The 57,671-nt window shown below is 42.7% G+C and carries 51 protein-coding genes, 1 tRNA gene and 1 pseudogene (1 of these 53 running past the window's edge); 38 read left to right on the top strand and 15 right to left on the bottom strand.

Translation table 11 applies throughout. The features are described from left to right. From R3D00_11970 to R3D00_11935, 8 genes are all read left to right on the top strand, one after another. On the top strand, positions 1 to 499 hold the 3' portion of the coding sequence (locus R3D00_11970; GenBank protein MEZ4773891.1) for a Uma2 family endonuclease. 119 nt of this gene lie to the left of the window's left edge; the window shows 499 of its 618 coding nt (coding positions 120-618); its start codon lies beyond the left edge, outside the window; it ends in the stop codon at positions 497 to 499. A gap of 15 nt (positions 500 to 514) precedes the next feature. Next, positions 515 to 2,653 carry an adenylate/guanylate cyclase domain-containing protein gene (locus tag R3D00_11965; GenBank protein ID MEZ4773890.1) on the top strand — a complete coding sequence of 713 codons (2,139 nt, stop codon included), beginning with the start codon at positions 515 to 517 and terminating at the stop codon, positions 2,651 to 2,653. A 21-nt stretch (positions 2,654 to 2,674) separates the two neighbouring features. Further along, a complete protein-coding gene (locus R3D00_11960; protein MEZ4773889.1) occupies positions 2,675 to 4,834 on the top strand; it encodes a metallophosphoesterase in 2,160 nt (719 codons plus the stop codon). A gap of 51 nt (positions 4,835 to 4,885) precedes the next feature. Further along, a complete protein-coding gene (locus R3D00_11955; GenBank protein MEZ4773888.1) occupies positions 4,886 to 7,174 on the top strand; it encodes a cytochrome C in 2,289 nt (762 codons plus the stop codon). A 17-nt stretch (positions 7,175 to 7,191) separates the two neighbouring features. Beyond that, positions 7,192 to 8,586: an enolase C-terminal domain-like protein gene (locus tag R3D00_11950; protein ID MEZ4773887.1), complete on the top strand. Its 1,395-nt coding sequence runs from the start codon at positions 7,192 to 7,194 to the stop codon at positions 8,584 to 8,586. 25 nt (positions 8,587 to 8,611) lie between these two features. Further along, on the top strand, positions 8,612 to 9,400 hold the full coding sequence (locus tag R3D00_11945; protein ID MEZ4773886.1) for a hypothetical protein: 789 nt from the start codon (positions 8,612 to 8,614) through the stop codon (positions 9,398 to 9,400). A 69-nt stretch (positions 9,401 to 9,469) separates the two neighbouring features. After that, positions 9,470 to 10,450, top strand: a complete 981-nt coding sequence (locus tag R3D00_11940; protein MEZ4773885.1) for a hypothetical protein — start codon at positions 9,470 to 9,472, stop codon at positions 10,448 to 10,450. A 3-nt stretch (positions 10,451 to 10,453) separates the two neighbouring features. Then, complete coding sequence (locus R3D00_11935; protein MEZ4773884.1) at positions 10,454 to 10,888, top strand: hypothetical protein; 435 nt, start codon at positions 10,454 to 10,456, stop codon at positions 10,886 to 10,888. A gap of 48 nt (positions 10,889 to 10,936) precedes the next feature. On the opposite strand, the gene R3D00_11930 is transcribed toward R3D00_11935, so the two are convergent. From R3D00_11930 to R3D00_11920, 3 genes are all read right to left on the bottom strand, one after another. Further along, the gene (locus R3D00_11930; GenBank protein ID MEZ4773883.1) at positions 10,937 to 11,893 is read right to left on the bottom strand and encodes a cytochrome c; all 957 of its coding nucleotides are present in this window, start codon (positions 11,891 to 11,893) and stop codon (positions 10,937 to 10,939) included. Between the two features lie 121 nt (positions 11,894 to 12,014). Beyond that, the gene (locus R3D00_11925; protein ID MEZ4773882.1) at positions 12,015 to 12,575 is read right to left on the bottom strand and encodes an NUDIX hydrolase; all 561 of its coding nucleotides are present in this window, start codon (positions 12,573 to 12,575) and stop codon (positions 12,015 to 12,017) included. A 5-nt stretch (positions 12,576 to 12,580) separates the two neighbouring features. Continuing rightward, positions 12,581 to 13,696: an AI-2E family transporter gene (locus R3D00_11920; GenBank protein MEZ4773881.1), complete on the bottom strand. Its 1,116-nt coding sequence runs from the start codon at positions 13,694 to 13,696 to the stop codon at positions 12,581 to 12,583. 66 nt (positions 13,697 to 13,762) lie between these two features. On the opposite strand from R3D00_11920, the gene R3D00_11915 reads away from it, so the two are divergent. The 8 genes from R3D00_11915 to R3D00_11880 all read left to right on the top strand — a co-directional run bounded on the left by R3D00_11915 (position 13,763) and on the right by R3D00_11880 (position 23,336). Beyond that, positions 13,763 to 14,383, top strand: coding sequence for a YigZ family protein (locus R3D00_11915; GenBank protein ID MEZ4773880.1), 621 nt, complete (start codon positions 13,763 to 13,765; stop codon positions 14,381 to 14,383). 51 nt (positions 14,384 to 14,434) lie between these two features. Next, positions 14,435 to 16,243: a T9SS type A sorting domain-containing protein gene (locus R3D00_11910; protein ID MEZ4773879.1), complete on the top strand. Its 1,809-nt coding sequence runs from the start codon at positions 14,435 to 14,437 to the stop codon at positions 16,241 to 16,243. 282 nt (positions 16,244 to 16,525) lie between these two features. Then, positions 16,526 to 16,960: an NUDIX domain-containing protein gene (locus tag R3D00_11905; GenBank protein ID MEZ4773878.1), complete on the top strand. Its 435-nt coding sequence runs from the start codon at positions 16,526 to 16,528 to the stop codon at positions 16,958 to 16,960. Positions 16,961 to 17,124: 164 nt separating this feature from the next. Beyond that, entirely contained in the window at positions 17,125 to 17,412 is a 288-nt protein-coding gene (locus R3D00_11900; GenBank protein ID MEZ4773877.1) for an RNA-binding protein, read from the top strand. A 141-nt stretch (positions 17,413 to 17,553) separates the two neighbouring features. Beyond that, positions 17,554 to 17,919 (top strand): hypothetical protein, encoded by a 366-nt coding sequence (locus R3D00_11895; protein ID MEZ4773876.1) that lies wholly within the window; start codon positions 17,554 to 17,556, stop codon positions 17,917 to 17,919. Between the two features lie 40 nt (positions 17,920 to 17,959). Then, complete coding sequence (locus tag R3D00_11890; protein MEZ4773875.1) at positions 17,960 to 18,631, top strand: CHAT domain-containing protein; 672 nt, start codon at positions 17,960 to 17,962, stop codon at positions 18,629 to 18,631. Between the two features lie 389 nt (positions 18,632 to 19,020). Further along, a complete protein-coding gene (locus tag R3D00_11885; protein MEZ4773874.1) occupies positions 19,021 to 20,961 on the top strand; it encodes a T9SS type A sorting domain-containing protein in 1,941 nt (646 codons plus the stop codon). Positions 20,962 to 21,050: 89 nt separating this feature from the next. Next, the gene (locus tag R3D00_11880) at positions 21,051 to 23,336 is read left to right on the top strand and encodes a T9SS type A sorting domain-containing protein (protein MEZ4773873.1); all 2,286 of its coding nucleotides are present in this window, start codon (positions 21,051 to 21,053) and stop codon (positions 23,334 to 23,336) included. Positions 23,337 to 23,417: 81 nt separating this feature from the next. Here the strand turns inward: R3D00_11880 and R3D00_11875 are convergent, their stop codons facing one another. From R3D00_11875 to R3D00_11865, 3 genes are all read right to left on the bottom strand, one after another. Continuing rightward, positions 23,418 to 24,044: a hypothetical protein gene (locus tag R3D00_11875; protein ID MEZ4773872.1), complete on the bottom strand. Its 627-nt coding sequence runs from the start codon at positions 24,042 to 24,044 to the stop codon at positions 23,418 to 23,420. A gap of 84 nt (positions 24,045 to 24,128) precedes the next feature. Then, positions 24,129 to 26,033 (bottom strand): hypothetical protein, encoded by a 1,905-nt coding sequence (locus tag R3D00_11870; GenBank protein ID MEZ4773871.1) that lies wholly within the window; start codon positions 26,031 to 26,033, stop codon positions 24,129 to 24,131. Positions 26,034 to 26,164: 131 nt separating this feature from the next. Beyond that, positions 26,165 to 26,674, bottom strand: a complete 510-nt coding sequence (locus R3D00_11865; protein ID MEZ4773870.1) for a T9SS type A sorting domain-containing protein — start codon at positions 26,672 to 26,674, stop codon at positions 26,165 to 26,167. Between the two features lie 209 nt (positions 26,675 to 26,883). Between R3D00_11865 and R3D00_11860 the strand changes: the two genes are divergently transcribed. Genes R3D00_11860 through R3D00_11850 form a run of 3 tightly spaced genes read left to right on the top strand, consistent with a single transcriptional unit; the run spans position 26,884 to position 29,993 of the window. After that, complete coding sequence (locus tag R3D00_11860) at positions 26,884 to 28,881, top strand: serine hydrolase domain-containing protein (protein MEZ4773869.1); 1,998 nt, start codon at positions 26,884 to 26,886, stop codon at positions 28,879 to 28,881. A 34-nt stretch (positions 28,882 to 28,915) separates the two neighbouring features. Beyond that, positions 28,916 to 29,515 (top strand): hypothetical protein, encoded by a 600-nt coding sequence (locus R3D00_11855; protein MEZ4773868.1) that lies wholly within the window; start codon positions 28,916 to 28,918, stop codon positions 29,513 to 29,515. A 34-nt stretch (positions 29,516 to 29,549) separates the two neighbouring features. After that, entirely contained in the window at positions 29,550 to 29,993 is a 444-nt protein-coding gene (locus R3D00_11850; protein MEZ4773867.1) for a dihydrofolate reductase, read from the top strand. A 2-nt stretch (positions 29,994 to 29,995) separates the two neighbouring features. Here the strand turns inward: R3D00_11850 and R3D00_11845 are convergent, their stop codons facing one another. After that, complete coding sequence (locus R3D00_11845; protein MEZ4773866.1) at positions 29,996 to 30,343, bottom strand: T9SS type A sorting domain-containing protein; 348 nt, start codon at positions 30,341 to 30,343, stop codon at positions 29,996 to 29,998. Positions 30,344 to 30,517: 174 nt separating this feature from the next. Here R3D00_11845 and R3D00_11840 point away from each other — a divergent pair, with 174 nt between their 5' ends. After that, complete coding sequence (locus tag R3D00_11840) at positions 30,518 to 31,192, top strand: NAD(P)H-binding protein (GenBank protein ID MEZ4773865.1); 675 nt, start codon at positions 30,518 to 30,520, stop codon at positions 31,190 to 31,192. Here R3D00_11840 and R3D00_11835 read toward each other — a convergent pair. After that, on the bottom strand, positions 31,177 to 33,768 hold the full coding sequence (locus R3D00_11835) for an alkaline phosphatase D family protein (GenBank protein MEZ4773864.1): 2,592 nt from the start codon (positions 33,766 to 33,768) through the stop codon (positions 31,177 to 31,179). The two genes, R3D00_11840 and R3D00_11835, sit on opposite strands and share 16 nt — an antisense overlap. Before the next feature lie 29 nt (positions 33,769 to 33,797). Here R3D00_11835 and R3D00_11830 point away from each other — a divergent pair, with 29 nt between their 5' ends. After that, entirely contained in the window at positions 33,798 to 33,971 is a 174-nt protein-coding gene (locus tag R3D00_11830) for a hypothetical protein (protein MEZ4773863.1), read from the top strand. Beyond that, positions 33,962 to 34,035: transfer RNA gene (locus tag R3D00_11825), tRNA-Arg, on the top strand. The genes R3D00_11830 and R3D00_11825 overlap by 10 nt, the downstream gene beginning before the upstream one ends. 733 nt (positions 34,036 to 34,768) lie before the next feature. Here R3D00_11825 and R3D00_11820 read toward each other — a convergent pair. From R3D00_11820 to R3D00_11805, 4 genes and pseudogenes are all read right to left on the bottom strand, one after another. Then, a pseudogene (locus R3D00_11820) lies at positions 34,769 to 35,605 on the bottom strand (recombinase family protein). After that, complete coding sequence (locus R3D00_11815) at positions 35,592 to 35,798, bottom strand: hypothetical protein (GenBank protein MEZ4773862.1); 207 nt, start codon at positions 35,796 to 35,798, stop codon at positions 35,592 to 35,594. Before R3D00_11815 ends, R3D00_11820 begins: the two are co-directional and overlap by 14 nt. A 79-nt stretch (positions 35,799 to 35,877) precedes the next feature. Next, positions 35,878 to 36,540, bottom strand: a complete 663-nt coding sequence (locus tag R3D00_11810) for a hypothetical protein (protein ID MEZ4773861.1) — start codon at positions 36,538 to 36,540, stop codon at positions 35,878 to 35,880. A gap of 4 nt (positions 36,541 to 36,544) precedes the next feature. Then, complete coding sequence (locus R3D00_11805; GenBank protein MEZ4773860.1) at positions 36,545 to 37,150, bottom strand: hypothetical protein; 606 nt, start codon at positions 37,148 to 37,150, stop codon at positions 36,545 to 36,547. Between the two features lie 115 nt (positions 37,151 to 37,265). On the opposite strand from R3D00_11805, the gene R3D00_11800 reads away from it, so the two are divergent. The 6 genes from R3D00_11800 (at position 37,266) to R3D00_11775 (ending at position 41,127) form a co-directional block, all read left to right on the top strand. Then, positions 37,266 to 37,508, top strand: coding sequence for a hypothetical protein (locus R3D00_11800; protein MEZ4773859.1), 243 nt, complete (start codon positions 37,266 to 37,268; stop codon positions 37,506 to 37,508). 95 nt (positions 37,509 to 37,603) lie between these two features. Next, positions 37,604 to 37,933 (top strand): hypothetical protein, encoded by a 330-nt coding sequence (locus tag R3D00_11795; protein MEZ4773858.1) that lies wholly within the window; start codon positions 37,604 to 37,606, stop codon positions 37,931 to 37,933. Between the two features lie 11 nt (positions 37,934 to 37,944). Then, a complete protein-coding gene (locus R3D00_11790) occupies positions 37,945 to 39,213 on the top strand; it encodes an Lrp/AsnC family transcriptional regulator (protein ID MEZ4773857.1) in 1,269 nt (422 codons plus the stop codon). A 2-nt stretch (positions 39,214 to 39,215) separates the two neighbouring features. Next, on the top strand, positions 39,216 to 39,695 hold the full coding sequence (locus tag R3D00_11785; GenBank protein ID MEZ4773856.1) for a hypothetical protein: 480 nt from the start codon (positions 39,216 to 39,218) through the stop codon (positions 39,693 to 39,695). After that, positions 39,692 to 39,970, top strand: coding sequence for a hypothetical protein (locus R3D00_11780; protein MEZ4773855.1), 279 nt, complete (start codon positions 39,692 to 39,694; stop codon positions 39,968 to 39,970). Before R3D00_11785 ends, R3D00_11780 begins: the two co-directional genes overlap by 4 nt. Then, positions 39,967 to 41,127 (top strand): glycosyltransferase, encoded by a 1,161-nt coding sequence (locus R3D00_11775; GenBank protein MEZ4773854.1) that lies wholly within the window; start codon positions 39,967 to 39,969, stop codon positions 41,125 to 41,127. Before R3D00_11780 ends, R3D00_11775 begins: the two co-directional genes overlap by 4 nt. Before the next feature lie 80 nt (positions 41,128 to 41,207). On the opposite strand, the gene R3D00_11770 is transcribed toward R3D00_11775, so the two are convergent. From R3D00_11770 to R3D00_11760, 3 genes are all read right to left on the bottom strand, one after another. After that, entirely contained in the window at positions 41,208 to 41,501 is a 294-nt protein-coding gene (locus tag R3D00_11770) for a hypothetical protein (protein ID MEZ4773853.1), read from the bottom strand. A 4-nt stretch (positions 41,502 to 41,505) separates the two neighbouring features. Beyond that, positions 41,506 to 41,850: a DUF5655 domain-containing protein gene (locus R3D00_11765; GenBank protein ID MEZ4773852.1), complete on the bottom strand. Its 345-nt coding sequence runs from the start codon at positions 41,848 to 41,850 to the stop codon at positions 41,506 to 41,508. Positions 41,851 to 41,913: 63 nt separating this feature from the next. Beyond that, entirely contained in the window at positions 41,914 to 43,281 is a 1,368-nt protein-coding gene (locus tag R3D00_11760; protein ID MEZ4773851.1) for a S41 family peptidase, read from the bottom strand. Positions 43,282 to 43,405: 124 nt separating this feature from the next. Here R3D00_11760 and R3D00_11755 point away from each other — a divergent pair, with 124 nt between their 5' ends. From R3D00_11755 to rmuC, 10 genes are all read left to right on the top strand, one after another. Then, on the top strand, positions 43,406 to 44,230 hold the full coding sequence (locus tag R3D00_11755; protein ID MEZ4773850.1) for a tyrosine-type recombinase/integrase: 825 nt from the start codon (positions 43,406 to 43,408) through the stop codon (positions 44,228 to 44,230). 302 nt (positions 44,231 to 44,532) lie between these two features. Beyond that, on the top strand, positions 44,533 to 48,636 hold the full coding sequence (locus tag R3D00_11750) for an N-6 DNA methylase (GenBank protein MEZ4773849.1): 4,104 nt from the start codon (positions 44,533 to 44,535) through the stop codon (positions 48,634 to 48,636). A gap of 4 nt (positions 48,637 to 48,640) precedes the next feature. Continuing rightward, positions 48,641 to 48,862 (top strand): hypothetical protein, encoded by a 222-nt coding sequence (locus R3D00_11745; GenBank protein ID MEZ4773848.1) that lies wholly within the window; start codon positions 48,641 to 48,643, stop codon positions 48,860 to 48,862. A gap of 3 nt (positions 48,863 to 48,865) precedes the next feature. Then, on the top strand, positions 48,866 to 53,131 hold the full coding sequence (locus R3D00_11740) for an SNF2-related protein (protein ID MEZ4773847.1): 4,266 nt from the start codon (positions 48,866 to 48,868) through the stop codon (positions 53,129 to 53,131). A gap of 26 nt (positions 53,132 to 53,157) precedes the next feature. Further along, the gene (locus R3D00_11735) at positions 53,158 to 53,769 is read left to right on the top strand and encodes a hypothetical protein (GenBank protein ID MEZ4773846.1); all 612 of its coding nucleotides are present in this window, start codon (positions 53,158 to 53,160) and stop codon (positions 53,767 to 53,769) included. Positions 53,770 to 53,780: 11 nt separating this feature from the next. Beyond that, complete coding sequence (locus R3D00_11730; GenBank protein MEZ4773845.1) at positions 53,781 to 54,407, top strand: hypothetical protein; 627 nt, start codon at positions 53,781 to 53,783, stop codon at positions 54,405 to 54,407. Between the two features lie 3 nt (positions 54,408 to 54,410). Beyond that, on the top strand, positions 54,411 to 54,881 hold the full coding sequence (locus R3D00_11725; protein MEZ4773844.1) for a hypothetical protein: 471 nt from the start codon (positions 54,411 to 54,413) through the stop codon (positions 54,879 to 54,881). 6 nt (positions 54,882 to 54,887) lie between these two features. After that, positions 54,888 to 55,724, top strand: a complete 837-nt coding sequence (locus R3D00_11720; GenBank protein ID MEZ4773843.1) for a hypothetical protein — start codon at positions 54,888 to 54,890, stop codon at positions 55,722 to 55,724. Next, positions 55,705 to 56,670, top strand: coding sequence for a zonular occludens toxin domain-containing protein (locus R3D00_11715; protein ID MEZ4773842.1), 966 nt, complete (start codon positions 55,705 to 55,707; stop codon positions 56,668 to 56,670). The genes R3D00_11720 and R3D00_11715 overlap by 20 nt, the downstream gene beginning before the upstream one ends. 134 nt (positions 56,671 to 56,804) lie before the next feature. Continuing rightward, on the top strand, positions 56,805 to 57,671 hold an 867-nt coding region (gene rmuC / locus R3D00_11710; GenBank protein ID MEZ4773841.1), incomplete at its 3' end, for a DNA recombination protein RmuC.

Genomic DNA, 57,671 nt, shown 5'->3' with positions numbered 1-57,671 from the left:
TATCGATGGATATATTTATGCCATGGCCGGAGGGACAATTAATCATGGAAAGATTATCAGTAATATTACCTTCAGGATTCAGGAAAAAACCCGCTCCGGAAATTTGGGATGTACGACTTTTGGCAGTGATGTAAAAATATCGATTGAAAGCAGAAATATTTTTCTTTACCCCGATGCATTTGTGGTTTGCGGAGAAATAAAGGAAGATAATCAATACAGTGGGGCCGTTACCAATCCACATCTGATTATCGAAGTCTTATCAAAGTCAACCCAAAACTACGATAAAACCAGAAAGTTCAGGCTGTACCGGATGATTCCTTCGCTAAAGGAATATATATTAATTGATCAGTACCAAATGGTAGTGGAAAGTTTTTTCAGGAAACCGGGCGGAGACTGGCAAATCCGGACTTACCTTCATGAAGACGATTGGGTGCAAATTCATTCACTTGATATTGCGATTCCGGTTTCCCACATTTACGAACGGGTGTCCCTATCCTGATTCCATTCCTATCCCATGCAGTACAGACTGATTTTGTCCCTGATCGTTGTGATCTTCTGTGCCGGAAACAGTATTTCGGGCCAGACAATGCAGCCTTCCGATTCCTTGCTGTTTGTCATCGACAGTATGGAATTTGGCAAAAATCTGAAGACCCACCTTCTGGTTCTGGAAGATACAACCGCAAACCTCACCATTGATCAGATCAGCAGCGGGAGGTATGTCAATCAGTTTTTGCCCTGGGAAAAAAAGCACGAAGCCACCAGTTATAAAAATATTCTCTGGTCAAAAGTTACCATTGAAAATAAGCTGAACCGCCCTGTCAGTGGCGTATTCATGGACCAGAGCCGAAGTGCAGAAATTATCGTCTATTTTCCCGACACTGCCGGAACCTGGGCAGAAAAACGTTCAGGCGTCAATGTAGCAGGCAAGGACCGCGATCTGGTCAAATACGGACTTATTGCCATAGGGTACACTTTCCCGGCCCGTTCATCCACCACGGTTTATTTCAGGCAAAAAGAAATCAACCATTCCCTGGCAAAAGTAAACCTCTACTTTCTGGACAAAAATGCATTTGAAAAAATCAACCTCGAACAGGGGAATGTCTTGATCAGCGGATTTATCAGCATTCTGGCGATTATGTTTCTGTATAGTCTGATGGTATTTTTCACCTCCAGAGAAGAGACCTATCTGTATTATTCGCTGTATGTTTTCTGCCTGGCCGGATTTATCATGTTTGCCGACGGGCCGCATGAGATCATATCCATTCCCAAAATCAAAGACTATCTGACTTTTTCCTTTCTGAGTGGGATCAGCATATTTTATTTTTTGTTTGGAAGAAGATTTGTCAATACCCCCGATATTGTGCCGGTCTGGGATAAATGGCTCAAAAGGTATATCGGAGTGAAAGCCCTGCTTTTTCTGACACAGATTTCCATCATATTTTTCTGGCACAATATTCTTCTGGTTATTCAGGTAGAGGTTGGGTTTTTCTTTGTGGATGCATTGATTGCCATGGGGTTATGCGTCAGGTTAATCCAAACCCGCAAACCGCTGGTTTGGTTTTTCACCATAGGTTCTGCTGCAGTTTTTCTTTTTGGTTTTGTCTATTTTTCGGTGAATCTGTTACTGGAGAATCAGATAAATATTTTCATGTTTTTTATGGCGTTTATTGTTGAGATTCTCATCTTCTCTCTGGGGCTGGGCTATAAAATGCGCCTTTCCGAACGCGAAAAACTCGCCGCTCAGGCCGAAAGGCTGGCCGCACAGGAAGCGCTCAACAGTGAACTTTCCAAAATCAATACTGCCTTCGGCAGATTTGTCCCGCACGAATTTCTTCGTTCACTGGGACACAACAGCGTCCTGGATATCAAACTCGGTGACTGTGTGGAAAAAGAAGTTACGGTCTTGTTTTCCGATATCCGCTCCTACACGACTCTTTCTGAACAAATGACTCCGAGAGAAAATTTCCACTTCCTCAACGCTTACCTCGGAAGAGTCGGCCCTATCATCAAAAACAACGGCGGCTTTGTCAATCAGTATTTTGGCGATGGGATCATGGCACTGTTTCTCGACGATCCTTCTGATGCATTAAATGCTGCGATAGCCATACAGCAGGAACTGATCAACTACAACCAGTCCAGAATACAAAAGGGAAGGCAACCCATTCGCACAGGTATCGGCCTCCACACCGGTTCGCTGATGATGGGCGTAATTGGAGACACGCTCCGCATGGATGCCGGCGTCGTATCAGACACTGTCAACACCGCTTCGCGGATGGAAGGGCTGACCAAATATTTTGATGTTTCGGTTATTCTCAGTGAGACGACCTGTCGCCATACTGAAGACGCTGCGCTTCGCTACCTCGGTAAAGTTCAGGTAAAAGGCAGAGTGGCGCCCCTCGGCGTTTATGAATCGTTTGAAGGGGAGTCTCCAAACGTAAGAAAACTCCGCCAACAAACGCTTTCAGACTTTACAGACGGATTACAAGCCTATTTCGACCGGAATTTTGCTGCGGCTGCCTCCGCTTTCGATCGTGTACTCGCTGTGGATCCGGAAGATACCGCCGCACAAAAATATCTCCACAACAGCCAGATGAACCTGATTGAAGGCGTAGCCGAGGACTGGAATGGCGTGGAGTTGATGATTGAGAAATAATTACTTTCCTAAAAAACCCTCATGCGAAAAACTTCCCGTCGCAATTTTCTCAAATCAGCAGGAATGAGTTTGCCTGCTTTTGCGCTTCCGGCAGGTAAGATTCGTCCGGATAAACTCCCCGGCTACAGCTATGGCACCATCCACACACTGGATGAAGCATTTACCCGCGAGGGGCATATTCTCCTTCGGGTAGAATTCACCGGAACATCTCCGCAAACCGCAGGAAAAGTGATCGTTTCCGGTGCAAAAAGCCATACGATCCGCAATTGGTTTTTTGACCCGATAGATATAATGCTGATTCGACTGGAAGGCGCAAAAGAAACCACAACGCTGACCCTGAAATCAGAAAAAGAATCTGTCAAATTTACGCTGAAAGATGTATTGGAACATAAAACATGGTCGGCGCCCTGGGGAACAGCCATTGTTAACGCAAACTTTCTTCTTGACCGGGAAACAGGCATCATAAATCCTGCGGATGTTTCAGTTGCCGGTCCCGGGGAAAATTTCTCTTTTGTCATTATGTCCGACCCACAGGGAGGGAACCCGGAAGAGCCCACCAACCGCGTACCTGCCCGAATGAAAATTCATAATGCATTTATTGAAGAAAGCATTCGCCTGGTAAATGAACTCACGCCTCCCCCCGCTTTTGTAATTGTAAACGGCGACATCGTGGATAGTGAAGGGCAGGCGAAAAACTATGAACAGATGCTTTCATTTTTTGAAAAAATCAAGGTACCTATCCTGTTTCAGGTCGGTAACCATGAAACCCGGTACAATGCCGTATTTTCTCCGGGTTATTATATGGAGGAGTTTAACAACTTTTTTGCTGCCCAGAAACAGATCAATGGCCTGGAGAAGCTCCTGTATTCATTTGACCTGGGACAGTGGCATTTTGTAGTTTTCCCCGATCCGCTCCGCACACATTTTTGGGAAACACATCCACACTATTTTGAATGGCTGGAAAATGATCTTGCCGCCAATGCCAATCGCCCGGTGATTGTTTTTCACCATGTTCCCCTACAACCTATTGGCATTGACCCGCTGATCAATTATGTCGAAAGTGTAGCCGTAAAACGCTTTTTGCTGGAGATTCTCACCAAACATGGAAATGTGCAATACGCTTTCAGCGGACACGTTCATATTCCCATCAAAGCTTCGTTTAAAACAGCCATCACCTATAAGGGTATCCGTTTTATTAATCTTCCTGCAGCGGGTTACCGCCCGCGGAGTTTTGGGGAACCAGATTTTGACGGAGGCCCCACCCAGGGAATAACCATCGTAAAAATCAGTGGGAATCAGGCAAATGTCAGCTTTAAGACTGTGACCAACAAGGTATTTCCCTACCCTGATTTACTTCAGGAGTTTACCCCCAGTGCCTGGCCGCTCTGGCTAAATGACAAATGGGAATTGCCGGCAGGCGAAACCATCCTCAATGGAAGTTTTGAAGAGGGCCTGGCACACTGGCACCGCAGGTTTGTTTATCTGGAGGATAAAAGTCCCTCCTTCAGGTGTGAAGTACAACGGGTGATTTCAGGCAGACATTCTCAGGCACTGTATCTTGGCTGCAAAGGTCGCGGGTATCATATTCCCGGGCAGGATCGCATGCCGCAGACGCTTTATCAGGTATGTCAGCCCCTTGCAGTGCCTGCCGGAAAAGCGCCTGTGATAACGTTTTCTTACAAGCTGGATCCCCAAACCTTTGACCCTGGTTGCGAGGCAGGTGCATTTGTCTGGGTAGAAGGATTCCAGGGAAGCCGCAAACGCCTGAACATGGTATATTCTGCCGGTATGATCATTCAGGATCCGGGTGGAAAATACAGCCAGGCAGCTCAGGTCTGGTATCAGCATTATGACCTGAGTGAAAGCCAGCCCTATACATGGAAAGAGGTGAATCTCAATATTCTGAAAGATTTCGAAGAAAATTTGGCCAGGCCGGGAAAATTCTTTGACGCAAACATTGACCGTCTGATTATCACCCTGGGCGTTTGGACGGCAAATGAAAGTGAAGATCAAACCACGGGCGTATTTTTCGATGACATTGCGGTAAATTTCGCAGAAACACCCGTAACGCTAGTCAGTAATGTCAATGGGGAACCCCTTGTACCCAAACCCGAAAACCGAATCTGGAAGAAAGTCAACAGGCATATCGCTGGCGAACACCAGTACATTGAGCGTGAATAAAACATTTTATTTTTATATTACCCGGGATAAAAGCCCTTATTGCGATATCCCATGAGCCGTCATTTCTTTCTGATTATATCTGTCTCCCTGCTTTGGAGTTGTACAAAACAGACTTCGACACCGGCTCGTCCCATGGACCCGTGGGTGATCCGGTCGGTGCTGGATCAGCAGCCCCGGATGCTGACACTGGCACTTGACACTTCGATGTACATTGCCTATTCTGCCCAAACCTGTCGAATATATAAAGTCTGGAAAGGCGGGATTGACTTAGAAGGAGCCGCATACAACGATATCAAAACCGTACAACCCGAAAGCAGGGGAACGGCTTACTGGCAGCCTGCACCCACAGACCAGCTATGGGAGGTGGCGGAAAATGAAACAGACATTCCTTTTGAGCTTCAGTTTTCCGGATACCATTTGAAAGACAATCACATTACCATCCAATACGAAATCAGAGCCGGGAAAACCATTGTCGCCAACATAGAAGAACAACCAGAATTTGCAAATAAAGGGGATTCAGTATCACTGGTCAGAACATTCACCGTTCACACTCTTCAGGAAGGAAAATCTGTGAAAGTTTCAGACGGCAGGAAAATGATTACGCTACACACAGCCAAACCCACACGTATTGTCCACACATTTGTTTCTTTGCCCCATCAGCAACCCAAAACCCAAGCCATCATCGGGCATATCGGCCAGTACTGGCTCGACCGCAGCGGCTGCAATACCTGCCACCGGGAAGAAGAAACGACCATAGGCCCGGGTTATCGCGAAATTGCGGCCAGGTATGAGCCAGACAAAGAAACCATCACCCGGCTGGTAGAAAAAGTCAAAACCGGAGGTTCGGGAGTTTGGGGAGAAGTTGCCATGATCCCGCATTCCCATCTGGAGGAAAAAGACATCCGCCCCATGGTCGATTATATCCTCAGCCTAGAACCACGCGCCAAACCAGAAAAAAAACAATCAGCGAAAACAGCCATTCAGCCGGAAACCCCAACACGACCCGGCTTTGGCGCAGCACTTGCCGGCATTCACCCGGCATACGACGTAACAACGATTCACCCCGAAAGCTTCAAGCCAAGGGTGGGCGGACTCGCTTTTTTGCCAGACGGAAAACTGCTCGTCACTACCTGGGACTCTGTGGGTGGGGTCTATATTCTTGAAGGGGTGGAATCCGGCGATTCGTCAAAAGTGACCGTCAAACGGTTTGCCGAAGGTCTGTCTGAGCCGCTGGGAATAACTGTGGTTGACGGAGAAATATTTGTTCTGCAAAAACATGAACTCACCCAACTCATAGACGAAGACGGCGACGGCACAGCGGACCAGTACAAAACCATTTGCAACAGCTTTGGGGCAACTGCTGATTTTCACGAATTTGCCTATGGGCTGGTATGGAAAGACGGTTATTTTTACGCCAATCTGGGACTTGCCATGCGGCTGATGTCCAACGAGTTGCAAGATCCTGACCGGGGAAAAACCATTCGCATCAGCAAAGACGGGACATGGGAAGAAGTAGTTTCTGGTCTGCGGCAATGTAATGGTATCGGAATAGGCGTTGACGGAGAAATATTTCTCACAGAAAATCAGGGGCAGTGGGTGCCTGCCTGCAAGCTGATTCATCTGCGCCAGGGCGACTTTCACGGATGTCAGTTTGGCTGGGGCGACACCTATGCAGGCAGAACCATGGCAGCGCCTGCGTTATGGCTTCCGCATGATGAAATTGCCAACAGTCCGGGCGAGCCCACCATTATGCAAGACGGGCCCTATGTGGGACAGATGCTGTTTGGAGAAGTAACCCATGGAGGAATCAAGCGGGTATTTCTGGAAAAAATAAACGGAGATTATCACGGATGTGTATTTCGGTTTACCCAGGGGCTGGAAGCAGGAATCAACCGTATGCGTTGGGGGCCCGATGGCGGCTTATATGTTGGCGGTGTAGGCATGAATGGAAACTGGGGCTGGAATGGAAAGAAGTACGGTCTTCAGCGAATGAAATACAACGGGCATAACGTATTTGAAATGCTGGCTGTGCGGCAGAAAGAAGACGGTTTTGAAATAACATTTACCGAATCACTCGCAGAAGGAACCGAAAAAATGATGGATATTTTCACCAGCATTCAACAATGGTATTATGAACCTACGGCTGCATACGGCGGTCCGAAGCTGGGAAAAGAAACGTTGGATATCGGCAAACTCACGGTAAGTGAAGACCGGCAAAAAGTAACCATATCCTTGTCCGGGCTCAAACCCGGTCATGTGGTATATTTTCTTTTAAATGAAAACCTTCGCAGCACTTCCGGCCAGCAACTATGGAGTGGAGAAGCGTGGTATAGCAAATAAATAACCTACCCTACATTATGGATCGCAGAGAATTTGTAAAACAAGCGGGAGCTTTTACAGCACTGGCAGCAGCGGGAATGGCGGTAACGCCCGGATGCATGAATGCACAGCCTGTGCGCAAAAAAATCACCATTGCCAAGGTAGATGCCAATTTTGACAGGCAGAAACTACGGCGTCCCTTTGGATTTAAGGGCGGATTTCTCACCAACAACTGGCAGACAGCCGCCTTTATGGAAACCGACGAAGGCATCCACAAGGTGGGGCCGGGCATTCAGAGTGTGTTGTGGTGCGATGCGACGACCTTTCTCGCCCATTCGGAGAATGGCGGCAATGCCCTCATGTTTGCCATGACCGAACGCGCCCTTCAGATGCTGAAGGGGCAGACTTTCACCGATCCGATGACCCTTCTCGACGAGTTGCTGCCCGAGGTGCTCGCCTACGGCAAAACCATTACCCGCAACCCCGACCTGCGCACGACCTTTGCGCTCAATGCGCTGGTGGCAGTGGACAATGCCGCCTGGCTCCATTATGCCGAAGCCAATCAGATGAAAAATTTTGACGAAATGGTTCCGGAAACCTTTCGCCCGGGGCTTTCCTTCCGCCATGGAAAAGTTGCAGCTATTCCGGCGCTATCCTACGGAACCCCGATGGAAGAGATCAAACAAATGGCCGAACAGGGATTTTTTATTATGAAAATCAAAATCGGTGCACCCGGTACGCAGGAAGAAATGCTGGAAAAAGACAAAGAATTCCTTTCCGCCATTCACAAAACCATCGGCCATTTTGAAACCACACATACCAAAGACGGGAAACTTCCTTACTATTTTGACGCCAATGGCCGTTATGACAGCAAAGACACCCTGCACAAATTTCTCGACCACGCCGAAAAAATCGGTGCACTCCCGCAAATCGCCGTAATGGAAGAACCCTTTGGCGAGCGGAATCAGGAACCGGTTCACGACCTCGCAGCCCGCGGGCCACGGATCGCAGCCGACGAAAGTGCACATACAGTAAAAGAATCCATCGAACGAATCGAACAAGGCTACAATTCCATCGCAGTCAAAGCCATTGCCAAGACCATGAGTATGACCATTAAAATCGCGCAGGAATGTTTTGAGCGAAATATCCCTTGTTTCTGTGCAGACCTTACGGTCAACCCTTTGCTTGTTGACTGGAACAAAGCCATTGCTGCGCGGCTTGCACCGTTTCCGGATATGGACTTTGGCCTTCAGGAAACCAATGGCTGGCAAAACTACCAGAACTGGGAAGAAATGCGCACCTGGCACCCGATGGCGGATGCACCCTGGACAAAACCCGTACAGGGAGTGTATGAAACCGGAAAAGAATTTTTTGAAAAAAGCGGCGGAATTTTTATGCCTTCCCCTCACTTTGAAGCCATGTTTCAGCGTTAGTTATTTCCACCTCAACCTTAAGTATATGAAAATCCTGCTTTCCGTTTTTTCAATTATCATTTTCACCATGTCCGCATTCAGCCAGACACCTTCCCTTGCCGGAACCTATTCATCCCAGACAGCCAACGGAAAAATTGTACTTACCCTCAACGGCAAAGGCAATCTCACCGGGCAAATGCTTGATGACAACGGCGACATTTACCCACTGGAAGGCGTAGAGGAAAACGGGCTGGTCAAAGGTAAGCTTCAGACTGCCATTGGCATTCCGGTATATTTTGAAGCCGGCATGCAGGGAAAAGACCTGATTTTTTCCATTATCCCGCTCAGTCTGTTTCAGAAACCCCTGTATGACCAGGCGCAGAAAATCGTCATGCAAAAAGCAGGAGCCTCTGCTCAGACCGCAGGAACCGGAAAAACCACCCAGGTACAGACCCCATCCACACCCAAACCACAGATCGCCTCATCAGAGCTCGACGCCCGGCTGATCGGTTCGTGGGAACATACGGAAACCTATATCAGCGGAACGTTTTCTTCTGTTTCGCAATTTTTCATGCACCTCAAGGCAGACGGAGCATTTCTTTATGGCAATGGCCGGGTCATGGCAGGGGGAGACAATGCATTTGGTTCGGCCAGTGCCGATACCGGCAACAGCGGCGACTATGAGCGCGGATTCTGGAAAGCCAAAGGCGGTGTGATTTACGTCATGGAAGAAGGCGGCAACCAATGGTATCCCTACTCGGGGTATTATATTGAAGGGACGACGCTGATGCTCAAATTTGACAACGGGTCAAAGCAGATCTGGTATAAGCAGTGATGAAAAAATAACAAAAGGAATTAATTATACATATTTGCAACTAAATATTCCTTTGTTTATTTTAGCTACATGAAAATCATTTTCAACTCGGATATTCTTACCCAATTGCAGCTACCTTCAGCTAAAAAGAATGGCGATATCTCTCGATCACTATGTCAGTTTTGCCAGAAGATCAACCAGTCAGGCCATACAATCATAATCCCGAAAACGGTCGAATTGGAATTAGAAAGAATTCAAAGGGATAATATTAAAGCGCTTGTAGAGAAGTTTAAAGGTTTACAAAATGAACTAGAATACTGGGGAATTGGTCACAGTTTTAGAAACTATGATTTACCCGACCATTTTCACAGAGACCTCGTTGCAGAATTAAAAAGTTGTGGAGCTTCGGTACAAATTGAACACCCTCTGCTGGAAGACTTTCAATCTGCACAAGAGCGAGCAGCTTTGAGGTTACCACCACATAGTTATTCCTCAGAAAACTCTAAGAAGAATTCTGATGAAATGCGTGATCTGGTGATTTGGTGCATTTCTGTAAGGATTGCAACAAAAGAAGAAGGAGCACTACTGCTTAGCAAGGATGAAATACATGTTTCAAAGGCAGGCGATTCTGAAGCGCAGTCATCCGGGCTAATTCGTCTAAAAAGTTTAGATAATGCTCTCCATTTTTTAGAAATTGAATCATCGTATGATCTGGCCGTTAAAGAAGTATTGAAAAGGCATTGGAATGTTTTTCTTAAAGCTGACTTTAATAAGAATGAAAATGAGTTTAAGTTATTTATTGATAGTTTTTTTCAAGGTACAGAAGGAGTAGAACAAATAATCGCAAAAATTGTATTTTTGGAATCCGAGGGTAACATTCTCTCAGGAAAAGTTAAGTTAATGATCAATAATGAAATGACCATAACCAAAGTTATTTTCTATGAACTATCCTCATCGTCAGGAAAAGATTATCCTCAGCAACAGTTTAGAACAGAATTCGTAATAAATTTACCAGAACTATTTGACAAAGATTACCTGGATAGGCTAAATTCACTAAAAGATATTTTATAAGTTATGAACATAACCATTGGCTCCAATAATTTCGATCTAGTTGATATTCCTCTTTTGTGGGGAACCAGAGCAATATTAGTAGATAAGGAAGGTCGGTTATCAATCATTGATTTATCTGGGGTCGAGGCAAAGCTTGAAATTCTGGGAGACAGACCTGCACCTGATATTGAATATTATCCTAATTCTGATGGGTTTATTATTAAGAAAAATGGTAATGAATTATACCACTTCGATCCTAAACAAAAAATCATCTCAAGCATAAGTGTTGGCCACCTTCCTACATGTAAAATTTTTTCAAATGCTATTATGATTGGAGAAAACGTGTTTTCTACTAACACGATTTTGGGGGCATCTGTCGGATTAAGTGTAACTGAAGATGGAGTAAGTATGGGTGCCTCATTGCCAACTAATCTTACAAGATTGAAATTATGGGCATAAAAAAACCCCCGCCAAAGCAGGGGTTTCCAACAAAAAGCCATCTTTCACCTACATATTTGCTGCTTCTGTGGGAGGGCCAAGTTGGGGAACTGTCTGAAGGTATTGGTAAATAGCCGTAATATCGCTACTGTCAACGCCGGCAAATGGCATCATGGGGAACCTCAACATCCTGCCCTCATTGTTTTTGCCATACTTTACCGCAGTGATAAATTCTTCGAGTGAATAATCGCCGATGCCATGCTCCGGATCGGGTGTGATATTGGGAATTGTTATTACTTCCCCGGTTCGGATATCGAGAAACTCTGTTCCACCACCTAAATACCTGGCCGAGTTCTCAGGGTTGATGGGGTCATTGGTCTCAAAACTGCCTGAATGACACTCATAACACATATGCCTTCCTTTTACCAGATATGCTCCATAGGCAATTCTGTCGTTTTTATCTGGCGCCACCACCGGCGTACCACTCCATGGAAGGGGTTTGAAGGCAAGATTAAACAACATCTTTGAAAGAAAAGTCTGCTTATATCGGGGGATAATATTCTCCGAAGGCTGAACCGCAGGGTCATCAGACCGCAAAAAGGCAATGAGTGAAAACAAATCCTCATCTGACATCTGTAAGCTGCTAAACATCATTGGCAACACTAAATGCCCGTCGCGTTTGACTCCGGTGCGAAACAGATAAAACAATTCGCCATCGGTATAATGGCCAATTCCATACACTTTATGCTGGGTGATATTGGCCGAATAGATTTTACCCAACCCATCTACGTCTTCTATTTGCCGGCCACTCAGGGTACCATCGTCTGCCATATGACAGACAGCACATAGGTTGGCGGAGATCAATGCGCCGGTATGTACACGTTCAGGGGTTACTTCGACTTTTAGGCCGCTATCAACGACATCATAAGTAGGCAGCGGTTTGAGTTGAAACCAGGCAATGGCAAGACTTATGATAAGTATCAGAACACCTGCGGCAAGTCCGGTGATTTTCAGGGCTTTTTTCATAACAGAGAGATTTAGGGTGAAACATTGTGTTATTAGCTGTAAAAGCATAAACACAAAGTAAATCCCTCTGCCAGCGGGCGGCATAGCAGCTATGTCGCAACGTATTTCAACTATGTCGCATTTACAATTTCCCCTGCAATTTCATCACCATAAGCTTGTAAACTGCGCCTACGGTCAGCGAATCTGTAATCCGGCCAGCCTCGACTTCCTCATACACTTCTTCCAGCGACATTTTTTTGATCGTGAGGGACTCTGTCTCTTCAGGAGAAGATTCGCCTTGCGATAGGCCGGTAGCCAGGTAGACAATTCCCCATTCGTCGGACACAGAGTTGGACAAGTGCATTTGAAATAATGGCGTAACGGATAAAGCGGTAAGCCCCGTTTCTTCCTTCAACTCGCGAAGGGCCGTTTCAGCAGGATCTTCACCGTAAGGCCCGCCGCCTTCAGGGATCTCCCAATAAAACTTTTTCAAGGGAAAACGATACTGCCCCACCATCCAGATATATCCATCCTGATAAGGTACTACCCCTACCGCCTGGTTTTTGAAGTGAACGGTACCGTAGATACCAGGGTTACCCGCAGGGTTAAGCACCTGATGTTCGGTGAGTTTAATCCAGGGGTTTTCATAGATTTCTTCAGAAGCGAGGATGGTCCAGGGATTGTGGTCAGTTACCTCATTCATATTCATCAGATGTCTTTCGTTATGCTGCGTACTACTTCAAACTGGTCAAAAAACTCCCGGGCAATCACACGCAAAATGGTATAGACGGGAATAGCCACAATCATCCCCCCTACCCCGGCAAGATTCCCGGCAACCAAAATCACCAGAAAAATTTCCAGCGGGTGAGCCTTTACGCTGTTTGAGTAGATCATAGGTTGGAAAATAAAATTATCCACCATCTGTACAACTGCAAAGACAATTGCTACCCCGATCACCAGAGGAATCATCTCATCGTAAAAGTTCAGATTCAGAGAACCGAGGATCGTCAGACATATCCCCAATACCCCGCCAATGATCGGGCCGAGATAGGGAATCACATTAAACAATCCGCCAAAAAAGCCGATCAGCACCGCATTTTCCACCCCCAATATCGTCAGTCCCAAAGTGATTAGCGCTCCTACCAGCAACACTTCGACCACCACACCGACAAAATATCGCGTCAACAGTGTCTTAATACTTACCAGAATCGTATTTACTTTTTCCTTATAATCAGGTCGTATAAACACGATGACCATCTGGTGCATCAGCGTACGCTGTTTCAGGAAAAAAAAGGCAATAAACGAAATAGCAAAAAAACCGATCAAAAGATCCCCGGTAAATCCTACGAGCGAATTGGCAATATTGGAAACGCGTGCAGAGGTAATTACAGACTTTACAGTTGAAGCAAAATATTCTTCCACAGACATTCCATTATCCGTCAATTGATACTTATCAATTACGCGGTCAATCGCTGCAATCGGTTCCTGAAGGCTGCTCGAAATGGTTTCCATTTTTACATTTTCGAGTTTTTCGGTTTGTTTGATCAGCCGGGGAATGAATATCAGGAAAATGGTCAAAGCCACACCATACACCACCGCCAGTGAGATTGCCGCATTCACTCCATCAGGAAGCTGCCGGTTGCGAATCTTTACCTTACCCAACACCCGCAACACAGGCCTGCCCATCAATGCAATAATGGCTGCGACAATCAGATAACTTACGATATCCCGCAAAAACCACAGGACCACGCCAATCAATCCCAGTACCAACAAGCCCAGGAGAATGAAAATAAATATCTGAGTATATTGCCTGATGCTATTCATAGTAATTGCCAAATTAAACCATATCCGCGAATGTGAGAAATAATATGTCTTGCAAATTTTGGTTGGATGGAAGAAATTTACCCCATGGCCGAGGAACTATTTACACTCACCAGACCTTCAGAAGGTTTTTTTCGCGACAGGGGGTCGAAGTTTTACGCTTTTGCATCCCCGGTAACGACACTCTCAGAAATAGAAATTCTGCTCCAGACCTTACGGCAACAATATTATGATGCACGCCATCACTGTTATGCTTACAGGCTGGGCAAATATGGCGAGACGACCTTTGCCAGCGATGACGGAGAACCTTCACACAGTGCCGGCGCGCCCATTCTCGGTGCAATCCGATCATTTTCCCTGACAAATACGGCCATTGTTGTTGTGCGATATTTTGGCGGAACAAAACTGGGCGTGCGCGGACTCATCGAAGCATACCGCCATTCCGCGGAAGAAGCCATCAGGGCAAATACGATGGTACAGGTTATCCCGAAGATTACTTTTGCCATTTCCTTTCCTTACGAAAAAACATCCGACATCAACCGAATCCTTCATCGCTTTGAAACGCAGACGGTTTCAGCAGAATATAACACCGCATGCCATCAGACATTGTCAATAAAAGAAGCCGATTTTCCTGAATTGCGTAATATCCTCGAACAGGCAGGATTTTCACTCGAATCTGTTTCAGAGTAGGGAAAAAACCCGCCACCTAAATGTATAGCTAAGCTAACCGCAACAACCTTAATGAGAAAGTTTTCCCTGCATATATTCCCACTGGCCTTCTTTCTGGTTATTACCGCCCTTTATCTGCCTGCTCAGACCCTTCGTATCGTCCATCTTCCTGTGGGATCCGAAGCCGACGAAACCCTGATCCGCCAGATCACCACACAAAACTTTCCCCTGCTGGAAAATACAGGCTCTGCGCTCAGGCTTGCCCACGATACAGAAAGCCCGGGGGGGCGCCATTTTACCTATCGGCAAACCTGGCAGGGAGTTCCGATTTACGGGGCGGGGGTCAAAGTAAACCTCGTTCCCGCCACCAGGATTTCCTCCTTTTTGCAGACGCTTGCCACTTTCGAAGCGACAACGCCCTCCCCGTTTAGTTATTCGAAGGAAGACCTTCTCCAGCGAGTGGCCGAAGAAGGCGCATTTGACGCCAACATCGAACCGGTATATTTGATTCGCGACAACCAGCTTCATCCTGTTTACCGGATAGAAACCTTTTCCAATGGGCATGTGTCAAGTGAAGAAATTTTGTTTGACGCAGTCACAGGTACAGAAATCCGCCGTGAGGACAGAGGTATGTATTTTCATTCTTCCCAGGCAAGTGATACTAGCGGAAGAGGCCGGGTATTCCGGCCCAACCCCTGCACCCGGGGGAATGTGAATTATGGTGACAGTTTTGTAGACAATAACGATGCGCACAGTCCTGTGCTGGAAGGATTGATGGATACAGTTGAATTGCGCAATATCACCTGGGACGATCCCCTTTTCCGGTTAAACGGCCCTTATGTAAAGATTTCAGACCGGGCGCCATTTTATGATACACCGGCAACTTCCCTTGACGGAGATTTCTTTTTTGGCAGAGATCAGAGCGAGTTTGAGGACGTAATGGTCTATTACCATATAGATACTTTCCAGCGGTTTGTCCAGTCGCTGGGTTTTCTCAACCTTCAGAACGCGCCATTGGAAGTAGATCCACATGGTAAGTCAAACAGCGATCAGTCGGTTTTTATCAGCAATAGCGGCAATTCTTATATACTTTTTGGCGACGGAGGCGTGGATGACGCGGAGGATGCCGATGTGATTGTGCACGAATACGGACACGCGCTTTCTTATGCAGCTTCCCAGGAAAGCAATTCGGGGACCCAGCGGAGAGGGTTGGATGAAGGGATTTGCGATTATTTTGCTGCGATTTATTCGAAAAGTTTGAATGCAGGATTTGGCTGGTCGGAAATATTCAACTGGGACGGTCATAACGAGTATTGGGCGGGGCGCACAGTTATCAGCAACCAGACTTATCCACCGATGAGCACAAGCATATACACGTATGGAGAACTATGGGCAGCGACGATGATTCAGATACGCAATGAGATTGGGGAGACCGTAACCGACCGGCTGGTATTGCAGGAGCTATACAGCAATTATAGCCAGATGAGCCTGCCGGAGGCGGCGCATTTGTTTTTACAGGCAGACACAGCCTTGTACGGAGGCATTCATTCAGAAATGATCATTTTCCATTTTTGCCAAAGAGGTATTTTGAGTGGGGCAACCTGCCTGAGTGTAGATGTGGAAACCCCGTTGGAAACCCCTCCTGTTACGCTCTATCCCAATCCGGGGAGAGGAGATTTTACGCTGCGTTGGACAAGTGCTTCGCAGCCCCGGAAAGCCCGTTTGGAGATCAGCAATATGCTGGGGCAAACCGTATTTACAGAGGAGAAATTATATCCCGGAGAACAGACCCTTTCAACCCATCTTCCGGGTGGGTTGTACCAAGTCAGACTCTATGTGGAAGAAAGAACGATATTCAGTACAAAATGGGTGGTTGAATAGCACATCCCAGATGTAAGATTTTATAAAAAAAGTTACCAAAATCTTCGATTCAGCGACGATAAAGGCCAAAAAATCAAATCCAACCCCTCAATTTCAGGGAAAAATAGTTCGGTGGAACCCCCCGTCCACTCCGGGCTACTTGTAAAGACAAAAGCATAAACGAAGGCGTTATTCAGTAAGATTTATATAGTATTGTGCGGACAAATCTAAAACCCCTACTCCTGTATCCAAACTTGCCGAGCACGATTACCGGATGGTCCTGTAAGAATAACCGATGTGCGTATGAATATCCCTACCATCAGACCAATTGCTCTCTGCATATTCCGGAAGGAAAATTCCATTCTGGTTGCAGAAGGATACGATAAAGCAAAAGAAGAGGCATTTTTTCGTCCGTTGGGCGGAGGCGTGGTTTTTGGCGAATATAGCTGGGAAACCATTCGCAGAGAGATAAAAGAGGAAATCGGAGAAGAAATCACCAACCTGACATTCATTGGCCCCACCGAAAACCTGTTCCATTATGAAGGCAATCCCGGCCATGAGATCATCTTTGTATTTGAAGGAGAATTTGTCAATAAAGCCGCCTATCGCAAAGAGTTGATCATAGGAAGAGATGACGACGGACAAGAGATCAGGGCAATATGGAAACCGATAGCGGAATTCAAAAAAAATCGCGCCCGCCTGTATCCTGAAGGTTTATTGGAAATTCTTTCCGAATAACCGAACTTTTTCCAGGCTGTTTTTCCCATCCATTTTTTTTTCAAATATCGCTAATTTTCAATTATTTAGCCTAAATGTAATCATTTTCAGGCAGATGGTTCTTTTATCAAAAAATTAGGCTTATATTTGAATTATGAATTTTTTGTCTTTTTAATTTTTTTACTATGAACATTTATGTTGGGAATCTCGCTTATTCCCTCACTGAGCAGGATCTGGAGGAAGCTTTCTCCGAGTTCGGCAATGTAACTTCTGTTAAGATCGTACTTGACAGAGATACAGGAAGATCCAAAGGTTTTGCCTTCGTAGAAATGGAAGACGATGACCAAGGACAAGAAGCCATCAACGGTTTGAACGACAGAGAGATGTCTGGCCGCCGCCTGAAAGTCAATGAGGCACGTCCAAAGACAAATAATAACGACCGCGGCGGAAGCAGAGGTCCAAGACGCTGGTAATAAGTTTCAGACCACCACTACTTACGAGATTTTGAGGCAGCCTTTGGGTTGCCTCTTTTTTTTGAATTTCAAAACGATTTCGACTAAATTATCCTCGGCCATGATACAGTAAAATGAAAAAGATATTTTAAAATAATCGCCATGTCTATTCCCCATATTTCTAGCTATATCTATAAGCTTCAAATGAAAATCCGGGATTTGAGTGAAGTTATTGATACAGAAAGTAAACCTGACCTGGAGAAAAGGCTCAATACCTGTACTTCAATGCTTGAGCGCATTATAGAACAGGCAACTGATCATAATGAAGACCTAGGACCATACATTATTACTTTGGGGGAGATTGACAAAGAATTGCGCCAAATTAAAGCTGCCATTGAATCCAAGCCCAAAACTTTTTGGGAATCATTCTTTGGTTTTTTCGCTAATCTATTGGAAGGATTTGCCCGTCTTTTGGGGTTTACAGTAAGAACTGATCGTCTGTTGGATAACCCGGATAAGGAAGATTAGCAAGTATTTTTATACCATAAAAATATCGCATTGGGGAATTATGCCTAAAAAACCAGTCATCTTCCTCACCTTTGCCAATGACCTGAACGGTAAGTTTCTGGAAGCATTGAAATCTGAACAAGATGAATTACAAAGCACGTTCATCCCTTATATGCAAAATGGGATGGGTATTTGTTATACAGCCGCTACTTCAGAACCTAAAAACCTTATTCGAGATTTAAACAAATACAAAGATCAATTAATCATCTTTCATTTTTCGGGACATAATGATGGAGTAAAACTACAGTTTGCAGATCAGAAAGGGAATGCACTTCCTTTTCACAAGTCAGGGTTACAGGCGTTTCTTGCGTCCGAGAAAAACCTCAAACTGGTATTTCTTAATGGCTGCGCTACTGAAAATCATGTAAAAACTCTTCAAGAATCAGGGATACCAGCAGTTATTGCTACGAGCATGCGGGTTTCTGATACAATAGCTAAAGATTTTTCTATAACCTTTTACGACTCGTTAGTAGCTGGAAATACTCTTCAACAGTCGTTCCTCAAAGCCAAAACCACGATTGATCCTGTTGATGTAAATGAAGGGATATTCAGAGGATTCCACTTGAAAGCCAAAGGTGGAGAAAGCACTTTATTAGCCTGGGGGTTATACATTCAAAATGAAACGATCCTCAATTGGAAACTAACCAATTCGATTCCCCATTCAGAACATTAAATCCGTAAAAGAATGGTTGGTGGATACGGAACAAAAATTGAAAGACCGGAAACCGTAAAATAAGTACGGTTCAAAAGTATATCCCAATTTTCCCTAACTTAGCTCTATATTCAGACTGCCTTACAGATAAAGACACTACACCACCCTTCGTCGCGACGGTTACTACTATGTGAAATTCTACTATTATGCTGCTCGCGATTACCTGTTCCGCATCAGTTTGCCTTCGTGTCAAAATACTTCAAGAAAAAAGACGCTGTAAAACCGCTCAAAATCATTGATGCAGTGCGAACCAAACTCGTGCACATGGAGGAAGTGTCTTAAATTCCACATTCCCCCCTTCCTCAACGTCTTTTTTATATTACGCTCAGTAACCACTAATCTGCCGGACTATGAAAAAGCTCGCCGTGATCTGTTTTTTGCTTCAGGCCATAGCTGTATTCTCCCAAACCCCTGAATGGCGCTTCGGGTTTGAATACGATGAAACTGAACCCAATTTTCTTATCGGAATCCTCGAATCTCACCACGATACCCTGCTCAGCCATATTGCGCAGGTAAGCGCTGCGCAGTCTGTGCGCGGTGGTATCAATGTCAATGGCATCAGTTGGGACCTGATGCAGGATTCGGATTCCGCTGATATCGACTTCTCCAAAACTGACGAATGGATAACCCGTTTCCAGAAATACGGTTTCGAATTTGTCTTTTACTTCGTTGCCAATGCCCCCTGGTCGTACCCCCTCAACCCTGACTGCATTGATGCGATTTCACTCATTCCGGAAGAGTGTGCTCCTGACTCCAACCACTGGCAACACTGGTATAACTATGTCCATGCGGTAGTGGAGCGATACGATGGCGACGGGACAGACGATATGCCCGGACTGTTGATCCCTGTCAGGTTTTACGTGATGGAACAGGAAGTGTATGTAAACGGTACAGGCAATGGCGATGTCAGCGAACGCAGTGGACAGGGTTTTTGGGAAGACAATATGGCCAATCTTGTCAGGCTTCACGAAGTTACTTATCAGGCTATGAAAGACGCTGACCCCTCCGGTAAGTCCAAACTCGTCGGCAGCGGCGGATTGTGGTTTGATCTGTATTCGGATTTTCCCGATTATCCCGATATAAACGGACCGACAGTTCAGGCCCGGCTCAATGGAGACAACCTGGGCGGAAGCCTGTACACACAAAGCTGGGACAGTCTTTCCTATTTGATTTCAAGGCTGGGAAATGACAATGACGGCGTAAAGTGCGATTACATCGGCTGGCATCCCCACATGGGCTGGAAAGCTACGGATCAGTCACTGCGTTTTGTCAAAACATTTGCCCCCGGAAAACCCATTTTTGTCGATGATATGTGGTCGGCTATGTTTACTGCTACCCAACCCAACGACGGATTTACACAATTTATAGGCGGAGATTCGATTGAAGGAGATTTTCCCAATCCGCTTATTCCCAATTATCAGACATTGATTGCGGGAACAAACAACGGAGATTCTGCCATGATCAACTGGTACAATGCCAAAACTGCCAGGGAAGCAGTAAAATGTTTTGCGACGACCTTTGGAGAAGGAGCTGAAAGGGTTTGCTATTCAATGACTAATGACCCAAACCCCCAAAATCCTGTATATAATCTTTTTACCGGTCCCTGGCGATGGAGCGGAATGACTGGTAATAAAAATACAAACTATATCATGAAACCCGCCGCCTGGACGATGAAAATGCTGATAGAAAAATTGCATGATTTCACCTCAGCTTCCCGTCTTCCGGTCAGCAATAATCCCTATACCAGGGTTTATAAATTTGAGCGGGAAAGAGGAACTGCCTGTTATATAGCGTGGAGTGAGACAGGTTGGAATACAGATACTCCGGAAATACCCAATGGTGAAACCGTGAACATTCCGGTAGCAACGGACAGCGTGAAAATTACCCGGGTAATTTCGATGCCCGGACAAAAAACAGTAGCCGCAGACCTGATTGAGACAGGAAATCCTTTTTTAATCCAACTGGGATTTTCGCCTGTGATCCTGGAAGAAACGCGGAACCAAACGGGCATAGATAAAAGAGAACCCATCACTGGTTGGAAAATTTTTCCCCAACCCTTTGGCCAGACACTTCATATAGAACTGGAAACAAAAGAAACTGGTAGCTATCAGGTAGTTTTGCGGGAACTTTCAGGAAGAGTCGTCCAAAGGTATGACAAAATAAATATCCACCCCGGATGGAATTTTATTTCCCTGAAGGTTCCAGCGTTACCACCGGGCATATATTTGATGCAGTTGGTAGGAGATAATGGCGTAATCTTACATCAGCTCATGCAAAACCAGCAGCCCTAATTTGCAGTTTTCGCGCATGGTTTTCCAAAAGATTCTTCTATATTTACCCGAAGAATTAAATCACTTACCTTAACCCAACAAAATCCAAAATGAAGTTACATTTTACCCGAATTATTGGAAGAATATGCCTTGCAACTATCGCAATCTTCCTTATTTCCGGAAAAGGATTTGCCCAGACAGCTGAAAAAGCACCCGGGATTCAATCTTCTTCCAACACAACAATTACCGCTCCGACCACAGAGGATGCGGCTTCTCAGGGAACCACCATCGAGCAGCCAGGCAATTTTAACCCTGCAATCGAGGCTATGTGGGACACCCAATTTAACTATAGTGCTTCAGACAGCACAGGTACAGCAGGGCTGGCAGGTGCAGTTTTCCTCGGTACAGAGTTTTGGGTAGCCAGATGGTCTGTTGATACCTTGTACAGACTAAATGCTACAGGTTCTGTTATCGACACGTTTAGCATTCCAAATGGAGGAGCGACATTAGCTGGCACCCGTGCCATGACTACTGATGGCACCAAAATCTATATTGGTAACAATACTACTACCGTTTATGAAATTGATCCTGCAACCCGCACGATTAGCAACACATTTACCGCACCTCTCGCCGGTAATATTCGTTTTATCACTTATGATTCTACCGCAAATGCTGGCAACGGTGGTTTCTGGGTAGGAAATTTCAATACCGATATTACCCTCATCAGCCGTAGCGGACAAGTATTGAACAGCATTCCTGCTTCTGTGCATGGTCTTGGCGGTATGTATGGTGCTGCTGTCGACAACTTTAGTCAGGGTGGTCCATACCTCTGGGTTTACCATCAGGGAGGTACTTCCTCTGCTGCCGAAATCGCGCAGCTAAAACTTCCCGCAGGTACACAAACGGGAGTAAGCTTTGACGTAGATACCGATCTGGGCGGTGCAGGTGGACTCGCAGGTGGCCTGTTTATAGCTAAAGGTATTGTTCCAGGCAAAACTACCCTCGGTGGTATATTGCAAGCCGGACCAGACCGTTTGTTTGGCTATGAATTGAACTTCGTACCTATCCAGGTAGATGCCTCACTGGATTACTTGTTGCCTACTCCTGCATTGGGTCAGATCCCTGACCGCTTGATAAGTCCGATGACCTGGGCCGGTTCTGTAACCAACCTCGGACAACAGACACTGATAAATACGCAGGTTATCCTGAATGTAACCACCGGTGGTTCTTCTGTTTATGCTGATACGGCAACAATAAGCAACCTCGCAAACCTGGGTTCTTCTACTTTTACCTTTGGTCCGTTTACGCCTTCCGCCCAAGGAACGTATCTCGCCACAGCAGTCGTTTCGACGGGTACACAGGTAGATGAAGTATCAGACAACAACGATTTCAGCCTTCCGTTTGCCATATCTGACTCCGTATTGGCCCGTGATGACGGGGTTCATGCAGGTGGAAATGGTTATGCCGTTTCAGCTACAGCACGTGGTTATGCCGCAGTTGTTCACCAGTTCAACAACAAAGTTTACCTTCAGGGTGTTGAGATCGAGCTGGCATTACCTGTTGCAGGCGATACCACTTATGGTGTTCTTGTATTCACCAGTCAGGGTCAACCTTCCGGTGGTGCACTGCTTTATACCGATACAGTTATCATCAACGCAGCGCAGGACAAATACTTCATGAAACTTAAGACCGAACTTCCTGTCAACGCAGGTGATACATGGGCTTTAGGGGTTTATGAAGGTGCGAATACTACCATCAACCTGAAACAGTCTTTCAACTATTTCACTCCGAGTGTCAACTACTTTACTACCAATGTAGCTGCTCCGGCATGGACTGCCAGTGGTATCCAGACCGCACGTTTCATCCGACCTGTCATCGCTTCATGTCGCAACTTTGATGTAGCGCTTGCTGCGGTAAACCTCAACACTTCTACCAGCACACAAGGTTCTGTCAGTGCAACTGTTACAGGTGGCAGAGGCACGCTTGTTTACCAATGGGATGATCCGGCAAACTCAACTACCGCTACTGTTGCAGGCCTTCAGCCAGGTACTTATACCGTAACTGTTACCGACGACAATAGCTGTTCTGTTACCAAGTCTGTTGATGTACTGGATCAAACCAGCATCGAAGATGATCTGGCTGCAGGTATCACAAACTTTGAGGTTTATCCAAACCCGTCTTCTGATGTGTTTAACCTCAATATTGGTCTTGGCAAAGCTGACGATGTCAACATGACTGTCGTTGATCTCAATGGCCGCGTCATCATGGAAACTAACCACAAAAAAGTGGTGAACTTCCGCGAAACACTGAATATGAGCAATATGAGCAATGGCGTCTATATGCTGATGGTTACTACCTCACAGGGTACTACCTTCAAACGCCTGATCCTCAAGTAATCAGTTGAATAAATAAGAAAGAGGTTGTCTTCTTACGGAGACAACCTCTTTTTTTTTTGCGCGGGTTTCATTATAACAGCACTAAATCTCTTCCCAATCCCTGAACCGGTTAGGGCGTACCCACTCTTTATCGAGTAAATCTTTCAGGTAAGCAATGTCTTTGTCATTGCGGCTATCGAGAAAATCCAGCAGTTCTATCGTCGCTTTTGCAACGGGCACAATGAGCGAAATAGGTACGGCCGGGGGAATACTTGTCCTATGGCCTCCTTCTGCGATCATACTGCTTTCGTCGATATTTATGGAAGTATATACTGGCATAAATTTCCCAATATAGTATTCAACATAAATTTCGTTTAGCTTCTCCAGTCGTATCCGCACATATTCCTCGGTATCTTTTCTTATCAGTTTGCGGGTCTTTTTATCGAGAAAATCATTACGGGTAACGTAAATAAAATCCTCAAAAGCTTCACTGGTTCGAAGATACGTCATCCGCATCTCAGCGATCTCCTCCGGCTCATAGTCTCTTTGTTTTGCCTTTATGACTGCGATTTGTTTCTCCACTTCATATCGGTAATCTTTATACGTTTTCAAAAAACCGGAATCCATCAAATCATACAATGCCTGCTCAGACCGGGAAGTTGTCTGACCGGAAACATTTACCATCCATAATACAAAGAAGGGGAACAGCAATAATTTGAGTATTTTCATAAATCGAAATTTGATTTTGGATATTTTTCAGACACTTTATATCCAATAACGAATTCCTGCAACGATCACGCCAAAAAAAAATCATTATTCTATTTTTATTCCTGTATTGTTGTTTTGAATCTGCATTTGCCGGGCCTGCTCTGCGCGCTGCCGGGCGGCTTCCTGTTCCCGTTGTGCCTGCTCTGCACGCTGCCGGGCTTCCTGTTCCCGTTGTGCCTGTTCTGCACGCTGCCGGGCTTCCTGTTCACGTTGTGCCTGCTCTGCGCGCTGCCGGGCTTCCTGTTCACGTTGTGCCTGCTCTGCACGCTGCCGGGCTTCCTGTTCACGTTGTGCCTGCTCTGCGCGCTGCCGGGCTTCCTGTTCACGTTGTGCCTGTTCTGTGCGCTGCCGGGCTTCCTGTTCACGTTGTGCCTGCTCTGTGCGCTGCCGGGCTTCCTGTTCACGTTGTGCCTGCTCTGTGCGCTGCCGGGCTTCCTGTTCACGTTGTGCCTGCTCTGCGCGCTGCCGGGCTTCCTGTTGTTCATCTGATTGAATCTCTGCCTGGCGACGCACTTCCGCTTCCCGCTGAATCTGTGCCGCGCGATCTCTCGCTTCCTGTTGCCGTTTTTCAAGATCAGCTCTTTGCATGATTTCCTGCTCACGAGACTGATTCTCAACCTGGAGACGCACTTCCGTTTCAGACTGAATCTGCGGGGATTGTTCTCTGATTTCTTGTTGGCGGATGGCAGGTGGAATTGGCTGCTGTGGTATCTCTGGCCGGTTTATCTCACGCGGCGACGGGGAATCAAACTGCTTGCCCTTTGTCCCTGGAAATGTTTCGGCAGGTCTGATGTTTTTCACCACTGCCTGAAAAGGTATTTCTGTAATTCCATAAATACCTCTTCCTTGTTTACGTATTTCTGCCTCCTTTTGAACCTGAAGACCTAAAATCCGCAATTTTATCTCATCCCTGCTTTTACGCATCCTTTCGAGATAGGCTAATTGTTCCTCCCGGCTGATATTTTTCAATACTTCAGGTAAGTCAGCTTCGGCAATTTCTTCGAGCTTTATCTGTCGGGTATCAATCGCATCAATCAAATCCCATCCGGGAACCCGATATCCGGGGCGACATTTGGCCAGTGCCCGAATGCTCTCATAGGCCTCGCCAAAACGCAAGGCAAACTTGTCCTGCTCCAAACAGCGGTTCCAGGAATAATTGCCCTGGCTTCCATAAGGCAAATAGGTATAATTCAGCTGAGTGTTGAAATAGCAGATCTGCGCGTCAAAAACAGTAGGGTAATAATATTTTTCCAGTGGAATCGAGGTCTCAACATTGCGATACATCCCATTCCCCAGAAATGCTGCATCCTGCCACCAGAGTTGTATTCCCTTTCGGTAATCTCCCGCAAAAACCGTATTGACGATGATTCCCTTCCTTCGCGCTAACGCAATTGCGCGCTGATAATCCACGGGGCCTTTGCGAAAATTTTCGTTCCCGGCGATAATCATCATCTTCTGATCGCCAGGCTTTTCACTCCAGTTTAGTTCGTCTGTAGCGCGGAGTAAAGCAGCACCACTAAAGGATTTCCCCCGTATCGAGTGATTTACACTCAAATAATACAATTCTTCGGAGATTTTATCCAAATCTGACGTGAAGGGAACGACCTGTCTGATAAACTGTGTCTTCCGCTTCAGGGTGGGGTTGCCATATTCATATAGGGCAAATTCGAGTTCCGGCGTATAGTATTGATCATTCTGACGAAGAATCTCATCTACAAATATCCAAAATGTGCCTTTGGTATATTCAAGCACGGTCTCCATGCTCCAGCTTGTATCAAGAATCAGAGCGATCTGAACTTTTCCAGACTGATTGGTCTGGATGGGAGACATTTCGTTACGACTGTCTCCCCGATAGGCTGCGTACTGGTCATGGGACGAGTATCTTATGGAGTTACAACCCGTAACAGCGGTAAAAAGAATACAAAAAATGGGTAAAATAAGGTTACGCATAAACATTGAATTAGCGGTTTAGGCGATGGGTGTTTCCCAAATATTACCCAACCCAATCTGACAATGTTAGCGCAAACTAATATTCGCAGCGCTATATCTGCTTATCGTGTAGGTTTAGTAGAAAAACGTGTTTAATGGACTTTGCGAATTTTCGCAGAATGCAAAGGTTGCCCGGATGCATTTTTCAGGAGTAGCTGATAAAAACCATCAGCCAACATAGAGAGATCAGCCTGTGTATTTATAGGGCCATTTACCCACACAGGTTCAATCCTGACCGGGGTAAGTCTGCCTGTAGCATCATACACCTCCATAAAAATTTTCACAGGACTCGTTGTATTCATCTCTATATATAGCACCTCATCCGTAGGGTTTGGAAAAAATGAGTAATCAACCAATACCCGAAGATCGTCTGCGATTCCCACACTGCCGCCATTGTCAGGTTGCTCAAAGCCCTGAGTAAAGGAAAAAGAACCCGTAGTTGCTGTGATTGTAGCAGATTCTCCTACATTAGAGGAAATCAGCAGATTCCCGGCAGTGCTATAATTGCCGGAGCTGCCGATGACCTGACGATCGACCACAATTTGTGCATAGGTTAAATACCCTGTCAAACAACCAAACAAGAGGATTAGCAATGTTTTCATACTATGTAATTTCAAAAATTTTTAGTGATTCACCAAAAAGTTAACGCTATTTTCCAAACCTTTACCAACAAGTCAGATCTTTACCCAAGCCTTAATCACAGGGTGAACATACAAATCAATAAATTTGTTCCTTCCTGTCATATTGTTTGCCTAATTTTCCCGTAAAACCTATATTAATAGGAACAACGACCTAAATCACCTGATAAATTATGATGCCCCTGTTTACAAATGTTCTTCCACGCCTGATCTTTTCCTTTCTGTTTTTATGGGCTTCTGCAACTATCGCCCAACAGCCCACAGAAAAGCCAGAAGATTCCGGAGCCGTTTTTCTGGACTCAGTTTCTTTGAGGGTAGTACCGGTATTGCTTCCCGACACCAATGGTATCTGGAGTAAGGAAAATACCGAAGCTTTCTTCGACGGGCTGGTGCCTGCATATCTGGAATCCAGTCACATTGCCGGTGCAACTGTTTCTATTGTCAAAGATGGCAAACTGTTTTTCTCCAAGGGTTATGGTTATACCAATGTCCCGAATAAAGAAAAAGTCGATCCCGGGAAGTCTTTATTTTTAACAGGATCTGTCTCCAAGCTTTTCACATGGACTGCTGTGATGCAACTGGTGGAAAAAGGTTCGCTCGATCTTGACAAAAATGTAAACGAATACCTTTCCGATTTTAAGATTCCCGATACCTATGAAGAGCCCGTCACACTTCGCCATCTGCTGACCCATACTGCGGGTTTTGAAGATATGTTCCGGATTTTTGCACGCACCCCGGAAGATGTCAAGCCTTTGGGCGAATTTCTGGAAAAAAACATGCCGAAGCGGGTCAGGCCTCCCGGAGAGGTAACCTCCTACTCCAATTACGGAGCTGCGTTGGCTGGTTATATCGTTGAGAAAGTGTCAGGTATGCCGTTTGAAACCTATGTTGAGAAACATATTTTCCAGCCATTGGAGATGAGCCACAGCACATTCCGCCAACCCCAACCCGATTCACTGCGAAAATGGCTTTCTCAGGGTTATTCCTATTCCGGTGAAAAATTTGTGCTGGGAGATGCCGAATATATCCAGTTGGGTCCTGCCGGCATTCTCGCGTCCAGTGCCGATGATATGGCTAAGTTTATGATGGCCCATCTGAAAAATGCAAATACTCCCGCAGACTCATCTGACATCCTGAGCCAGCAGACAATGGCCGAAATGCACCGGCGCCAGTTTTCCAATGAAGCTTCGATTCCCGGTATATGCCTGGGCTTCTATGAAATTCGCCAAAACGGGCTAAAAATGATTGGCCATGGAGGAGACACGCGTTATTTCCATTCCCAACTTTTACTGATTCCTGAGAAACAAACCGGAATCTTTCTCTCATTTAATAGCGAAAATGGCCCTGAAGCCAGAAAACCCGTTATCAGGGCTTTTGTTGACCGGTATTTTCCCGCAGAACCAGAAGCCGGGCCGTCAGCTACCTCAGGTGAAGGGGTGGAAAAATACGAGGGTTTCTACAGGTCCAACCGAATGGTTTATTCCTCCTATGAAAAAGTGTTTGGCGTTTTATCTGTCTTGCAGGTAAAGGCCGGAGAAGGAGGAAAATTGGAAATTGGCCCGTATATGCAGGAGAAAAAAACTTTTCTTTCTGATGGTAAAAATGGCTTTAAAGCAGAAGACGGAGAGGAGCGAATGGTCTTTAAAGAAGATGCCAACGAAAACGTGACGCACGCATTTTCCTCAGAAATGCCAATCATGGGTTTCGACCGGCTTTCATGGTACGAATCTCCGCGCCTGCTGATCACCCTTCTGAGCATTTGTGGTGTATTATTTTTACTGATGATTATACTTTGGCCGGTTTCGATGTACGCACACCAGGTAAGAAAAGTCTCCGGCGGAAAAACCCGCACAGGAATGCAACATACCGCATTACTGGCCGGAAGATTTAGCAGCCTGGCTTATATTCTTTTTGGAGTGGGATTTGTCATGCTTTCGGGAGATTTTTTCGAAAGTTTTGCCTTTGAGATTCCGCCTGCCCTTCCCTATCTTCAGACGCTTCCACTGATCGGGGGAATCCTTACCATCATTATGCTCATATTTATCCCGATCTCTTTCAGCAAACGATACTGGAATGCTGGTACCAGGTTGCAGTATATGTTAACTGCAATTGCCGGAGTTATCTTTCTCATAATTTTGAACTACGTAAACCTCCTGGCCTGGAATTTTTAATTATCTTTAACCCAACAACCTAAAATATTAACTGATGAACCAATTTCTGGAAGACTGGAGTAAAGAACTCGACGACCTCGAATTACAGATTTCACTGGGTGAAGAAGAGATAGTTGCCGCTTACGAAAAACAAAAAGCAGCCTTTACCGAGTTTGTCAATGAGTCAAAAGCCAAAATCAGCGAAATGGCTTCCAACGACCATGTGCAAAAACTTCGCGGCAAACTTGAAGCCCTTCAGGTTCAACTCGCTTTGGGAAAAGCAGAATCTTTGGAAGCTTATGAAGAACAGAAAAAGCGGCTCACAGAATCCATACAGGAGGCAAAAGATGAATACGAGACGTATATGTCTTCTTTAGGAGATAAAAAGCAGGAATTGTCCGGCAACCTCTCTGGCAAGCTGGAACAGTTTAAAACTAAAATGGATCTTTTCCACCTTCAATTTGCGCTGGGAAAAGCTGATGCAAAAGAAGAACTGAAGGAAAAACAGGAAGAATTAACCGCCACACTCGCGACAATCAGGGCCAAAATTGACGAAAAAAAGGAAGCCGCTGAAGAAACCTGGGATGAGTTTACCGACGAGGTTTCAGAAGCTTTCGATCAGTTTAAAGGCGCCATGAAGAAGTTTTTCTCCTGATAGTCCCATGCCGTTAAAAATAATCATTGCGGCTATGTCCAGGGACAGATTGATTGGTACGGAAGACGGTTTGCCCTGGCATATACCGGAGGAGTATAATTTGTATTTGTCCAGGGTCAGTGGGAAGACCGTGCTTATGGGTCGCTCTACCTTTGAGCTGGTAGGTGCTGACCTGACAAGCAAACATACGATTGTAATCAGCAGGGACTTCCCTTCCGGTGAAAATTATACGGTATGTAAAACCATTGATGATGCCCTTGCGCTGGCAGAGAGTTATGCCGAGGATATTTACATTGCCGGCGGAGCGAAGATTTATGCGCAAACGATTGGAAGGGTAGATATGATGTATCTTACCTATATCGAAGGAGAATATACGGGTATCGCTTACTTTCCTGAATTTGATCTAAACAACTGGAATATAATTGCCACAGACCGTTACCCGAACTATGAAATTGTTACTTACCGAAGGAAAGAATAAACTTACTGAACCACGATCCGCTTAATGATCTGGCGTTGATCAAGCTGTATTTGTACGAAGTAAACACCTTTGGGATAAGCAGTAAGATCAAATTCTGTTTCAAAATTGGACTCAACCTCCTTTTGAATCAGCGTCTTGCCGATGAGATTTACCACTTTTACCTGGTAGGTATCGTAATTATCAGACTTAATATTCAGATGGAACCTTCCGGTAGAAGGATTGGGATATATGGATGTTTCAATCTGCCAGCCGGAAAACTCTACTACCGTAGAATGGGTAGGTTGGTCAGCTGCGAAAGCAGGCAGAGAGAGAGAAAATACTAAGGCGAAAAGTAAAGATTTTAATTTCATCGATCTGGTCCGTTTCAGTATGTAACTTACTAAGCTTTTACCGTATTTTATCTATTTTGGTTACTTCTTTTTTTCGAATTATTAATATTCGTGTCTGAATGGGGAAAAATCGTGTTTGAGCGCCCCGATTTTCTTTTATTGCAAGATGCGTACCGAATTTTAAAAATTTTATCAATGAGTGGAAAAATAGCGATGATTTTTGGTGCAACCGGATTGATTGGCGGCCATTTACTGCGGGAATTGATTCAGGACGACCGCTACGAAACCCTGCATATTTTTTCAAGGAGAGCCATGAAATCTCCTTCTGATAAAGTAGTTGTACATGTAGTGGATTTCAAAAAACCGGAATCTTTTCGCCATCTGATAAAAGGAGATGAGTTATATTGTTCGCTTGGTACGACAATACGGAAAGCAGGTTCCAGGGAAGACTTTCTGTTTGTGGATTATGAGATTCCCACATACCTGGCCGCAGCAGCCAGTAAAAATAAAGTAGGCAAGTTTCTGATTGTAACTGCTATGGGCGCAGATTCGAAGTCTTTTTTCTTTTACAACCGGGTAAAGGGACAAATTGAGGCAGAAGTACAGAAATATCCTTTTGAGCAGGTAGCCATTCTCCGCCCATCTTTACTTTTGGGAGAAAGGGAAGAGCAAAGATTGGGAGAAGATATTGGCAAACTTATGATGAATATCTTCTCTCCATTGATGATAGGGCCCGCCCGTCAATACCGTGCGATTGCCGGCAAAACTGTCGCCAAAGCTATGATTGCCATCGCCAATTCACCTCAAAATCAGGTGATTTTTAGTTCTGACGAACTCCACAAGCTCGGAGACAATCAGAACGCTGCCTGAATGGATGTTTTTCCCTTTTCAGACAACGCCTCCACGCCGTTGAATACCTTCAGCTTCGCTGTTCCCGGCTCTCCGACCCGAAGGGTATAACGGCCTGATTCAAACACCATGGGCTCAAATGTATTGCCCTGAATACGCAATGTGTAGACAACTTCGCCAGTACTTTCTTTGATTACCTGCACGACTGGCTCAAACATTCCACTTACCTTCACCGTTGGCAACCATGCTGCGGCTTTTCTGCTGTAGTTATCCAGCTGATGAATCGTAATGGGCCAACCTTCGTATTCTTTTGCACCGGCTTCCGTAGGATTTATATCGCGGGGCCAGCACTCAATGGTAATCTTACGATGGGGTTTTTGAAACCGCAAAATGCCATAGCCCGTGGCTCTGTCGTAAAGATTGGATGGTTCGCGGCCCGTAAATACCGGATTAGAGACGGCAAACACCGTCATTTTATTACCAAAGCCATCTTCAAAATCACCGGTATATTTGGGAGCATCTGGCTTTCGGTTCTTTCCGCCTTCTTGCGGATACCACCTTCTGGGCCAGACGTTGGAAACAGAAGGCACACAAAGGGCATACGGTCCATCCCCCCATTCATCTACACCGTATTGAATAGTACTTCCCAGATGCTGGTCGCCAGCAAGATGAAAAGCAAAACCTTTGCGAATAACCCGCAAGGCCTTGTTCCGGCCCGTCTGTGGCCATCCATTGGAATCCATATCAGATACGGCCCGATCGTTGGGTGCGTAAGCACCGGGTTCCAGAATCCGCAAACGAGGTACTACATTGTCGTGGTATTCTTCCTCCGGCAATGTGGCAACATTCGCAAATATGGTCTGAGAAAGTACACATTTCATCTTTGCGCCTCCCGACCAATCGGCGGTCCATGCTTCCAGAAAATCGAGCTGCCGCTGCCCCAGAAGACTGGCTTCCGGCACATCGCTTTGGGTTTTCGCATCAAAGCTGCGGTTTTGTGCCCAGCCGTTGTTGATCTCTGCTTCGGGTAAAAGGGCTTTGGGTGCGGATTTAAACTTGCGGTCTTCAATAATCGCAAAACTCACACCGCCATACACCATCGAGGTATAATACACGCCAATTCCCTGCTCAACAGGTGTAGGATCGTAAGGGTCGGGCAAATGCGCGGTTTGCGTTCTTTCCACCATTTTCACCCATTCTGCAGGCATTTTATACCCGCCTCTGTCCTGCTTGTCAAAGTCGTTTCCTTCGTCCCCGGTCGCTTTGCCTCCTGCTCCCCAGATATTGCCATGATAGACATCGTGATCATCAGGCATGCAGACGGAAGGACGGTCTTTGAGCAGGTCTCGATAAGTCCAGCCAAATATATACCACTTGCGCAGGTAGTCCAGCGTAGCTTTTTCCAATGGAAATCGCTGAACACCATATCCTCCTACTCCCTCATAAATCTGATCACCGGAAAAAAACAGAAAATCTGGGTTTTGCAGCAATACATTGTCGGTCAGGTCTTTGTTGGGAAAACCCAGGTCATTATTGCCGGTAAACCCTGCGACAACGAGTGTTTCAGCATCCACAGGGTCTTTGCGAACCGTTCCCTCGTGGTAAAAAGGTGTTTTGACACCATCACCCGTCAGCAGGTGATAACGCAGTCTGTATGGAATATCGGCCTCACTCGTCCACTCATCTACCCGAAAAGTTGCCGTCCTCGCCATGGGATCAATAGCGGCTTCTGCCAGCGCTTTCCATTCCTCCCCTACCCTTACTTCCAGATGCACGACCCCATCGTCGTTTTTTCCGACAGGGGCCATTTGTGCTGTCATTTTCATGATATTTTTGCTCAGGGTATAATGGGAAAACATAATCGGGCCGTAGGCATTTTGCGGGAGGTCCAATAGTTCATTTCCAGAAACCTGCCAGTCCTTAAACCATACACTCGGGCGCGTCAGGCCGTCTGCAATTCCCTCAAAATGACTGACCAATGCCAGTCCTCCGGAAAGAATATTTTTGTCAATACTGTCTTTTTCCACCGACTCCCAGATTTTGCCCGTCTGGGGATTGTAAACGGTAAATATGGCGCGGTATCCCCCGGAATCGGGCTTGAGTTTTACCCCGATTTCCAGTTCATTCATATAATCCAGCGGTGAAGATGCCGTAGCAGTTGATGGCTCTCCGATAAATAGTTCGCCCCGCGTTGTCACTCCCATATTCAGTCCTGTACCATAGACCGCATTATCGCGATAATCGTCAAACTTGCCTTTTATACCCAGCCGAAACCCTACCCAATTTTCGCCGGAAGGATTTTCCAAAGAATTTAGAAAACCCACGCGAATCCGCATTTCTGAGACCGCCGTGTCAGGTTTCAGTTCCCGGGTCAACAGATAAACATTCCGGTTAGGACTGCTTACCAGGCATTCGATCCTTCCATTGTTGATCTGCCAGTCCTGTAAGCGGTTGGCCCAGTAGTCAGGGCCGAGAAATGTCCTTTGTGTTTTGGGCCACAAACTGGAAAAAGAAGGAATTTGAGGGTCATTTGAGCGGCAGGCAAATAATTGCAAGGCAAAGACACCCAAAAGTGTGAAGCGGAAAAATTGATTCATATAGGCAAAATCAGAATAAAACCTGGTTTATGGGTAAAAATATCGGGCAATTTTATCCATTATCAGGCAGGCATCCTCAGTATTGGGGTAAATTTTCTTTTAGCGAAGATGCCAAGAATGCCAGATTTTCTCAACAAAAAATAAAAAAGATTGCCTTGGCAGGGACTTTGTATTACCTTTACACCCTGAAAATGCCTACGTAGCTCAGGGGATTAGAGCGTCGGTCTCCGGAACCGAAGGTCGCAGGTTCGAATCCTGCCGTAGGTACTAAACGGGAATAATCAGAGAAATCTGTATTATTCCCGTTTTTTTTATGCTTATTTTTTACTGATAATGAAGGGATTACGCTGAAAATTGAATTTATTCTTGTGGTTCGATAATCGTCATTTTTGAAGTCATACAGAATCCCGTCCGGAAACACCATTTTTTGAATGCTTCTCTTTACCTCCAAATTGCCAGAACCCCACAATTCAGGGAGTTTTAGGGAATATTTCAATGATAAATCAATAGCTTTTTCAAGGTTCGATAAATTAAAACCGTTGCTATACAAACTTTCCTCAATTTCATACTTCTCGGCTTCTAGCTTTTGCTTGAACTTCTCGTATTGACCTTGTGAGATTTCCTCAAAAACGTATCGCTCTTCCAATCTTTCTAGCTTGGTTGTAAATTCTAAAATTTGTTTTTGCTGTATTGCGGTCTCTTGAATTTTAGCTTCATGTTCAGCCTTGAAAGTATAATACATGACCTCCTTCATCGGGGCGATGTATTTCTTATCATGAATTTGATAGTTCTTCAAAAGATCTGTAAACTTCTCGTGCATCACTTTGGCACTTCTATTTTCTTTTGCTCCGATACGGTTGTTCTTGTAGTAGTATAAACCTTTCTTTCTAACCAAATAGCCTGTGTAAGGTGTGTCGCAATCTGCTGAACGAACGAATTGCTTTAAAGGAAGGTGTTCACAATCCGTATTTCGTTTTTCTCCGTATCCACGCTTATTTAACAGTTTGTGAATCTTCAGGAATATTTCTTTTGATACCAAACCCTCATGTTTTCCCTCTACTACTTCTCCGGGAATGTGAGAGCTTACGACTAAACCACAATAGAATGGATTTCTAAATAAATCGCTCAATTTCTTAGCCGTAACTTTTAATCCCTTCTTTGCTAATCGGTCCGAGATTTCATTGTGGGTTATGTCTTCGTTTGCCTTCCATATAAAGGCATGTCTTAACAATTCTCCTTCTTCATTGATAACAATGTCTTGTTCTTTTCCTTTGCCCGGATTAAGGTTGGTATAGCCAAATGGAATGGTTCCAATCCAATATCCTTTTCTCAGCTTTTCTCGCATCCCTGACACTGACTTGTCTCTTCTCAATTCATTATCGAATTGACTGAACATATAATATAGGTTTTGCTGAAAAGAACCTGCTGCGGTCATGGTATCAACTTCCTGTGTGGCAGAAAATGTTACAATACCTTGTTGTTTTAATTGATCGCTGATATAGGCTCCATTTGCCCCTGTTCTTGAAAATCTATCGTAAGAATATACGATGATGTATGATATGTCTTTCCTTCTTTTTACGAAAGTCAGCATCTTTTGAAATTGCTTTCTTTCGTCACTTTTGGCAGATTCGTATGTCCCACCGAAGTACTCAATAACTTCAATATTTTTCCGCTTTGCGAATTCTAGGCAATATTTCTTTTGAGTTTCTAAACTGGCATTGTTTTCTGCCTGCTCTTTGGTTGATACCCTAGTGTAGATTACCGCTTTCCCATCAATATTAATCGACTGTGCTTTCGATTCCTTCGCAAATGGCTTAAAAATATCAAGGTTCTTCATCTTTTTCTTTTTTCGATATATGTTTTACAATAATTCCGCAAAAACATTCAAGTGTTTCAATAACATGTTTTGCTTCATCTTCTTCAATTTCTTCAAATCCCGGAAATGTTTTTAGTCTTTCCGGTGTCATTTTTTCTGCTTTTAGAATTTTCTGATACGTCTCTGCATGAGATTCATATTTTGTTGATCGCATTTTCCTTCACTTCGCCAATCCCTCAAATCTTTTGATAAGACCAGTATTTGTGATGTAGCCTGAATATTTCTCAAAGCTTTCATAATTTCTGTTTTACTACTCTATTAATGTGTACCGCCTTGCCGTCTTCCTGGTTAATGGAAATACTTTGAAAGGCTGCATCTCTCATAATATCAATCACCCTTTTGTTAATGGGCATTTTTTCTTCGCACTCCACTCTGTCGAGCTGACCTTTGCGTTTGATTATTTTAACGCTATGGTAGTTTTTGTTCTGAATAAAATCAAGTGCTTTTGATTCTTTTTGCTCTAATGCTATCAGATTCAATTCCTTTGCCAAATGGTATATTCCCGGAAAAGCTTCCTTTATTAATTCAGCAAGATGGATAACAAAACATCCCACTCCCTTTAATTCATTTAACAATTTCCCATTCTTGTTAAAAACAAGTAGAACAGTCTTTTCGCTAACCAGTATATCTAATACTTGACGTTCTAAATAACTAAGCCATATACCATTTTTGTTAGTCTGTTCGTTAAGCGATGATGATAATTCCTGAACGGAAGCTTCGCTTAATTGAAATTCGCTTGCCTGATACTGGATTGCTTTATTAATACCATTGATAAATGAAAGGCTTACATTTTGATCAGAAGACAATAAAACACAGTCCACTTCTTTGTTTCGTAAACAAAAAAGCAATTGCTCCAGAGGAGCTTGGTTGGCTGTTATACTGTTATTGCTCTTCATAAAGCTACTTTTTCTTCTTGTACACTTCAATCAGTTCGCATTGTGCCTGATACAAACGCTCGTCCTTTTCTTTGATTTGAGCATGTGCATCATTGAGCTGCGAGGTCATATTTGTGATTATTTTTTTTAATTCACTGACTTCGTCCTTGAATCTGCTATTTTCTTTTTCGAGCAGTTCATACTTTTTCTGGAGTTGTCGTATATGCTCTCTCAGTTCGGGCGGAGCCTGATTAATCAGTTTTTCTACATTGTAGAAATCTCCGTGAACAACCCCATCATTTTTGGAGACGATCTTACCAACCATTACATCCTGATTATCTCCAGTAATCGTAGGATTAATATTCAGTTCTGAATATTCAATTGGCTCCTGCTTGTTCTCAAACTTCAGAAAATAGTTTGCATTCAGGTCAAAATCGTTTACAATTTTAGTCAATTGAGTGAGAGAAGCATTCCTGTTTCCTGACTTAATCTGAGAGAAAACCGTAGGGTTCTCTTTCATCTTAGCAGAAAATTCACGCTGATTTTTAAGCGTATGTGCTCGCATAAGGTGTTCTATTGCAGATACATAACGCTCGTTCAGCATTTCTCTTGAGATTTCTTTATCAACCATAGTTTACCATTTTAATAAATTTATTTGCATTAGTTTACTATTTTAGTATATCTTTGTCGCAAATATATGTAATAATTTTTGTTTAAGGTAAACAAATTTACAAAATATTTACAACATGTTTACACGAGAAGAAATAAAAGAGTTTAAAAATGAGCTTCCTGTCAAAGGGATTCAGTTGATCAAAAGTCGTACAGGTATCTCACGTCCAACAATTTATAAGTTTTTGGAAGGTGAAGAAATACGTCTTCATTTGGCTGAAAAAATTTGGAAAGAAGGTTGGTTAATCATTCAGGAAATGAAAGAAAAACGTGCTGAATTGAAACGTCATGCGGAAGAAGTGTTAAATAAGGAATACTAATTTGCTTATGAAAGTTATACAAAATGGTAAATATCAATCATTACTATTAGAGATAAAGGCATTGATAGAACAGATACAAGAAACAAACTCTTACAATGGTCAGACCTGCTAATATATTTTTCAAGGTTTTGACCAGTGAAGGGCGTTCACTAGAAGAAGATGGCTTGCAATTCAGTCTTCCCAAAGGCGTGAAGGATGGCGATTGGCACAGTTTCCAATCAGAAGTAGGCTGCATGCTTTGCAAAAACCCCTTACCCTTTTATAAGCAAGGTCACAGCATCTATGTTGCACAATTCGATGCAGCAGACATTACAACATCCTATCAAGAAATTATTTGGGTGAAACGATTCAGGTTGGTTAGACAAGCCACAAACCTGGACTTAAAACCCTTTGGAATATATCGAGCGATTGCTCAAGTCATTTAAAATATATCATCATGTTGGTCATCAATTATTCAATCTCTTATAAAGCCTTAGATCAGTTTGTGGAATACCACAACGATAGAAATGAGGCGTTAACTGATAAAATAAAGGCAGGAGTACTTTTTACTGCAAAGGAAATCATTCGTGTTTATGGAGCTTTCTTAATTAAGGCAAATGGTATTATGGAGTTCACCGCAGAGACATTGCCGGCTTTGAAAACAAACAATTCTCAACTAGCCAGTTTGGTAAAGGTTAGCCCAAGAACCATTCAAAGACACATTATCAAATTGCAAGAGGCAGGCATTATCACCAATAAGGAATTTTGTGGTAGTAATAGCGGATATGAGTTGTTGATAAACCCTAAAATACTGTTAGCAAGGTGTCGAAAAGACCTTTTGGAAGCCGAAAAGGAGTTGCAGGAAGCAAAACAAAAAGACCTTGAAAATCAATCAATTAAAAATGAGGGTACGACAAATTGTCCTCATACATACACTAGAAACAATAGTTACAATAAAAATAATTTATTAATAGGTGTAGATAACTCCATCGGTTCATCTCCTGATCAGAGAAGAACTGGCAACCAAAGAAATCGGAGTTCGCTATCGCTCACGGAAATTTTAAGTAAAGCAGGTTACCCTACTGGAAACATTTTAACTGGAAACACCGGGGAAAAAGTTGCGAAAATTTCTAAAGATACCGGGGGAAAAGTGCGAAAGCGAGCCAATAATGAACAAAACTGGAAACAACAGGACGGTTCGGCTCGCAGCACTTCCCTTAATTTTTATGCAGAAAGCTTGTGGAAACTGGCGAAAAACCTTTTGTACAGGGATGTTTTTCTAACCGAATTTCAGGAAAACCAAGCCAAAGAGATGCTTGTCAAGTGGTATGAGCCTGTTTCCGACAAGTTTTTATCCAATGTGCATCAGAATTATTGTGAACGGGTTTACCTCGTTCGAGATTTTGTTGCCAAGGATCCTGAAAAGCGTTTTGTGCAATTACCATATCGCTATTTTGATACCAACAACCCTTCCGGATTCACCGGAACCAAAAAGTGGCTCCAAAAACACTTGGAACGCAAAGAAGAAGTCCGCAAGAAGCTCATTCTCCATGCTCAAATCAAAAAATACCTGAACAACGAGAAAAAGACGGATTCCAATCGAAAGTCTTCGCTTCAGGTGTATCGAGAATGTGAAACACGAATCGGAAAACTGGGAGACCAATCCCTATTACACCTATTTCATGCTGCGGTACTCAAACCGGAAGTTATTCATCAAATCAGATAGACATGCTAGGAAAGAAAAAAGGAATCAAAGAGAGCCTTAAAAACTATATGGAGAATGTAACCATAGATGTTTTCGGCTATGAAAAGAAGGTAATCAGCAATGTACATGGCTACTTTCAAGTACAATCCAAGAATTATAGACTGTCAAAGGAAGATATGATCGTTGAAATTGGTTTGCAGAACAAACAGTGCAAAGCCCGATTGATAACAGACAAGGCATTATTATATGCCATTCCCACCCCTGAATTAATCGACTTTTTTGCAGGTGAAGGTATGGCTGCTGCATTGGGTTTGCAGCCCATCGTTGAGAAGCGTGTGAGTGACTATTTACAGCACCTCGCCATTGCACATGCCATCCCAGTTGAAAAGGTCAATGCTAAAATTCAGCTTCAAGACAACCTTGTAAAGGTTTTTCTGTGCTATGGTGAAAAGTACCATAGCCTTATTCCATTAAAAACTTTAATAAAACAATTCAAACCATGACAGCACCCCAAGGAGGATGGAAATTGAAAAGGGACTCCCTTTCAAAACTGCTCATCTATTTCAAAGATGGCAATGTGAGAACACTATGGTCACTAGACTGGAAGCATAAGTATTCCAAGTTCCTGGACCGACATTTAGGTCTAGCAAGACTTAGAAAGAAAGTAACGGAATACGGTACAAAAGCCGATGCAGCCATCATTTATGACAAACAAACCGGTAACGAGATTGAAAAGTATTTCGAGGGAACCCCGGTTAAAAAAGACGTAAACGCATGAGAAATGTAAAAGAACTATTGGAGCGATTAAACAGCTCCCTTTCCTTCGAGGAAAAATATCCTGAGCTACAAGATGAAGCTGAAAAAGTGCATGTGTTGTATGTGGCTCCTTGCATGAATGCTTCGGGTTATTACCGAATGATTGCACCTGCTTTGGAGCTCAACAAAACCAAGTCGCATAAAGCTATTGTGAATCAAATTCACAAATGGAACTTCAACAAGAAGCATGATGAATATGATACGCCAGTTGATGAACGATTGATCCGTTGGGCAGATTATATCGTTTTTCCTGCCTTTTTCACGAATATTCAACCTATCATTGAAGGGATAGTTTCTATTAACGACCGTATTCAGTTTGTAATGGATATTGATTGTCATTATTTCAATTTTCCTGACTATCATCCCGGAATAAAAAAGTACCCAAAAGAGCAACTGGATAAGCTATTGGAGAACCTTTCCAAAATGGATGCGATAACAGCTCCAACCAATGGAATATTGGAAGCCATTGAAGATAAGTTGGAATTCGCTTTTCCTGATGCAGATCCGATGTTTGCTTTTGTACCCAACTTACTTTCTAATCAAGCCTATGCCGAAGTACCTCAAATCAATAAGAACAATGGCAGAACTGTACGAATAGGAATTATCACCAACCCGTCTCAATCCGAAGATGTTAAAAGTATTTTACCTATTTTACAGGAAGTATTGAAAGACCAAAATGCGGAACTCTTCATTTTTGGTTGGAATGGAAAACTCAAAAACGAATACAGCCTTGGTGATTTACCTCTCAAATTCGTGAAGCCGGTGTCCTTTTTGGAATATCCAACTAAGCTGAATAAGCTCGCTTTGGATGTAATGCTTCACCCCATGAACGACCATCCATTTAATACAGAAGGAAAATCCTTTATAAAGTATTTGGAGGCTGCTGCCTTTGCAATTCCTATGATAAGTTCTTCTGTATTCCCATACTCTGAAATCATCAAACATGGTGAAAATGGTATGCTTGCCAAAGATGAAAATGAGTGGAAAGAGCAATTACAGAAATTGATTACTGATGCTCAATTACGCACCGACATTGGACGAGAAGCTTTAAAGTATGCGTGGAAGAATTGGAGCTACAACAAGTCCACAATGGAGATTTATAAGGAGTTGTTTATTTAACGGTCGCGTGTATGTGGCGTAGCCTGCCGATAGGTGGCTATGACATATACACAGTGTTAGGTAGCGTTTTTTTTACTTTTTTAGGTTAATAATCCGCAAATCAGCCCACCAATTAACCCCAATGCCATTATTGGTTTAAATGCCTTCGTTATCAAAGCATCTGGAAAACTCATTACTCCGCCAATTATTAATCCCTTCAACCAACCCTGTATTGGCAAGTCAATGTTGAAAATAATAAACCCAATAGAAAACCTATTTACAAATGAAGCAATAATTGCTTTTTGCTTATCTTCAAATTCCATAAAGAACATTGGTATTATTGAGGTAATTCCAAAAATTGTCCCAGCAATCAAACCTTTGATAATATTATTCATATTTTCAACTTTTTAATTCGTAGGCAGATTTTAGCCAACTTATCAATTCTTTGTCAACATCATTAAGTTTTTCCAATTTAACTATATGCTTAAATCTGTTAGCAGATATTTTTTCAATTTTTTGTATTCTTTCACTCTCAATTTCAAAGTTTGTGTGAATTTTCAACAAGAGGTAGTTTTTCCGTGAGTAAACTCCAGCAAATCCCGATTTACTGTCCAAATGAATGCTTGACTTTTTAGGTAATTGAGTTACTGTTCCAAATTTTTCGCATTCGGTTATTAGTTTCTCGTAGATTTTGGAAACTATTGGTTCTTTATTTATCAAGTGGTCATTAACCGTATATTCCATTTGTTTGTTTTTTCGTAATGCTACCTAACGGTTTGGCTAAACGCAGGAGGCGAGGAATCGAGCCTATTGTCGTTTTAGCCTTTGTTGTGTGCTTTTACTTATTAGTTCTAAAGCAAATTCCAAATCCTTATCTTTTTGTTCTATGATATAATCGATTTTGGGTTTAATGTAATAATCTGGAATAACACTATGAAGTTTGTCATCTTCGTTAGGTTTAATCATATATTGTAATTGTGGCAACTCGATTTGGATAGCAGTATTGGGGAGTGTAATATTTTTGGGACTCCCGCAAATTACAAACTCACTTCCTCCCGTTTCTTCACCTATGAAGATTGCTCTTTTGTGTTTTCTAAGCACGGAACAGAATATCCCTGTGTTTGAAAAACTACCACCATTTATTAGCACATAGATATTCCCTTTGAAGTTTTGAGACATTGGTTGATGTAATCCACTCTGTGGACCATTGCATTCTACAATAATTCCTTTTTTCTTTCTATAATATTGTTCTACCAATACAAATGGTTCGTTTAGTAAATATTTAAGTAAGTAATTTGAGTTCCTTGTATCACCTCCTTGATTATTACGCACATCAATAATAAGATTTTGAATACTTTTATCTCTAATTTGCTCAATTGCTTTTTTAATTTCAGGAACAAACTTTTGTCCGTAATACTTCTTTAAAATATTATTATGCCAGTCTTTGATTGTTAAAATACCAATGCTTTTTTCTTCGTCAATTGCAAGTGTTATTCCTTTTTCATCTGGTTCTTGAAGTTTTCTGATTTGTTTAAAAAGTTCAGGTTTGGAAATACCTTTAAAAGATATTGCCCTTTCTTCTAATCCATCATAAAAGTTTATTTGGTATTCTTCACTACAACCATAGAAATAACTGAAATATTCGTAAAAATACGTATTCAGAACCCAAGTGGGGTAATTGTAATTGTCTCCGTCTCGCATCATTTTGCTCAGCATTTCTTGAATTAGTTCGGATGACTTTATTCCATTTATAGAAATTATTTGAGTTCCTTCTTCCAATTTGCCTATTGAGCTATAGCTTTTAGAAACGTACAATTTACTGCCATCCCAAAACGGCTGCAACGGGATAAATAATTTGTTTGCATTATTGTTTTCCATCCATTTCTTATTTGGATAGAATAATGTGTGGCCATCTTTGATAACTCCATTTGAATTGGATAACAAATTATACACTTCCAATTCCGTTAAACTATCTTCTATAGTTAAATTGTTGAAGAAGTTAGAAAACTCCTCTTTCGTTGTGTAGATATTAATGTTTGGATGTTTTTCAATTAATGCTGACTGAAGGTATGTTAAATCCTCAAGTATCATTTCTTTGCTAAAAGTATTGCTTTGCCCAAATATAATCACTGGGATAAAAGTCAGAAATAGGAATATATGTCTAAAGTCAATCATTAAGTTTTTAGTTTTAATTGCACACAACTTGTTGTTAATGCAAATATAGCTAAACAATTAAATTTTATCATTGTATTACTATGTTAATCTGCTATAAATCTGTATAAACAGCTATCTTTGTTGAATGGATATTATAACAGAATTTATTAGGATTTTGGAGTTAAAGCGTTATAGCAAACAGACTATTACCAATTACAAAGGGCATTTGTTGTTGACAAAATCACACTTCAACAATAAACCATTCAAGTCTATATCCGACCAGGAGTTATTTGGCTTTATTTATCATTTGGTAAACATTAAAGGAATCTCAGCCTCTTATCAAAGGCAAATTGTTGGAGCTTTAAAGTTATTCTATAAGGAAATTCACAGAAGAGATATTCCATTTGAATATTTAAAAGTAACCCAAAGGGAAAACAAATTACCTGTTGTGTTGAGTAAAACAGAAACTATACGTCTAATTGAAAACACAAACAATATGAAGCATAAAGCAATACTCTCGCTCATCTACAGCGCTGGGTTGAGAATTGGGGAATTGCTGGAGTTAAAGAAAGAAGATATTGATTCGGAAAGAATGTTGATACATATAAAGGGTGCAAAAGGAAAAAAGGATAGATATACGATCCTATCAAATAAAGTGCTCTTGCTTTTAAGAGATTATTACAAAGAATACAAACCCAAGATGTACTTGTTTGAAGGGCAAAAGGGAGGTAAATACTCTTCCGAAAGTGCCGGACAATTATTTAAGAGAGCCTTGAAAAAAGCCAAAATAAACAAATCAGCGACTCTACATACCTTAAGACACAGTTTTGCAACCCACTTACTTGAAGATGGTATAAGCATAGCACATATTCAAAAACTACTTGGGCACAACAATATCAGCACAACTTTGATTTACACGCATATTGCAAAAGATTCCATCCAAAATATAAAGAGTCCATTAGATGATTAGCAGACTGAAAAAGTTGGAAAAGTTGTACCGATGAAACACGGCTTAATTTATCCCTGTAATAAATGCAAAGCCTTTATTATAAAGATTTTTAGGTATTATAATATTTGAGACGCATCTTAATTTGTACCGAATTACAATTTAAAACCAACTTTTTTTCTGTGTTTAAATTACCTTTGTACACACAGAAGTATCTCTATAAATATATATATTATAGAGGCTTTGTGTAATCGCAGCCTGTTTGCTATATAGGCTTTGCTTTCCCTGCCTTTAGAAAGGCTTTTTATAATTAATAAAAAGACTGGATGAAGGTAGATATTTCATTTAATACAAATAAAAACGGTGTAGAGCTTCGCTTTGATGAAAAGCCGGACGAAGCGACAACCTCTCAATTAAAAGCCGTAGGTTTTAAATACAGCTACCGCCAAAATATGTGGTATGCTTCTAAGACCAATTCCATTGTAGATTTTGCAAACAACCTTAAAGTAGCTCTCGAATCGGGAGAAACAACCATTGCTATAAATATAAAGCCCTCTTTTTCTGCATCCGAAGAAAATATTGATCATAAGAATTTCAGTTATGTGAGCATTGCAGCTAAAGATGATGAAGGCAAACTGTTTTGGGAGAACTACATTGTATTTGAACCAAGTAAAAACATAGCCGAGCAATTGGTAAGTGAGTTTGCCAAAGAAACCTTTGGAGACAAGCTCCACTCCATCAACATCTATCCAAGAAACTATGTCCGTAAAGCTCGTCAGCTTTTTAAAGAAGGAAATATCATTGGAGAAAAGTCCGAACCAACGGAAGTTCAAACCAAGAAGCCAAGTGCAAAGCCACTCGTTCAATCCGACCGTCCATTAAGCAAAAAGGACAAATTAGAAATCCTCAATGCCTTTGGGAAGTTTGCTCGAAAGCGACAAGCTGATTTTGGCAATTTAGAGGAAGAGGAAATGCCTTTGCTGTTTTCAGGTTGGTTGCGTGTGAATCATGCTGATTTGAGCGACCGCAAAAATGAGATTTGGGAGGAATATTATACCATTCAAAACATCCTAAATCCGGATCCTGAAAAACCACAAATTCCACCCAAGGAATATCATTTATTTTTCAGAAAATTCCGTGAGCAAATAAATAAGCCGATTGAAGAACCGGAAAACGAAAGCACTTCCACAGAGGCATTTACTTCATGGCTCGATGAAAACTACGCCAATATTACCGATGCAGATAAAAAAGCCCTTACCGGTAATTACGATAACTGGCTAAAGGAAAAGACTAAGAACTTAAAGGCATTGGAGAATTTATCCAAGCCTAAAAAGATGCAGCCTTATAGTGCCATTTTTAATAAGCTTCAAAAACTCATTCCTAATCTAAATGAACATTTGGAGACAGGTATTCCAAATGGTAAATCGGTATTGGATAGTAAAGTCTTGATGGACTTATCCTATGACTTTTTAGGTCAGGATAAACAAGGACGTTACCTCATTGCATTGGCTCACTATTTCAGTCAGAATGGCGATTTAGTTCCCGATCCTGATATGCAGATTCGTATTGATTTGGAACTGGAAACAGGTGAAGCCATGCACTACCAAGACCAATTTGGTTACCGACCGGTATATGTATTTGAGGACGGTAAGGAACTGGTGAATCTCAAAGAGAAAAAAGAGCAAAACAAGTTCATATCCGGATGGCTTAGTAATCTTTTGAATCAAGGTCATAAACTGGAATTAGAAGCTACTGAAAATGATGAAGAGCAAACTAATCCCAAACCTGAAACGCCACAAGAACAACCCAAAGACGAAGGCATTCTTGCTCATAGTGGATTAACTCCCGATGGCATATTTCAAGCATTTGATAAAGCCTACAAACAAAAGAACTACGAAGGAGCTGCCAGGGAACTGGATGTGCTTCTTATGGATATTCGCAACGGACATCACTTAGAAAGTTTTCCTGAAGCCATTCTTCGTTCGCAAATGACCGGAATGCGAACGCCTATGAAAAAATTAGGTTGGGCTCATTACTATCGCATTATTGATGATGAACAGTTTAAAGAGGCTCTTTCTACCAATCTTTGGGAACTCGTTCCGCAGGAATACAAGCAGGTAAAAGCAATTAAACCACTTGACTGGAAAGCCGATCCGATGGATAAAGGCTTGCAAAAGATTGTTGCTTCTTTCGTTTCAAAAGACGAATACCGAACCGCCATGTTGGGGGTGAATTTTGATAAAAATGGCATTGTTGCTACTAATGGATTCAAGCTCCTTTTTATTCCTGATACCGATCACGCAGCCGAAGGCTTGTACTGTATCTCTCCAAAATGTTGGGAAGCCATCAATGTTGATAGCAAAGATGGCACAGGACTTTCAGAATTGGATCAGGATCGTGTGGAGCAATACCGTACCCAAACACGATACCCGGATTACAGTTCGGTCATTCCTTCTTCATTAAATCATGTGCAGCCCATAGACACCGAGAGTCTATTGAGCTTTTTGGAAGGCATGAAACGCTCCGGATTTTTAAAGCCGGATAATTACCCTGTTTGCTTAAAAGTAGGCAGCTACTTTGTTGGTTTTGCCGTGGACATTCTTATTGATTCCATCAAGGCACTATTGTATTTGGGTATCACTGAATTAGAGTTAGGTGTATTGGAAGCAACCAAAGGTTGTTTGCTAGCTGAAAAGGGGAAAACCAAAGATGCTAGAGGGTTACAACATCCATTTGTACTGATGATGCCTCTTGTTGTGGATGTCGTTTATGAACGTGATTATCCCGATACTGGCGATGTGTATTTTGACACGGTTCTCAATACGGTTATTACCAAAAAAATTGATGAACCCAAGGAACAAGAAAAACAACTTTTAAAAGATACTGAGGAAGAAATTGAAATTCCTTTTACCAAACAAACCGGATACAGAGGTTCCATTCGATTAAGAACCATTCCTGAAAAAGGATTTAGTTATGGCAATTCTTCGGGCAAACAATTTGGTGATTTTTCAGGCTCTTCTTCTCCAAGTACACCGGTTTCAGATAAAGATATTTTCTCAACGAAAGAAAAAGCCTTAAAAGCAGCATTTGATGAGCATGTAAAAACACTTGCAGCTCATATCCAAAGTAGGGATAGTATTTACAATAATGAAGAGCAAAAACTAAAGAAACTTAGAAAAGCCCTTGATGAACTGATTGCTTTTGCCAAAACACAAGGCATTACCATTAGTCAAATTCCTGATAAAAGTCCGGTAGCCAAAGAAGTTTCCATTGATTTTATCCTAACTGCTTCATGGAAAATGACCGATGACGAATACCCACAAAACAAAGTGTTGGTATTTGGCAATCCCTACAATCAATCCAAGTTAAGAACGATTTTATTAGACCGTATTGAAGCCACTTCCATTCAATCTCAATTGGAATTGGTCAAAGACATTCGCAAGCGATTCAAAGAACGAGCTCCTATCAAACTGGAATCTTCTTCTTTGGTTACCCAAAGTAAATCAGGCGAGAAAAAACATAAAGCGATTATTCGCAATTACCTCGATGATCTGATTTTAGACAATGAGATTTGGAAAGTACCAGGTGCTACTTCGGGTGTGCTAGAATATTTAGTTCGCTACCTACTCAATGAAAAAACGCCTGCGGTTAAGCCTGAATCCAAGCCCGATAAAAAGCCAAGTAATCAATATGATTTGAATCTTCAAATTGAAGAGTTTATCGTGGAGAAAGATGCCGAAGATGAAGCCTATTCAGAAGAGGACAAACAATTCATTGCACAATATACCGGAAGCGGTGGCTTAATCAAGCAAGGAGCTTCGGGCAAAGGTGTATTGTATGAATACTTCACTCCGGAGGTTATTGTGCAGAAAATGTGGGGCTTGGCATACAAGTTCGGTTATTCAGGTGGTGCTGTATTGGAGCCTTCTTGCGGAACAGGAAACTTTTTCAAATACGCTCCCAAAGAAGCTGAATTGGTGGGTTATGAAATCAATCCCTATTCTGTTCGCATTGCAGAAATTATTTACCCGAATGCCAGTATCTATCAGCAGCCTTTTGAAACCATCTTTTTTGCAGGGAATACCCACTTGAAAGATGATTTTGGTGGGGCAAAATATGAACTGGTTATTGGCAATCCTCCCTACGGTGAGTTTTCAGGAAAATGGGCAGGTATGGGAGAAAAGAAATGGACTGGAGCCACGGAATACGATCAGTACTTCATTACTCGTGGACTGGATTTATTGCTGCCCGGAGGTGTATTGGTATTTATCATTCCAAGTGCCTTTCTAACTAACAATTCCAAATACAACAAGCTCAAAGAAAAGGTAGCTGCAAAAGCTGATCTGGTAGATGCTTACAGACTTCCTGCCCGAATGTTTAAAACCACCGACATCGGCACAGACATCATAGTATTCAAACGCAAAAACTAAAGACATGGCAAAAAATTCATCCATAAACGAACTGAAAAAATTCATCCAATTGGAATTACAGGAATGCGATTCCAACAAGTGGCAATACGTGTGTGAAATGCAAAGCACTCCAAAAGGTTATGCCCGGATTGAGGAAATGATTATTCGGTATGTAGCCAAAGAAGGCATGCCTATTGGCTCTGCCATAGCACTTATTGAACAAGAATTAGCTCATCAAAACGCATAAGGCATGGCACAAGGATATAAAGGCTTTGCCCAAATAGCACGAGAGGCAAACAAACGATTAGAAGAACTTAAAAAACAAAAAAGCATGGATCCACTACTAGAAGAACGAGGCTTTATTGGTCCGAACGACATTACTTCTGCCGAGTACGCATGGGAAATGCGAAAAACAGAATACCAACAAATCAAGGCGATTGAAAAAACCGGTAGCCCAATGGTATTGAACCATGCGGACGGTAAACAGCATGAATATCTCATTACCGAAGCTATTAAAGCCGGAAAAGAAATTCCCGAAGAGGTATTGCAAGATTACCCATGGCTCAAAGCGGAAATGCAAGAACTGGAAACCGTCAAGGAAAATGAATCCATAAGCCAAACAGAGCAGTCTAATTTATTGATGGGTGATGCTTGGTTTGAGAAAAACCCAACTAAAATATTGGGAGAGCAATACGAAACTACCGACCGTTTTGGAAAGCCGACTACAAAGGTTAAAGGCTCTATGGATGATGTAATTACAGGTATTGATGTGCCTTCGGTAGATGTTCCAGTAAAACATGTGGAAGCTCTTGAATCCAGTATCAAAGACGATGTGGAGCATTTGGTAAAGGATAAAGTGTACAAAGAAAATATTGAGCAAGTCGTTCAAAAAACCAAAAAGGAACGAGCAGAAAAGGAACTACAAAAAGCCATCAATCCGGATGCTCCCATGGTGGTCGCAAAGGACAATTTTTCCTTTGACGAGATCATGCAGCAATACAACAAAGGACTTACCGAAGATGAAATCAAAGCATGGGTTTGGTATAAACGCAAAACCAATGGTTACAATGACGAAACGGTGATTTTGGCTAAGAAAAACGGTTGGTCAAAATATGTGGTTCCCTTGAATGAAGTTGGCAAAGAACTGGACAAGTGGCTCAAAGCCGGAGTGGTTTGCTACTACAATGGCGACTACATGCCAAGCGTACTCTACTATGCCGAAAACATCTACAAACGTCAATCGGTATTGCTGCGTGAAAAAGAAACCATCATTCAAACCTTTGGCGAAGAACAATACAACCGCCAATGGAAAGGATTAGAAGCGGTAAAACCACCAAAACTTACCTTGACCGATCCGAGAAAAGAAAACCGCTTGTTTATCAAGCCTACTTCTTCTTTTGGTAAAGAGATTCGTGTGGGAGCTTTGACCGATGGAACTGCTTTCACAGAGTACAATTCTACGACCGGAAAATGGCAAGAAGGCACAACGGATTTAACCGATGCGTTTAAACAATGGCTTCGCAATCAGCCTAAAGATGACTTTAAGAAATCAAGTGCCTGGGATATTATTTCCTACTACATAGATGGCAGAACACCGCCAAGACATTACGACAAAGAAGAAAAGCTCCGTATTCGTCAAAATGCCAAACAGGAAGGTGATACGTTCTTTGTGGAGTTTTTGGCAAAGGGACTTACTCGTGAAGACCAGTTAAAGATTGAGCAGCTTTGGAATGAGCGTTACAACGGCTATGTAGAAATCAATTATTTCAAAATTCCGGTAGCCTTTACCTGTTCCGCTACTTTCAAAAACAAACCATTATTTATCCGTCCGGCTCAACGAGAAGGTATTGGATTTATCAGTGTGCATGGTTCCGGTTGTATTGCTTATGATGTAGGTGTAGGAAAAACCATGACCGCTATTTTATCGCTTGCACAAGCCTTGGAAAGCGGACAATGTAAACGTCCATTTATTGTGGTTCCGAACCAAACCTATAAAAACTGGCTATCGGAACTACGAGGTGTGGTAGAAAAAGGGCAAGTCACCCTTACCGGAGTTTTGCCTCAATATCAGGTGATGGATCTGTATAATCTTGGACGAGATTATTTAGAGCCCTTAATGGATGAAAACGAAACGGTGCAACCTGTTCCTGAATATTCCATTTCGGTACTCACTTATGAAGGTTTCAACCGATTAGCCTTTAATGATGATACTTGGGACACCATTGGGAATGAGCTTTTTGATATTCTCAACCAAGGAACCGAGGAAGAACGTGAAAAAGTAAAGCTCTTTGAAAAGATTGAAGAGATGATGGGACGTGGCGTGAAAGGAGGAACAGCAAACATCGAAGAGCTTGGTTTTGACTACATGGTGGTTGATGAAGCTCATGCCATGAAAAAGTCCTTTACTCAGGTAAAAGGTGAACAGCAAGGGAGTGGCAAACGTGAACGTGCTCCTTATGAAATCAAATCCGGACAACCATCCATGACGGCTTTGCGTGGCTTTATGATTAGCCAGTACATTCTTAGAAACAATAAAATGAGAAACGTACTGCTTTTAACCGCTACGCCATTTACCAATTCTCCACTAGAGATTTATTCCATGCTTGCCTTAATTGGTTATCAGCAATTGGAAAAATCGGGAGTAAAGAACATCAAAGAGTTTTTCGATACCTACATCAAAACAAGTTTGGAGTTGGTCATCAATGCCAAGCTCAAACCGGAACGAAAAGAGATTGTGATGGGCTTTGCCAACCTTATTGCTTTACAATCGCTCATTTTCAAATTCATCACATATAAAACGGGTGAAGATGCCAATATCCAACGTCCGAACAAGATTGTGTTGCCCATGGCAAACAAGCGTCAAGGAGATCAAGTAATTGCACTTCCACCCGAAGAGCAAATCAGTACCAACTTACCACTTACCCCAACGCAAAGAGGTTTTATGCAGGATGTGGAGTTGTATGTTACTGGTAGAACAAGCCTCACCAATTTCTGTGTAAACCCAATGGGTATGGAAGAAGAAAGTGAAGACACTTCCAAGGGCGATGCCATTGATGAAAGTAACATGTCGGCTGATGAAGAAGAAGGAGCTAGAATATTGCGTGGACTTTCTTTTGCAAGGCAATTGGCGTTAAGTCCATACCTCTATGCTTGTAATCCGGACAAAAATCCAAGTTATGAGCAATACGTGGATTCTTCCCCCAAGCTTAAATACGTTATGGATTGCATTAAAAGTGTGAAGCGTTTCCATGAAATGCGTGGTGAAGATGTTAGCGGACAGGTAATCTACATGAATGCCGGAGTGAGTTTCTTTCCACTTATTCGTGAATACCTCGTTAAGAAAATTGGCTTTAAGGATAGTGAAATTGGTATCATCAAAAGTGGATTGAGTGCTGCAAAAAAGGAAGGCATCAAAGAGAAGTTTTTGGCAGGAACCATCAAAGTATTGATTGGAAGTGCGACCATTAAGGAAGGGATCAATCTTCAAAACAAAGCTACTACACTTTACAATTGTTGGCTCGATTGGAACCCTACGGATGTAAAGCAGCTCGAAGGGCGTATTTGGCGATTCGGAAACCGCTATGCCAATGTGCGAATCGTCAATCCACTGATGGAAGACAGCGTGGATACGTTCATCTTTCAAAAATTAGAAGAAAAAACAAGCCGCATCAATGAGATATGGTACAGAGCCGGAAAAACCAATGCTCTGAATTTAGAAGAATTCAACCCTTCTGAATTAAAAATGGGATTAGTAACCGATCCAAAGGCTTTGGCTGAACTACTACTCATGGAAGAGCGTGAGCAAATTCAGGATGAAATCAACAGCCTAAAAAATCAGCAAAATGTACTCACCGATATTAAGTCGGCTCGTGATAATTTCAATAGCAATATTGAACATGTCAATCAGGCGGTGGAACGCTACAAGCCTCAAAAGACCACCGATAAAGATGGTAATCCAATAAAAGTGCAAGCCCGAAGCATTGAAACGGTGCTTAAAATCTACAAGGATTATTTGGAGGATGAAACTACCCAAACCACTTATCGAGATCAAAACATTTACGATACGGTGCGAAAAGCCAATGCCACTTTAAAGCGTGGATTGGAACAAGTGCTGGAACCCAAAGGCTACGACATCAACTTTGATTTTGAGCAGGTAAACGGCAGAATCAATACAGAAATCGAAGAGAAACAACGCATTTTGGAAGAGCGAACCGGAACCGAGGCGGTAAGTCAAAAGGCAGAGGAAATCATCAAAGAACGTGAGCAAAAAGGCTACAAACCCAAGTCTGTTGCCGAGCGTGTGGAAGAATTTGCCTCTCTCAACGATAAGGTACTTACTGAACTTATGGTATATGGCGGTGAATCGGCAAAAGCAACCGATACCAAACGAGCCAAAAAAGGTGAAGTACTGGAAAGTTCAGCAGATAAGCTCGATAAAATCAGAAAACTACGTGGTGCTTTCAAGCAAATGCAAGAACGCCTGCAACGCATCAAAGCCCTAAAAAAGGCTGCATAATTCATTAACAACTAATAATACAAGCGATGATAAAAAATGATCCATACAAATTGCTCGAAAAAGAAGGTGTAGCCAAAAAGGTATTGAGCGAACGCTCCCTGGAGGCATTGAGCATTTACGATGAAACACTGGAAGGTTTAAAGGAATTTCCGGACGATAAAACCATGAAGGACATGGCAGAACAAATTGGCGAAACGGCTATTGAATTGCTCAAAGAAGATATTTCCACGCTAAAAGACGAACTAAGCGACAAGGCAGAGCAGCAACAAAAAAAGCAGCTTAAAAAAGCTCAATCCAAAAAGATTGTAGAGAAGTCGGAAAAGACAATGGACTACCTCGCTGAATGCCGAAGAAAACTCCGTGATGAGCGAAAGCAAAAAATGGCTTCGGGTGAAATCAAAAAGCCTGTCAAAAGAAAGCTCACGACCAAGCTAAAGGACAACATGAAAAAGATTGCCAACATGATGCCTAAGGCAATTAAAGAGGATCCAAATAAGGTAGAGCAAACCGAAAAAGCCGTGCAGAAATTCTTGTGCGACCTCAAACGCATTTGGGGCATGAACAAAATCAAGCCTATTGAAGATGAATTGCATGAAAAATTCAGCGAACTCAAAGAAAAAGCAGAACAAACCGCATAAAAATATTGAACATGAAAAAATATCCGCATCAGGTTTTCCTAGCCGAAAACAAGCTAAAAACAGAGCAGCTGCCTAAGCAATTGCAAAAACGCATCAAAGGATTTGAAGAGCTGCAAGAAGATTTGGAACATGCCCTAGACGATGACCATGATCGTTTGGCTAAAAAGCTAGACCACCTTTCCATAGAATTGGAAGAAGACTTGTACGAAGAGTTTGAAGACCAGTTGGAAAACAACGAAGAACAAGACGATTTGCAACCGGGCAGCCTATACAGTTTCAGCGATGGATTCACTTGGAAGATTGTCTCTAAAAAAGAAGCCAAAGCCCTGTTTAATAAAAATCAGGAAGTATTTGGGTTAAATACCGATGAAGAAACCGAAGGAACAATTGAGGAACTATCCGATTTAGAAGCTTATGAGGTTTTTGCCGTTGAGTATAAGGCTCCAAAAACGACTGGCAAGGCAAATTCAGATGAAGCTATTTTGGATCAGTTGTATGCCAAAGGCAAAAGAGAAATTGTCCGAACCGATTTACAGAAAATGGGATTCAAAACGCCTTTGGAAGCCTCAAAAGTCAAGGTGGGTAAATACACCCTTTACAAAGCCATGTTTTCTTATACCTACACCATTAAACGCTAGCCAATGGAAGAAACAAATACTATCCATGGCAAAACCATGCGTTCGGATTATGAGAATTTACAATACCATATCGACATGGTGGTGGGTAAAATCGGTTTGCAAAAAACGGTGGTATTGCTTCGCAGCTTTGTAGAAAAAGCTCAGTTTGAACCGGCAAAAAACAATGCTCCTTTGCTGCTTATCTTCCTTACTAATGAAGCAATTGCCTTGTTTGATTTGAAGGAAGAAGATTTTTATACCAACACCACTACCGAGTACCGGGAAGCTCGCATGGCTTGTTATCATTTGTACCACAAATACACTTCATACAGCTACGCCAAAGTTGCCCAGGTGTTTGGAACAGGAAAACGCAACATCATTTACTACAAACAAAAAGTAGATGAACGCTTAACGATTCCACACTATTACAAGCCCTTCATTCAGTTGTACGACCAACTGGAAGAGCGAAGCATTCAATTTATATCAAAACTGTAAACAGCCATGAAGGACATACATTCAGAAGTAGAACAAGTATTGAATTCAGGAGCCGAAAACGTGGCTTTTGAAGAGATTCCGGACGAGAATAACAGTCCGCTAAACCAACCGGTAGTTGAAGATGAAATCGGTCATGGCAAAAAGGTAGTTACTCCTAAACAGGAAACGGAACCGATAGAGGAAAATATTGAACAGCAAGATGATAACAATGAAGATGAATCGGAAAATGAACCATCCATAAACGATGACTTTGACCAAAACATCTACGATGCTCCTGAACAGGAAATTGGTTCCTATGAGGAAGGTGAAGACGGTTTGGATGAACTAGACGGAGAAGATTTTGAACTCCCAACTGGACATGCCAAGCAAGCTGCGGATACTTTATTGGGTATGACCGACAATGTGCTTGCCGTGGGAAGTGGATTTTTTGTGAAAATCAAAAAGCACAAAGACTTCTACGACTTTGAAGAAATTGTTCAGGTTATTGATGAGCAGAATGCCAAAAACGTCAAACGCATCAAGCTTGATGAAGAAGATAAAATCCTGCTTCGCCCTTTGCTTATTGCTATTCTAAAAAAGAAAGCCAAAAAGCTCACTCCCGAACAGCAATTACTGGGTGCGGTACTCTCAATCCTCATGAAGAAAGCCCAAGTGGTAATGGAAATACGAGCCGAAAATGAAATCCTGCTTGATCGCATACTGGAAATCATTCGGGAAGAAAAAGCCAATGCCATGCCCGAACCGGCTTATGAACCTTCCATGGAGCAAGAAGAAGAATCCGAGGATGAAGAATTAGAAAACACGGTATTAGAAGTAGCACAGGATGAAGAAGGAAACGACTAATCAAGACATAGAGCAAAAGAAATCGACCAGAGGCAGAAAGCCCATTACCTATTCCAAAGAAGATTTGGAACGCCAACCCATGTTGGTACTTATTTGTGGTGAAACCGGTGTGGGTAAAACCTATCGCAATGTTACTGAGATACGCCACTACATGAAAGACGATGCTTCTACCGGTCGAAAAGGCAGAAAGGTGCTGGCTTTTGATGTAAATGATGACGATTACCCGATGTTTCCAACGGTAAGTCCTTTTCATATCAAAGCCTTAACCAAGGTGCAAGCTCGTAGGATCCGACCAATAGCCAAAAACGGACAAAACATGAGCATTGAGGAAAAACGTGAAGTAGTACAACGTATGGTAAACCAGTTCAAAAACGGCTTATTGGTACTGGAAGATTTGGATAAATACATGGTAGGTGCGAAAGGACAAACCGTAGTTGGTTTACTCACCACTAACCGCCACAATGGACTGGATATTATGATTAGTCACCAGTCCATAGCTAAAATTACCACCACCGAATGGCAAAACTGTACTTGGCTCCGTTTACACCATCAGGTAGATGATGTATCGAGGTATGAAAGCAGAATACCTAATTACTTTTTAGTGCGAATTGCGACCTACATTGTAGACGAACAATACAACCTTGCCAACAATGCTTTTGCCGATGGCAGCATCAGTAAAGACGAATACAAAAAACGCAGAAGCTTCTTTGTGTATGTAGATATGCGAAGGCTCAAAATTCGTGGTTGCAGCCGTGATGCTTTTATCCGTGCCTGTAAGAAGTTTATTGATACCGAAGACCAACGTAAAATCCGGATGATGCTTCAAGAAAGAGATCATCAAGACAAACCCTTATACAAAAACCGTTCGGCAGCTACCGTAAAACTCATTACCGAGTACCTACGCCACCATGAAACCGGACCAAATTCTCCTTTTGCCTCGAAATAATTTCTTTCTTATAGAATTCTTTCCACAAACGCAAATATTTACAGGGTTTTTACAAGGAATTTCGGTAAATTTCTCTATTTTTGACGTTATTTGACAACACGTTTACAGACCTTTGTCAAAAAATGTCAGGATATATGGAGATTATTGCAATCATTTTATCGGCTTTATGCCTAGTACTTTTAATTGTTTTACTGCTCAAAAGCGGTAAAACAGATACTACTACGCCTATCATTGAGGCAATGCGTGGTCTGTTACAAAACGAGTTGAAAGAAAACAGAACCGAGCTTTCCGCTGCCTTAAAAGAAAACCGTGAAGAGCTTTCTGGTGGCTTAGATAAACTTACACAGAAATTAGAAGAAAAGCTTACTCAAATTAGTGAAGGGCTTAATAAAAATGCCAAAGACAACCGTGAGGAACTCACCAATTCACTAAAAGACTTTAGCGAGATTTTTAGTAAAAATGTAAAAGACTTCAACGACCTACAAAAGCAGAAATTTGATGCCATGGCGACCAAACAAGATGAGTTGGTGAAATCTACCGAATTGAAGTTGGAGAAAATGCGTGAGACGGTAGATGAAAAGCTACATAAAACATTGGAGGAACGTTTAGGGCAATCCTTTAAAATAGTAAGTGAACGATTAGAAGCGGTACAAAAAGGACTGGGAGAAATGCAAAACCTAGCCAACGGTGTAGGTGATCTTAAAAAAGTATTGAGCAATGTAAAAACCCGTGGTGTATTAGGTGAAATTCAATTAGGAAATATCTTGGAGCAAATCATGGCTCCAGAACAATACGAAGCCAACGTAAAAACAAAACAAGGTTCCAACGACCATGTAGAGTTTGCAATTAAACTTCCCGGAAAAGATGACCATGGCAAAGAGGTTTACTTACCTATTGATGCTAAGTTCCCACAAGAAGACTATGTACGATTACAAACTGCTTATGACGAAGGTGATGTTGCAGGCGTAGATGCTGCTAACAAAGCTTTAACTCAAAGCATT

The organism is Bacteroidia bacterium (assembly GCA_041391665.1).
GTDB lineage: Bacteria > Bacteroidota > Bacteroidia > J057 > J057 > JAGQVA01.
This window is presented reverse-complemented; position numbering and strand designations above follow the sequence as displayed.

Bases quoted from the DNA above. Each gene is read 5' to 3' on its own strand.
- R3D00_11965 (MEZ4773890.1), top strand. From the start codon at position 515: ATGCAGTACAGACTGATTTTGTCCCTGATCGTTGTGATCTTCTGTGCC.
- R3D00_11960 (MEZ4773889.1), top strand. From the start codon at position 2,675: ATGCGAAAAACTTCCCGTCGCAATTTTCTCAAATCAGCAGGAATGAGT.
- R3D00_11955 (MEZ4773888.1), top strand. From the start codon at position 4,886: ATGAGCCGTCATTTCTTTCTGATTATATCTGTCTCCCTGCTTTGGAGT.
- R3D00_11950 (MEZ4773887.1), top strand. From the start codon at position 7,192: ATGGATCGCAGAGAATTTGTAAAACAAGCGGGAGCTTTTACAGCACTG.
- R3D00_11945 (MEZ4773886.1), top strand. From the start codon at position 8,612: ATGAAAATCCTGCTTTCCGTTTTTTCAATTATCATTTTCACCATGTCC.
- R3D00_11940 (MEZ4773885.1), top strand. From the start codon at position 9,470: ATGAAAATCATTTTCAACTCGGATATTCTTACCCAATTGCAGCTACCT.
- R3D00_11935 (MEZ4773884.1), top strand. From the start codon at position 10,454: ATGAACATAACCATTGGCTCCAATAATTTCGATCTAGTTGATATTCCT.
- R3D00_11930 (MEZ4773883.1), bottom strand. From the start codon at position 11,893: ATGAAAAAAGCCCTGAAAATCACCGGACTTGCCGCAGGTGTTCTGATA.
- R3D00_11925 (MEZ4773882.1), bottom strand. From the start codon at position 12,575: ATGAATGAGGTAACTGACCACAATCCCTGGACCATCCTCGCTTCTGAA.
- R3D00_11920 (MEZ4773881.1), bottom strand. From the start codon at position 13,696: ATGAATAGCATCAGGCAATATACTCAGATATTTATTTTCATTCTCCTG.
- R3D00_11915 (MEZ4773880.1), top strand. From the start codon at position 13,763: ATGGAAGAAATTTACCCCATGGCCGAGGAACTATTTACACTCACCAGA.
- R3D00_11910 (MEZ4773879.1), top strand. From the start codon at position 14,435: ATGAGAAAGTTTTCCCTGCATATATTCCCACTGGCCTTCTTTCTGGTT.
- R3D00_11905 (MEZ4773878.1), top strand. From the start codon at position 16,526: ATGAATATCCCTACCATCAGACCAATTGCTCTCTGCATATTCCGGAAG.
- R3D00_11900 (MEZ4773877.1), top strand. From the start codon at position 17,125: ATGAACATTTATGTTGGGAATCTCGCTTATTCCCTCACTGAGCAGGAT.
- R3D00_11895 (MEZ4773876.1), top strand. From the start codon at position 17,554: ATGTCTATTCCCCATATTTCTAGCTATATCTATAAGCTTCAAATGAAA.
- R3D00_11890 (MEZ4773875.1), top strand. From the start codon at position 17,960: ATGCCTAAAAAACCAGTCATCTTCCTCACCTTTGCCAATGACCTGAAC.
- R3D00_11885 (MEZ4773874.1), top strand. From the start codon at position 19,021: ATGAAAAAGCTCGCCGTGATCTGTTTTTTGCTTCAGGCCATAGCTGTA.
- R3D00_11880 (MEZ4773873.1), top strand. From the start codon at position 21,051: ATGAAGTTACATTTTACCCGAATTATTGGAAGAATATGCCTTGCAACT.
- R3D00_11875 (MEZ4773872.1), bottom strand. From the start codon at position 24,044: ATGAAAATACTCAAATTATTGCTGTTCCCCTTCTTTGTATTATGGATG.
- R3D00_11870 (MEZ4773871.1), bottom strand. From the start codon at position 26,033: ATGCGTAACCTTATTTTACCCATTTTTTGTATTCTTTTTACCGCTGTT.
- R3D00_11865 (MEZ4773870.1), bottom strand. From the start codon at position 26,674: ATGAAAACATTGCTAATCCTCTTGTTTGGTTGTTTGACAGGGTATTTA.
- R3D00_11860 (MEZ4773869.1), top strand. From the start codon at position 26,884: ATGATGCCCCTGTTTACAAATGTTCTTCCACGCCTGATCTTTTCCTTT.
- R3D00_11855 (MEZ4773868.1), top strand. From the start codon at position 28,916: ATGAACCAATTTCTGGAAGACTGGAGTAAAGAACTCGACGACCTCGAA.
- R3D00_11850 (MEZ4773867.1), top strand. From the start codon at position 29,550: ATGTCCAGGGACAGATTGATTGGTACGGAAGACGGTTTGCCCTGGCAT.
- R3D00_11845 (MEZ4773866.1), bottom strand. From the start codon at position 30,343: ATGAAATTAAAATCTTTACTTTTCGCCTTAGTATTTTCTCTCTCTCTG.
- R3D00_11840 (MEZ4773865.1), top strand. From the start codon at position 30,518: ATGAGTGGAAAAATAGCGATGATTTTTGGTGCAACCGGATTGATTGGC.
- R3D00_11835 (MEZ4773864.1), bottom strand. From the start codon at position 33,768: ATGAATCAATTTTTCCGCTTCACACTTTTGGGTGTCTTTGCCTTGCAA.
- R3D00_11830 (MEZ4773863.1), top strand. From the start codon at position 33,798: ATGGGTAAAAATATCGGGCAATTTTATCCATTATCAGGCAGGCATCCT.
- R3D00_11815 (MEZ4773862.1), bottom strand. From the start codon at position 35,798: ATGCGATCAACAAAATATGAATCTCATGCAGAGACGTATCAGAAAATT.
- R3D00_11810 (MEZ4773861.1), bottom strand. From the start codon at position 36,540: ATGAAGAGCAATAACAGTATAACAGCCAACCAAGCTCCTCTGGAGCAA.
- R3D00_11805 (MEZ4773860.1), bottom strand. From the start codon at position 37,150: ATGGTTGATAAAGAAATCTCAAGAGAAATGCTGAACGAGCGTTATGTA.
- R3D00_11800 (MEZ4773859.1), top strand. From the start codon at position 37,266: ATGTTTACACGAGAAGAAATAAAAGAGTTTAAAAATGAGCTTCCTGTC.
- R3D00_11795 (MEZ4773858.1), top strand. From the start codon at position 37,604: ATGGTCAGACCTGCTAATATATTTTTCAAGGTTTTGACCAGTGAAGGG.
- R3D00_11790 (MEZ4773857.1), top strand. From the start codon at position 37,945: ATGTTGGTCATCAATTATTCAATCTCTTATAAAGCCTTAGATCAGTTT.
- R3D00_11785 (MEZ4773856.1), top strand. From the start codon at position 39,216: ATGCTAGGAAAGAAAAAAGGAATCAAAGAGAGCCTTAAAAACTATATG.
- R3D00_11780 (MEZ4773855.1), top strand. From the start codon at position 39,692: ATGACAGCACCCCAAGGAGGATGGAAATTGAAAAGGGACTCCCTTTCA.
- R3D00_11775 (MEZ4773854.1), top strand. From the start codon at position 39,967: ATGAGAAATGTAAAAGAACTATTGGAGCGATTAAACAGCTCCCTTTCC.
- R3D00_11770 (MEZ4773853.1), bottom strand. From the start codon at position 41,501: ATGAATAATATTATCAAAGGTTTGATTGCTGGGACAATTTTTGGAATT.
- R3D00_11765 (MEZ4773852.1), bottom strand. From the start codon at position 41,850: ATGGAATATACGGTTAATGACCACTTGATAAATAAAGAACCAATAGTT.
- R3D00_11760 (MEZ4773851.1), bottom strand. From the start codon at position 43,281: ATGATTGACTTTAGACATATATTCCTATTTCTGACTTTTATCCCAGTG.
- R3D00_11755 (MEZ4773850.1), top strand. From the start codon at position 43,406: ATGGATATTATAACAGAATTTATTAGGATTTTGGAGTTAAAGCGTTAT.
- R3D00_11750 (MEZ4773849.1), top strand. From the start codon at position 44,533: ATGAAGGTAGATATTTCATTTAATACAAATAAAAACGGTGTAGAGCTT.
- R3D00_11745 (MEZ4773848.1), top strand. From the start codon at position 48,641: ATGGCAAAAAATTCATCCATAAACGAACTGAAAAAATTCATCCAATTG.
- R3D00_11740 (MEZ4773847.1), top strand. From the start codon at position 48,866: ATGGCACAAGGATATAAAGGCTTTGCCCAAATAGCACGAGAGGCAAAC.
- R3D00_11735 (MEZ4773846.1), top strand. From the start codon at position 53,158: ATGATAAAAAATGATCCATACAAATTGCTCGAAAAAGAAGGTGTAGCC.
- R3D00_11730 (MEZ4773845.1), top strand. From the start codon at position 53,781: ATGAAAAAATATCCGCATCAGGTTTTCCTAGCCGAAAACAAGCTAAAA.
- R3D00_11725 (MEZ4773844.1), top strand. From the start codon at position 54,411: ATGGAAGAAACAAATACTATCCATGGCAAAACCATGCGTTCGGATTAT.
- R3D00_11720 (MEZ4773843.1), top strand. From the start codon at position 54,888: ATGAAGGACATACATTCAGAAGTAGAACAAGTATTGAATTCAGGAGCC.
- R3D00_11715 (MEZ4773842.1), top strand. From the start codon at position 55,705: ATGAAGAAGGAAACGACTAATCAAGACATAGAGCAAAAGAAATCGACC.